The 42,603-nt window shown below is 64.0% G+C and carries 30 protein-coding genes, 1 tRNA gene, 1 pseudogene and 1 riboswitch; of the genes and pseudogenes, 15 read left to right on the forward strand and 17 right to left on the reverse strand.

The window, feature by feature from the left end; translation table 11 throughout:
* From DSM100688_RS11910 to DSM100688_RS05260, 3 genes are all read left to right on the forward strand, one after another.
* The coding region (locus DSM100688_RS11910; protein ID WP_205730648.1) for a hypothetical protein at window positions 1-271 on the forward strand (271 nt) is incomplete at its 5' end.
* Between the two features lie 278 nt (window positions 272-549).
* The gene (locus DSM100688_RS05255; RefSeq protein WP_420837481.1) at window positions 550-1,941 is read left to right on the forward strand and encodes an alpha/beta hydrolase; all 1,392 of its coding nucleotides are present in this window, start codon (window positions 550-552) and stop codon (window positions 1,939-1,941) included.
* A 116-nt stretch (window positions 1,942-2,057) separates the two neighbouring features.
* A complete protein-coding gene (locus DSM100688_RS05260) occupies window positions 2,058-4,697 on the forward strand; it encodes a bifunctional lysylphosphatidylglycerol flippase/synthetase MprF (protein WP_152358108.1) in 2,640 nt (879 codons plus the stop codon).
* Between the two features lie 378 nt (window positions 4,698-5,075).
* Here the strand turns inward: DSM100688_RS05260 and DSM100688_RS05265 are convergent, their stop codons facing one another.
* Window positions 5,076-7,298, reverse strand: a complete 2,223-nt coding sequence (locus DSM100688_RS05265; RefSeq protein ID WP_152358109.1) for an elongation factor G — start codon at window positions 7,296-7,298, stop codon at window positions 5,076-5,078.
* Window positions 7,299-7,475: 177 nt separating this feature from the next.
* On the opposite strand from DSM100688_RS05265, the gene DSM100688_RS05270 reads away from it, so the two are divergent.
* From DSM100688_RS05270 to ribH, 6 genes are all read left to right on the forward strand, one after another.
* Window positions 7,476-8,036: a 3'-5' exonuclease gene (locus DSM100688_RS05270; protein ID WP_152358110.1), complete on the forward strand. Its 561-nt coding sequence runs from the start codon at window positions 7,476-7,478 to the stop codon at window positions 8,034-8,036.
* Window positions 8,037-8,114: 78 nt separating this feature from the next.
* Window positions 8,115-9,977: a dihydroxy-acid dehydratase gene (gene ilvD / locus DSM100688_RS05275; protein WP_152358111.1), complete on the forward strand. Its 1,863-nt coding sequence runs from the start codon at window positions 8,115-8,117 to the stop codon at window positions 9,975-9,977.
* Between the two features lie 455 nt (window positions 9,978-10,432).
* A riboswitch (FMN riboswitch) is annotated at window positions 10,433-10,574 on the forward strand.
* 112 nt (window positions 10,575-10,686) lie between these two features.
* Window positions 10,687-11,802: a bifunctional diaminohydroxyphosphoribosylaminopyrimidine deaminase/5-amino-6-(5-phosphoribosylamino)uracil reductase RibD gene (gene ribD, locus DSM100688_RS05280; RefSeq protein WP_152358112.1), complete on the forward strand. Its 1,116-nt coding sequence runs from the start codon at window positions 10,687-10,689 to the stop codon at window positions 11,800-11,802.
* Complete coding sequence (locus DSM100688_RS05285) at window positions 11,783-12,460, forward strand: riboflavin synthase (RefSeq protein WP_152358113.1); 678 nt, start codon at window positions 11,783-11,785, stop codon at window positions 12,458-12,460. Before ribD ends, DSM100688_RS05285 begins: the two co-directional genes overlap by 20 nt.
* Before the next feature lie 74 nt (window positions 12,461-12,534).
* Window positions 12,535-13,827 (forward strand): 3,4-dihydroxy-2-butanone-4-phosphate synthase, encoded by a 1,293-nt coding sequence (ribB, locus tag DSM100688_RS05290; protein WP_152358114.1) that lies wholly within the window; start codon window positions 12,535-12,537, stop codon window positions 13,825-13,827.
* 2 nt (window positions 13,828-13,829) lie between these two features.
* Window positions 13,830-14,318 carry a 6,7-dimethyl-8-ribityllumazine synthase gene (gene ribH, locus DSM100688_RS05295; RefSeq protein WP_152358115.1) on the forward strand — a complete coding sequence of 163 codons (489 nt, stop codon included), beginning with the start codon at window positions 13,830-13,832 and terminating at the stop codon, window positions 14,316-14,318.
* Between the two features lie 212 nt (window positions 14,319-14,530).
* Here the strand turns inward: ribH and gmk are convergent, their stop codons facing one another.
* From gmk to DSM100688_RS05345, 11 genes and pseudogenes are all read right to left on the reverse strand, one after another.
* A complete protein-coding gene (gmk, locus tag DSM100688_RS12055) occupies window positions 14,531-15,139 on the reverse strand; it encodes a guanylate kinase (RefSeq protein ID WP_239519390.1) in 609 nt (202 codons plus the stop codon).
* A 153-nt stretch (window positions 15,140-15,292) separates the two neighbouring features.
* Window positions 15,293-16,192 (reverse strand): annotated as a pseudogene (gene pyrF, locus DSM100688_RS12060) (orotidine-5'-phosphate decarboxylase); the annotation flags it as partial.
* Window positions 16,189-19,575, reverse strand: coding sequence for a carbamoyl-phosphate synthase large subunit (gene carB, locus DSM100688_RS05305; protein ID WP_152358117.1), 3,387 nt, complete (start codon window positions 19,573-19,575; stop codon window positions 16,189-16,191). The gene carB and the pseudogene pyrF, both read right to left, overlap by 4 nt.
* Window positions 19,568-20,788, reverse strand: a complete 1,221-nt coding sequence (gene carA, locus DSM100688_RS05310) for a glutamine-hydrolyzing carbamoyl-phosphate synthase small subunit (protein WP_152358118.1) — start codon at window positions 20,786-20,788, stop codon at window positions 19,568-19,570. Before carA ends, carB begins: the two co-directional genes overlap by 8 nt.
* A 94-nt stretch (window positions 20,789-20,882) precedes the next feature.
* The gene (nusB, locus tag DSM100688_RS05315) at window positions 20,883-21,443 is read right to left on the reverse strand and encodes a transcription antitermination factor NusB (RefSeq protein WP_152358119.1); all 561 of its coding nucleotides are present in this window, start codon (window positions 21,441-21,443) and stop codon (window positions 20,883-20,885) included.
* 54 nt (window positions 21,444-21,497) lie between these two features.
* Complete coding sequence (gene efp, locus DSM100688_RS05320) at window positions 21,498-22,064, reverse strand: elongation factor P (protein WP_152358120.1); 567 nt, start codon at window positions 22,062-22,064, stop codon at window positions 21,498-21,500.
* A 175-nt stretch (window positions 22,065-22,239) separates the two neighbouring features.
* The gene (tuf, locus tag DSM100688_RS05325) at window positions 22,240-23,439 is read right to left on the reverse strand and encodes an elongation factor Tu (protein ID WP_152358121.1); all 1,200 of its coding nucleotides are present in this window, start codon (window positions 23,437-23,439) and stop codon (window positions 22,240-22,242) included.
* Between the two features lie 177 nt (window positions 23,440-23,616).
* Window positions 23,617-25,746 (reverse strand): elongation factor G, encoded by a 2,130-nt coding sequence (gene fusA / locus DSM100688_RS05330; RefSeq protein ID WP_152358122.1) that lies wholly within the window; start codon window positions 25,744-25,746, stop codon window positions 23,617-23,619.
* 30 nt (window positions 25,747-25,776) lie between these two features.
* The gene (rpsG, locus tag DSM100688_RS05335) at window positions 25,777-26,247 is read right to left on the reverse strand and encodes a 30S ribosomal protein S7 (protein WP_003836460.1); all 471 of its coding nucleotides are present in this window, start codon (window positions 26,245-26,247) and stop codon (window positions 25,777-25,779) included.
* Window positions 26,248-26,252: 5 nt separating this feature from the next.
* The gene (rpsL, locus tag DSM100688_RS05340) at window positions 26,253-26,624 is read right to left on the reverse strand and encodes a 30S ribosomal protein S12 (RefSeq protein ID WP_003813881.1); all 372 of its coding nucleotides are present in this window, start codon (window positions 26,622-26,624) and stop codon (window positions 26,253-26,255) included.
* A 338-nt stretch (window positions 26,625-26,962) separates the two neighbouring features.
* Window positions 26,963-27,038 (reverse strand) — tRNA-His (locus DSM100688_RS05345).
* 812 nt (window positions 27,039-27,850) lie between these two features.
* On the opposite strand from DSM100688_RS05345, the gene DSM100688_RS05350 reads away from it, so the two are divergent.
* Window positions 27,851-28,888 (forward strand): threonine aldolase family protein, encoded by a 1,038-nt coding sequence (locus DSM100688_RS05350; protein WP_152358123.1) that lies wholly within the window; start codon window positions 27,851-27,853, stop codon window positions 28,886-28,888.
* Window positions 28,889-29,015: 127 nt separating this feature from the next.
* Here DSM100688_RS05350 and DSM100688_RS05355 read toward each other — a convergent pair whose 3' ends face one another.
* The gene (locus DSM100688_RS05355; protein ID WP_152358124.1) at window positions 29,016-30,212 is read right to left on the reverse strand and encodes a glycosyltransferase; all 1,197 of its coding nucleotides are present in this window, start codon (window positions 30,210-30,212) and stop codon (window positions 29,016-29,018) included.
* A 259-nt stretch (window positions 30,213-30,471) separates the two neighbouring features.
* Here DSM100688_RS05355 and purT point away from each other — a divergent pair, with 259 nt between their 5' ends.
* Window positions 30,472-31,758, forward strand: a complete 1,287-nt coding sequence (purT, locus tag DSM100688_RS05360) for a formate-dependent phosphoribosylglycinamide formyltransferase (RefSeq protein ID WP_152358131.1) — start codon at window positions 30,472-30,474, stop codon at window positions 31,756-31,758.
* A 337-nt stretch (window positions 31,759-32,095) separates the two neighbouring features.
* On the opposite strand, the gene DSM100688_RS05365 is transcribed toward purT, so the two are convergent.
* Window positions 32,096-32,461, reverse strand: coding sequence for a VOC family protein (locus DSM100688_RS05365; RefSeq protein ID WP_152358132.1), 366 nt, complete (start codon window positions 32,459-32,461; stop codon window positions 32,096-32,098).
* 203 nt (window positions 32,462-32,664) lie between these two features.
* Between DSM100688_RS05365 and DSM100688_RS05370 the strand changes: the two genes are divergently transcribed.
* The 3 genes from DSM100688_RS05370 (at window position 32,665) to DSM100688_RS05380 (ending at window position 37,835) form a co-directional block, all read left to right on the forward strand.
* Window positions 32,665-33,126, forward strand: a complete 462-nt coding sequence (locus DSM100688_RS05370) for a hypothetical protein (RefSeq protein ID WP_152358125.1) — start codon at window positions 32,665-32,667, stop codon at window positions 33,124-33,126.
* A gap of 129 nt (window positions 33,127-33,255) precedes the next feature.
* A complete protein-coding gene (purC, locus tag DSM100688_RS05375; RefSeq protein ID WP_033492923.1) occupies window positions 33,256-34,005 on the forward strand; it encodes a phosphoribosylaminoimidazolesuccinocarboxamide synthase in 750 nt (249 codons plus the stop codon).
* 89 nt (window positions 34,006-34,094) lie between these two features.
* Entirely contained in the window at window positions 34,095-37,835 is a 3,741-nt protein-coding gene (locus tag DSM100688_RS05380) for a phosphoribosylformylglycinamidine synthase (RefSeq protein ID WP_152358126.1), read from the forward strand.
* Between the two features lie 280 nt (window positions 37,836-38,115).
* Here DSM100688_RS05380 and DSM100688_RS05385 read toward each other — a convergent pair whose 3' ends face one another.
* Together DSM100688_RS05385 and DSM100688_RS05390 are read right to left on the reverse strand one after the other, a co-directional pair.
* Window positions 38,116-39,207, reverse strand: coding sequence for a DUF4839 domain-containing protein (locus DSM100688_RS05385; RefSeq protein ID WP_152358127.1), 1,092 nt, complete (start codon window positions 39,205-39,207; stop codon window positions 38,116-38,118).
* 554 nt (window positions 39,208-39,761) lie between these two features.
* A complete protein-coding gene (locus tag DSM100688_RS05390; RefSeq protein WP_152358128.1) occupies window positions 39,762-40,388 on the reverse strand; it encodes a DUF4230 domain-containing protein in 627 nt (208 codons plus the stop codon).
* Window positions 40,389-40,514: 126 nt separating this feature from the next.
* On the opposite strand from DSM100688_RS05390, the gene DSM100688_RS05395 reads away from it, so the two are divergent.
* Window positions 40,515-41,900: a hypothetical protein gene (locus tag DSM100688_RS05395; RefSeq protein ID WP_152358129.1), complete on the forward strand. Its 1,386-nt coding sequence runs from the start codon at window positions 40,515-40,517 to the stop codon at window positions 41,898-41,900.
* Window positions 41,901-42,353: 453 nt separating this feature from the next.
* Here DSM100688_RS05395 and DSM100688_RS05400 read toward each other — a convergent pair whose 3' ends face one another.
* On the reverse strand, window positions 42,354-42,599 hold the full coding sequence (locus DSM100688_RS05400) for a hypothetical protein (protein WP_152358133.1): 246 nt from the start codon (window positions 42,597-42,599) through the stop codon (window positions 42,354-42,356).
* Between the last annotated feature and the right edge of the window lie 4 nt (window positions 42,600-42,603).

The following is a 42,603-nucleotide window of genomic DNA, read 5'->3' on the forward strand; positions in this document are numbered from 1 at the left end:
GCCGGCCGATGATGATGAAAACGTGTCCATACACCATTGTCACCACCCAAACCCGTCAACCATGCCCCAGGACATACCGTCAACCATGCCCCGACACATGCGTCAACTATCCGCTGAAGCTAAACACCGCGTCTCAGCGCAAGAAATTCGGGAAAACGACCCTATGCTCCCGAATTTCCTGCACTCAGTCATCGTCAGTGCAGGAAATTCGGGACGAACGGCCTGTTTTCCCGAATTTCTTGCGCAGGGACAGGTACGGATGCGCGGTTAGCCGCCCCGTCAACGCCCTCACCCACCATCAGCGGACATACAGTCGATTTCGACGATGCGATCGGCTGTATGTCCGTTGACTGGGTTGACCGGGTTGACTGGGACGACTGGGACGACTGGGACGATCAAGACAATCAGGGTGCTGAGCCCAACAGCCCCGCCCCGCATTTTCCCGTGAGCGATATCATCCCTTCGGCGGATGCACGCCCACAGTTTCGGCGCCTACCATATCGCGTTTGGTTACATGACGAATGTGACGAACGTGAGGGGAGGCACAATATGAACGATGCACCGTCTTGGCTGCGCTCGTTCATCGAATCGTTCATGGCGGTGACCCTGACATCCGGCCCGCTGCCGGTCATCGCCTACGCGCTGGCCGTCGCGGGCATCGCGGTGCTGGTCGTCTGGCAGCTGCTGCGTGACGACCGCCGCCGGATGATCGGCCAACTGGCGATCGCGCTGTGCGCCGGTGCGTTGGGATTGCTGGCGGCATGGCTGGTATCGGACGGAATCATGGTGTTCGGCGTCTCGCTCGGATGGGCGGTGATCGTCACCGTCGCGGTCGGTTTCGCGGCGCTCGGGTTTCTTGTCGCGACAGCCATCCAGGCGCATCACATGCGCCGTGCGATCGCGATCATACTGGTGCCGATCGCACTGATCGCCACCGCCGTCCGCGTCGATACGATCTACGGCGAATACCAGACCATCGGATCACTGGTCAACTATTCGCCGTATCAATCGATCGGCGCGACGTCGCTCGGCAACGACACGATCACCGTCGCCGAATGGCAGCGCCGTGCCGCACGCCATACCCTGCCGAACGATCTGCCGACCCGCGGTTCGCTGTACACGCAGCGCATCGCCAATACCCGCTCGCGGTTCCAGGCACGCGACGCCATGGTCTATCTGCCGCCCGCGGCGCTCAGTTCGACCCCGCCGCGGCTGCCGGTGCTCATCCTGCTCGCCGGTCAACCGGGCAGTCCGAGCCGCGCGATGTCCGCGAGCGGCATCGTCGCGCTGCTTGACGACTACGCCGCCGCGCACGACGGTCTCGCGCCGATCGTCGTCTCCCCCGATCAGAACGGCGACAACACGATCAACAGCCTGTGCGCCGACACCACGAAGCATGGCAAGGCCGAAACGTATCTGACGCGCGATGTACCGGACTGGATCCGCGGCCATCTGCCGGTTTCGACCGACGCGAAGGACTGGGCGATCGCCGGATTCTCGCAGGGCGGCACGTGTTCGACGCAGCTTGCGCCGCGCCATCCCGACCTGTTCGGCACGATGATCGCGGTGGACGGCGAGATCGCGCCGACGGACGGCAGCGTGGAGCATATGGTCGACGCGTATTTCGGCGGCGATCGCGCCGCATACGAGTCGCAGGTGCCGACGAACGCGATCGCCGCGCACTCTCCGTCCGATCAGGCGGCGGTATTGGCGGCTGGTGAACACGATACGACGTCGGTCGCCAACGTGCGCACGATCGGCGCGGCGGCCCGTAAGGCCGGCATGGACGTGACCACGTTGGAAGTGCCCGGCACCGGTCATGACTGGCATGCGGTGCACGCGACACTGGAAGCGGCGCTGCCGTGGTGGTGCGCCCGTACCGGTTTGGGCACGACGGACAAGACCTGGTCCGACTACACGGCACTGCAGGTGATCCGATGACCGACGTCACGACACACGACAGAACGCACGATACGCCGCATAATACGCCGCACGACGGAACGCAGGACACGACACACGACAGGACACGCAATACGATGAGCAATGCAACGAACGGTATGACGAACGACGCAACGGCACGCCCCGCACAGCATCCCGCGCAATCCGCGCAACCCGCACGACGCCCCGCCCCACGATCCGCATCCGCCGCCTCCCGCGCGCTGGCCAACGACATCCGCGCCTGGATCGAAGCGCACCCGTTCTCGGTCGGCTTCGTCATCGCGTTCGCCGCGCTCAACGTGATCGTCTGGATCGTCGCCGCCATCGCCGGCCACGGTCTGCCGCTGCCGGAACTGGCCACGTCGATGGGCGAGTTCAGTCTGCCGAAGCTGCTGGTCACGCTGCTGCTGGCCCGCAACGTCCTGCAGCTGATCATTGACGTCGTGCTGCTGCTGGTGATGCTCTCACTGGCCGAACCGCTGCTCGGCCGCGCCCGCACGGTGGTCGTCGGCGCAGCGTCGACGCTGGCCGGCACGCTGCTCGGCCTGCTGCTGTGCGCCGGCATTGCGGCGGTGCTGCAGGGCACGACGGTGGTCGATCACATCCGGTTCACGCTCAGCCCGCTGACGTTGGGCGTGGGCGCGCTTATGGCGGCGAGCGCGTTCAGCCGGCCGTTGTGGCGGCGGCGCATGCGGCTGATCGGCTACGCGTCGATCGTCGCCGTGCTGCTGTTCAGCGGCAATCCGGGCCTGTACTGCATGTTGGCGGCCGCGCTGGTCGGTCACGTGTGGGGCATGGTCGCGGCGCAGGCGGCGCACCGTCGCTCCGGAACGCGCGTGCATGTCGATCCGATGCACTGGCAGTTGAGCACGTCGTTCGAGGCGCGGCGCATGTTCGCCGCGTTCGCGTTGGTGATGGCGCTCGGCCCGATGCTGGCGATCACATCGTCGGCCCATGCCGGCCCGTTGAGCTCGCTCGGCCTCATGCTCAGCCCGGTCGATCCCGACACCGCGCGTCTGGCGGCGTGTCTGGCCGGCACCGCGCGGCATGGCTGTTTCTTCCAGTTCGATCTGCTGCGCGCGTCGATGCCGGGCGCGGTGGTGCGTTCGCTGTTGCCGACCGCGGTGATGGCGCTGATGGCGTGGGGGTTGTATCGCGGGCGTCGTCTCGCCGCGTGGGTGACGGCCGTCTGCGATCTGGGCGCCGCGTTGCTGGCGGTCGCGTATTACCTGATCATGCCGTTGTCGTTTGCGCCGGACGGCGTGATCTCGTTGGTGCAGCATGGTGCGTTCACGGCGTGCATAGTGAATACGCTGCTGCCGGCGGGGTTTGCGATCGCGCTGCTCGTGTCGCTGCGACATTTTCCGATCCGTACGGACGCACGTCACATATGGCGCGGCGTCGCGGCGATCGCGGTTGCGCTGGCGGTCTGCACGGCGGCGTATCTCGGGTTCGGTCTGACGCATCCCGACGATTTCCGGCCGTCGGCGACGTTGTCCGATCTGCTGGTCGAGCTGCCGGGCCGATTCGTGCCGATCGGCTTCCTGAGTCATACGCGGCTGCGGTTCGTGCCGATGACGGCCCTGTCGTCCGTCGTGTATCAGGGCGTCGGTTTCGTGTTCTGGACGGTGGTGCTGATCGTGTGCGCGCGTTGGCTGCGCGACATGCTCGTGGATGACGAACGTGCGCGGCGTTCGGCCGATGCGCTGGTCGAACGCGGCGGTGAGTCGATGAGCTTCATGACCACGTGGGAGGGCAACCGGTACTGGTTCTCGCCTACCGGTCGTTCGGCCGTGGCGTACCGGGTGATCAACGGCGTCGCGTTGACCTGCACCGGGCCGTTCGGCGATCCCGGCGAATGGATGACCGATCTGCGTGAGTTCGCGCGTTTCTGCGCGGCGCATTCGTGGTCGCCGGCGTTCTATGCGGTGCATCGCGAGCAGCGTGACGATCTGGTGTCCGCCGGCTGGTACGCGATCGAAGTGGGCGGCGAGATGGTCGTCGATCCGCGTACATGGAAGACGACTGGCAAGAAGTGGCAGGACATTCGCACGGCGATCAACAAGGCGAAACGCGACGGTATCGTCGATGTGCTGACGACGTTCGACGCGGCCGGCGCGGACGTGCGCGAGCAGATCGAGGAGATTTCCGAGCAGTGGGCCGGTGAGAAGGCGTTGCCGGAGATGAAGTTCACATTGGGCGGCGTCGAGGAGTTGCGCGACCCGCGTGTGCGGATACTGTATGCGATCGATGCGGACGGTCTGGTGCTGGGGGTCACGAGTTGGCTGCCGACGTGGCGCGACGGTCGGATCGTCGGCTGGACGTTGGATTTCATGCGGCATCGGACCGATTCGCCGAACGGCGTCATGGAGTTTCTGATCGCGCGCATGGCCGAACGGCTGCGCGACGAGGGAGCGGCCGACCCGGCGTCGGCGGTCGAGTTCATGAGTCTGTCGGCGGCGCCGTTGGCGGGCATGAATCCGGACCGTGACAATACGGATGCGGCGGGACGTGAGGATACGGGCACGGCGATGCTGCAGCACGCGTTGCAGATCGTGGCCGATTGGATGGAGCCGGCGTACGGGTTCCATTCGCTGTTCAACTTCAAACGCAAGTTCCAGCCGCGCGAGGAGCCGGTGTACGTGTGCTATCCGGATCCGGCCGCGCTGCCGCAGTTGGGATTGGCGGTCATGCGCGCCTACGTGCCGTCGGTCAGCGCCACCGAGACCCTGGCCATGCTCAACGCCCTCCGTCGCTAGTCCCGCCGACAGGCAACAGGCCATGAGCACAAGCACCAGTGCAAACACAAGCCACTCTCCAACACCCGTTCCCATCCCTCAGCCCCTTCTCCCCTCAGCGGACATCCAGCCGTTTCTAACGATGAAATCGGCTGAATGTCCGCTGAGGGGGGGGGCGGGGAGCTGGGAACGAGTGTGACCGTTCCACGACGTTCCAACCCCTCAGCCCCTTCTCCCTTAACGGACATACAGCCGAAAAGGGCGGTCGAATCGGCTGTATGTCCGTAGAGATGATGGGTATAGGCGCTTTGGAACGGTCCTACTCGGTTTCGGCTTCGCTCTCCGACGGACATACAGCCGATTCGACCGCCCTTTTCGGCTGTATGTCCGTTTTGGGGGTCAGCGGGTCGTCGCGTACTCCAGGTGCATGAACTCGGGAACGCGATACCACTTCACCGGATAGCCGGCACCGTGCGCGCAGAACACCGAATCGGGCGTGTTGTCAAGGTCGGACTCCGGGTCATACGCTGTCTCCCGAATCACCTCATCAGCATTGTGGCACGGCCGGTAACCGCCGAACGTGCACGACAATCGTCCCAACCCATGCGTGTACGCGTTCACATCCATCGCATAGTCGCGCATCTCGGACACCGGGCAGTCGCCGGCCAGCACCGCGTAATCGCCGTCGGTCTGCGCCGGGTCGAACGTGCCCGCCATACGCTGCACGTCGGCCATCGCACGGCCGATCATGTCCTGCGGCAACTCCAGACGGAAGCGATACCACGGCTCAAGCAGCCGGCACCAGCCGGCATCGACCCGCATCCGCGCGCCGTCATCCGCACCATCGCCCGTATCATCATCGCGACCGCCGCCGGTCATCACCGTGCCGCCAGCGACACCAGCGCCACCGCCACGTGCCGTATCCGCTGCCGCATCATCGCTGCCGGCAGCCGCAGCCACACGCGCCGACACATCGCCCTCATACCACGCCATCATCAGCCCCTGACGCACCGCGCGATACGTGGCCTGCCGGAAATCACCGCCCTCCGTATGCTTCTCATGCGCCCGCCCAGCCACCAGCGTGAGTCGCATGTCGGTGATCGGCGCGCCGACGAGCACGCCCAGATGCTCCTTTTCGGCCAGATGCGTGAGGATCAGCCGCTGCCAGTTGCGCGCGAGCACGTCCTCGCTTACCGCGCTGGCGAACCGCAGGCCACTCCCCGGCTCCCCCGGTTCGAGCAGGATGTGTGCCTCCGCGTAGTGCCGCAACGGCTCGAAATGGCCGACGCCCTCGACCGCATGCGTGATCGTCTCGCGATACAGGATGCCGCCCGGGCCGAACGTCACGTCCAGTCCGAACCGGTCGTGCATGATCTGCTGGATGATCTCGAGCTGCACCGCGCCCATGAGCTGCACGTGGATCTCCTGCAGCCGCGGCACCCAGACGACGTGCAGCAGCGGATCCTCGTCGTCGAGCTCGCGCAACGCGAGCAGACACTTGTGCACGTCATTGTCACCGGGCAGCAACGTATACGTGAGCACCGGCTGCAGGCTCGGGCTCGCCGCATCGCGCTCGCGGCCCAGTCCCTCGCCGGGGAAGGTGTGCGTCAGTCCCGTCACCGCGCACACCGCGCCGGCCGGCACGCGTTCGACGGTCGCGAATTTCGCGCCGGAATACACGCGCACCTGATCGGCCTTCTCGCTCCACGACCCGTCAGCCGCACCGTCCGTAGTCGCATCGTCCGCCGTTGCTCCCGTCGAACGCCCGTCGAGCGTCATCTTCGCGCGCAGTTCGCCGTCGGTCACCTTGAGCCATGTCAGCCGGTTGCCCTGCGCGTCGTGCGAGATCTTGTACACGCGCGCACCGAACGTACCGAAAGCACCCGCACCGGACTCGTCCGCAGCCGAGGCACCCAGCGCATCGCCGTCCCCCGCGTAGTCCGGCTCACGTACGTACCGTTCGAATCCGCGCAGGAACTCATCGATCCCGTCCATGCGCAGCGCTGATCCCCAGAAGCACGGGAACACCTTGCGTTCCGCGATCATGCGGCGCACGTCGTCGACCGGTATCGCACCGTCGGCCAGCAACGCGTCCATCGCGGCCTCATCCTGCATCGCGACGTCCTCCGACTCCTCCGGCGCCACGTCGGAGTCCTCGAAATCCACGACCCCGTCGCCGAACTGCCGCCGCAACTGCGCGAGCAACGCCGCCCGATCCGCGCCGGGTGCGTCCATCTTGTTGACGAACAGGAACGTGGGCACCCGGTAACGTGCGAGCAGCCGCCACAGCGTCTCCGTGTGCCCCTGCACGCCGTCCGCACCGGAGATGACGAGCACCGCATAGTCGAGCACGCGCAGCGTCCGTTCGGTTTCGGCGGCGAAGTCGACGTGGCCAGGCGTGTCGAGCAGGGTGAGTTCGAGATCGCCGGTTGCGATGACGGCCGGTTCGGTGAAGATCGTGATGCCGCGGGCGCGTTCCATCGCGTCGGTGTCGAGAAAGGCGTCGCCGTGGTCGACGCGGCCGAGTCTGCGAATGGTTCCGGTGCGGTACAGCAGCGCTTCGGACAGCGTGGTCTTGCCCGCGTCCACATGCGCGAGAATGCCTGCGACGATGTGTTTCATACGACCGTCTCCTCGTGTTCCGTATGCCGTGCGTGGCGTCCATATGACGTTCGTTGACCGGACGCCGACGGCGGCCGTCAGCACACCAGCATACCCACGCCGCGTGCCGTGATGTGCCTGTATGATGGACTGCGCCCGAGAAGCGATACGAATGACGAGAGATACGGAGACGCGCCGATGACCATGCGACTGCCCGACGATTATGTGGTGCTCGATCTGGAAACGACCGGCATCAGTTGGCAGCGCGACACGATCATCGAGTTCGGCGCGGTCAAGGTGCGCGACCGCCGGCCGGTCGCCACGTTCCAGCAGCTCGTCAACCCGATGCGCCCGCTGCACTGGCGCATCACCCAGCTCACCGGCATCACCGACGCGATGCTGGCACCGGCCCCCGATCTCGACGACGTGCTGCCGGTGTTCCTCGACTGGTGCGGCGACGACGTGCTCATCGGCCATAACATCAACCGTTTCGATATCCGGTTCATCGGCGCCGCCGCCGAACGGCTGCTGCACCGCGACGTGCCGAACCGTGTGATCGACACGTTGGAGATGAGCCGTGCGATGTTCCCGGAAGACCGCCATCACCGGCTGCTCGACCTGATCCAGCGTTTCGACATCGCCGATGTGGAGGAGCACCGCGCACTGGCCGACGCCGAACAGACGCGCATGTGCTTCGAGTGGATGCGCGATCACGGCTTCGGCGCCGACGCAGCACCGGCACGCGCCGCGGCAAGGTAGGCAATGTAAACGCTGTGTGAATTCCACTATCCGACTATTGACAACACGCGTGTCTCGATAAAGGGCTTGAATAGAGTCATGGCAGAAATGAGATCCGCGAAACTGATGAATGGGCGCGTATTCGCGGGCGCCCGAGCCCTCTACCGTGCCGCCGGCGTCGACGGCAAGGACTTCGGAAAGCCGATTGTGGCCATCGCCAACTCGTTCGACGAATTCCTCCCCGGCCACGTGCACCTCAACAAGGTCGGCCGCATCGTGTCCGAGGCGATCAAGGAGGCGGGCGGCATCCCGCGTGAGTTCAACACGATGGCCGTGGACGACGGCATCGCGATGGGCCACACCGGCATGCTGTACTCGCTCCCCTCGCGCGACATCATCGCCGACACGGTCGAATACCAGGTGAACGCGCACTGCGCCGACGCGCTGATCTGCATCCCGAACTGCGACAAGGTCGTTCCGGGCATGCTCATGGCCGCGCTGCGTCTGAACATCCCGACGATCTTCGTCTCCGGCGGCCCGATGGAGGCCGGCACCACGGTCCTCGCCGACGGCACCGTCAAGAAGAACACCGATCTGATCTCCGTGATGTACGCGTCCGCCGACGACAACATCTCCGAGGAGGACCTGCTCAACTACGAGAAGACCGTGTGCCCGACCTGCGGTTCATGCGCCGGCATGTTCACCGCGAACTCGATGAACTGCCTGACCGAGGCGATCGGCCTCGCGCTGCCGGGCAACGGCACGATCCTGGCCTCGCACGGCTTCCGCAAGGAGCTGTTCCGCAAGGCCGCGCGCGAGATCGTGCATATCGCGAACCGCTACTACAAGGAGGACGACGATTCCGTCCTGCCGCGTTCGATCGCGACCAAGCACGCGTTCGAGAACGCGATGACGATGGACGTCGCGATGGGCGGTTCCACGAACACCGTACTGCACATCCTCGCGATGGCGCAGTCGGCCGACGTGGACTTCACGCTGGACGACATCGAACGCATCTCGCACACCGTGCCGTGCATCTGCAAGGCCAGCCCGTCCGGCAAGTGGGAGATCTCCGACGTGCACCGCGCCGGCGGCATCACCGGCATCCTCGGCGAGCTCGACCGTGCCGGCAAGCTGCACCGCGACGTGCATTCGGTCGACTATCCGTCGCTCGAGGCCAAGCTGGACGATTGGGACATCATGCGCCCGACCTGCACCGAAGAGGCCAAGACCATGTACCATGCGGCGCCGGGCCACATCGTGTCGCCGGAACCGTGGACGCATGAGACGCTGTTCGATTCGCTCGACACCGACCGCGTGAACGGCGCGATCCACGACATCGACCACCCGGAGATCCACGAGGGCGGTCTGGCCGTGCTGCGCGGCAACCTCGCGCCCGACGGCTGCGTGGTGAAGACCGCCGGCGTGCCGCAGGAGATCTGGAAGTTCCGTGGCCCGGCGCTGGTCGTCGAATCGCAGGAGCAGGCCATCAAGGTCATTCTCGACGACACGCTGAAGCCGGGTATGGCGCTGGTGATCCGCTACGAGGGTCCGAAGGGCGGCCCGGGCATGCAGGAGATGCTGTACCCGACGTCGTTCGTCAAGGGCAAGGGCATCGGCAAGCAGGTCGCCATGCTCACCGACGGCCGCTATTCGGGTGGTTCGTCGGGTCTGGCAATCGGCCATATCGCTCCTGAGGCCGCGAACAAGGGCCCGATCGCGCTCATCAAGAACGGCGACATCATCAACATCGATATCGAGAACCGTTCGGTGAACGTGGAGCTGACCGATGAGCAGCTGGCCGAGCGCCGTGCCGAGCTCGAGGCCGGCGACGGCTACGTGGCGCACCGCGATCGCAAGGTGAGCCAGGCGCTCAAGGCGTACGCCGCGTTCGCTCGCTCTGCGGACAAGGGCGCCACTCGCGACCCCGACCTGATCAACAAGCTGTCCGGCCTCGCCTGATGGTCTTCTGACCAGACATACGAGGGGGCGGAATCGCACATGCGGTTCCGCTCCCTCGTCGTATCCGTCGCCGTCACAGGCCGAGCAGCTTGGCGGCGGTGCCGTAGCACCTTGCGTTCCCCGTCGGGATCGAGATGCCAGTCGCGAATGTTGGCGATGCTCTGCTCGACCGGGCCGAGCGGGAACGAGGATCCGAACAGCACCTGATCGGGAATCATGCGCTCGGCGGTCTGACGCAGGTCCGGGGCCGCGCCGCCGCGCGCGCCCTCGAAATCGGCCAGCAGATACAGGTTCGGATTCATGAAGGCGATCGGCGCCGACGCGCATCGACGGTTCCACGCAACGGCCATACGCATTCCCGATAGCCGGCTCATGCCAGCGCATATGTCCGCATATCGGACATGCCATGCGGCGTTGACTGGACGTCTCCGTATGCTGGGCCGCAATAACCGAACACGCATCTTCAGGGCAGGGTGAAATTCCCGATCGGCGGTACAGTCCGCGAGCAGCGCGCCTTGGCGCGATGTTGGAGCATACGCTCATGAACCGGTGAGACTCCGGTACCGACAGTTACAGTCTGGATGGAAGAAGTTGCAGCAGCACGACGCAGGCGGAAGCATATCCGAATGCCGTCTATCCGCATGCGGTCGTGCCGCCACTGACCCACGAATCCCTGGACATGCCCTCGTTGCCGAAGGAAAGGGGTTTCATGGGCGACAGGGAATTCATGTCCGTGGCATTGCGTCACGCACGGGTTGGGGCTGGCAAGGTCAATCCCAACCCGATGGTCGGCGCCGTCATCGTACGCGACGGCCGCATCATCGCCACGGGCCATCACGATCACTTCGGTGGATGGCACGCCGAACGCGCCGCACTCGAAGCGGCAGCCGCGGCCGGTGTCGACGTGCGCGGCGCCACCATCTACGTCACGCTCGAACCATGCTGTCACACCGGCAAGCAGCCGCCATGCTCGCAGGCTCTCATCGACGCCGGCATCGCACGCGTCGTCGTCGGCTCCCCCGACCCGAATCCGCTCGTCTCCGGCAAGGGCATCCGCCAGCTCGCCGACGCGGGCATCGCCGTGACCGAAGGCGTGCTGCGCAGCGAATGCGACGCACTCAACGAGATCTTCCTGCATGCCATCGTGACGCATACGCCGTTCGTCATGCTCAAGTACGCGATGACGCTCGACGGCCATATCGCCACCGCATCCGGCCTGTCGCAGTGGATCACCGGCGAGGCGGCGCGGCGGCACGTGCACGAGGACCGTGCGCGCTTCGCTTCGATCCTCGTCGGCGTGAACACCGTGCTCGCCGACGATCCGCAGCTCACCAGCCGCATCGAGCATGGGCACAACCCGCTGCGCGTGATCTGCGACACGCATCTGCGCACGCCGCTCGACGCGCAGGTCGTGGCGACCGCCGCGCGCACCCCCACGATCATCGCCACCGCCAGCGTGAATGACGCGCGCGCCCAGCAGTACCGCGACCGTGGCTGCGAAGTGCTGCGCGTCGCGACCGACGGCGACGGCCATGCCAGCATCGCAGCCGTCGCCGCAGCGCTCTATGCGCGCGGCATCGACAGCATCATGATCGAAGGCGGCAGCGGCATCGCATGGTCGGCGCTGGACGCGGGCATCGTCACGAAGGTCAGCGCCTACATCGCGCCCAAGCTGTTCGGCGGCGCCGGCGCGCCTGCGCCGATCGGCGGCCTCGGCGTCGCCTCGCCTGACGACTGCTTCCGCATCGCGCATCCGGCCGTCAGCGCCATCGGCGACGACATCCTCATCGAAGGAGGCGTGGACTATGTTCACCGGCATCGTTGAGGACCTCGGCACGGTGCTGGCCGTGGAGCGCGGCGCGGACTTCGCCCGGCTGACCGTCGATTCGCCCGTCGTCGTCACCGACCGCACCATGCTCGGCGACAGCATCGCCGTCAACGGCGTGTGCCTGACGGTCACCGGCCTGCATGGCACCGCATTCACGGCGGATGTGATGCACGAGACCCTGCGCCGTTCCAGCCTCGGCGCGCTCAGGCGCGGCAGCCACGTGAACGTGGAGCGCGCAATGCCGGCGGACGGCCGCTTCTCCGGGCATTTCGTCTCCGGGCACATCGACGGCACCGGCACCATCGCCTCGATCACGCGCGACGGCATCGCCACGGCGTACGCGATTCGCGCGCCGTACGCGCTGCTGCGCGCCATCGCTGAAAAGGGCTCGATCGCCGTCGAAGGCATCAGCCTGACGGTCACGTTCGCCACTGCAGATGCGTTCGGCGTCGCGGTCATTCCGCACACCGCAGCGCACACCGTCCTGCCCGAGCGCCGCGTGGGCGACATCGTGAACCTCGAAATCGATCCTCTGGCACGGTACGTGGCGCGGCTCATGGCGGTGCCGGCGCGCGCCGCTGACGCCAGCGCCGATGCCGCCAGTGCGCACGCCGATGGCATCACCGAGCAGTTCCTCGCCGCGCATGGATTCTGACGCGCGGCCGTCATCGCCCCGTCATCACCTTTCATCATCGTCAACCTGTCATTGCTATCTGCAAGGAGCCTGCCATGGCCATCACCGATTCCAACTCCCCTGTCACTGCCGCATCCCCCATCGATGCCGAAGCCGAACGCGCCGTTGCGCGCGCGATCCGCGACATCGCCGCCGGACGCATCATCGTCGTCGCCGATGACGAAAGCCGCGAGAACGAAGGCGACCTGATCTGCGCCGCCCGCTACGCCACCACCGCCAACATCGCGTTCATGGCGACGCATGGCCGCGGCCTCATCTGCACGCCCATGAGCGCCGAACTGGCGACACGTCTTGAACTGCCGCCCATGTGCACGACGAATACCGACAACCATCAGACCGCGTTCACCGTGTCCATCGACCATGTGACCACGTCCACGGGCATCAGCGCGCGCGACCGGTCGCTGACGGCGCTGGCGTGCATCGACCCTGATACGCGTCCGCAGGACTTCCGCCGTCCCGGCCACATGTTCCCGCTGGTGGCGCGTCCCGGCGGCGTGCTGGAGCGCAACGGGCACACCGAAGCGACCGTGGATCTGGCGCGTCTGGCCGGGCTGGAGCCGTGCGGACTGTGCTGCGAGATGATGAAGGAGGATGGCACGATGATGCGCCGCGACGACCTGCGCGCCTTCGCCAGCGAGCACGGTCTTGCGATCATCACGATCGCGCAGCTGCAGGCCTACCGTCGCGCTCACGAATTCCCGCGCACGGTGCGCCGCGTCGCGCAGGTGCAGCTGCCGTCCGACTATGGCACGTTCACGATGGTCGGCTACGAGGCGGATGGCGCCGAGCATGTGGCGCTCGTCATGGGCGACGACGTGCTTGCCGCCATGGCCGGCGGCGACGCCGTGCGCGAGCCGGTGCTGTGCCGCGTGCATTCGCAGTGCCTGACCGGCGACGTGTTCGGCTCGCAGCGCTGCGACTGCGGGCCTCAGCTGCGTGAGGCGATGTGTCGCGTGGCCGAGCGCGGGCGCGGCGTCATCCTGTACCTGAGCCAGGAGGGACGCGGCATCGGTCTGCTCAACAAGCTGCGCACGTATGAGCTGCAGGACCAGGGCTTCGACACGCTCGACGCGAACCTGAAGCTCGGCTTCCCCGCCGACGCGCGCGAATACGAGACGGCGGCGGCGATGCTGCGGAATCTGGGCATCGCGTCGATCGATCTCATGACCAACAACCCCGACAAGATCGGCCAGCTTGAGCGCGCCGGCATTGTCATCGACCGTCGTGTGCCGCTGGTCATTGCGCCCACCGACTACGACGCGAAGTATCTGTCCACCAAGGAACATCGAATGGGGCATCTGCTGGGTGCTCTGGCAAAGGAGAACTGATCATGACGGTATTCGAAGGACAGCTGGTCGCCAACGCCGCGAACGGCGAGGCGGCGCCGATCCGCATCGGCATCGTGGCGGCGCGGTTCAACGAGTTCATCACGTCGAAGCTGCTGTCGGGCGCGCTGGACGGTCTGAAGCGGCATGGCGTTGCCGAATCGGATGTCGATGTGGCGTGGGTGCCGGGATCGTTCGAGATTCCGATCGCCGCGAAGCGCATGGTGTCGACGGGCCGCTACGATGCGGTGATCTGTCTTGGCGCGATCATCCGCGGCAGCACGTCGCATTACGATCTGGTGTGCAACGAAACGGCGAAGGGCATTGCGCAGGTGTCGCTGAGCACGGATGTGCCGGTGCTGTTCGGCGTGATCACGACCGAGAACATCGAGCAGGCGATCGAACGCGCTGGCACGAAGGCCGGCAACAAGGGCTTCGACTGCGCGCTGGGCGCCATTGAAATGGTGAACGTGCTGCGCGCCATCGACGCCTGATCCGTCCCTCCAGGCATCGCGGAGTAACGCGTGCGACTTCAAGGCGCACCAGGGGAAGGCGTGCTTCAGCACGTCGACCGAGGAGCAACGCAGAAGGCGCTTCATCATTCAGCGATGCGCAGCATCAGCGAATGATGCGTGCGGAGACCGCCGTCCGAACCCGAAGCTGTGCTTGGCACAGCGAGCGGTGAGGAAAGGCGGTATACGCTCCATCATTCGCTGATGCCGTATTCCTTGGCGATGAGATGCCACAACTCCTCCGCCGCCTTGTCGACGTTGTCGTTGACGATGGTGACGTCGAATTCGCTTTCGGCGGCCAGTTCGACTTTGGCGGTTTCCAGACGGCGGTTGCGTTCCTCTTCGGTTTCGGTGCCGCGGCCGGTGAGACGGCGCACGAGCTCATCGAAGCTAGGCGGCGCAATGAAGACGGAGAGGACCTCCATGCCGAGTTCCTTGGCGCGTTCCTTGACGCGGCGGGCGCCCTGCAGGTCGATTTCGAGGATGGTGGGCGTGCCGGAGGCCAGATGCTCCTCAACGGGCTTGAGCGGCGTGCCGTAGTGCGCGAGGCCGTGCACGACGGCGGTTTCAAGGAACTCCCCCGCCGCTTCCTTGGCGATGAATTCGTCGTCGCTCATGAACCAGTAGTTCAGTCCGTTGACTTCGCCGGGGCGCGGCTTGCGGGTGGTGGCGGAGACAGACACCCATACTTCCGGGTGCTTCTTGCGCAGCGCGGTTTCCACGGTACCTTTGCCCACGCCGGCGGGGCCGGTGAGCACGAGCAACCGGCCGCCGCGGAGCGCCTGTTCGTCTTTCTTGTCCATGTCGTCATCCTTGCTGGTGGTCTGCGATGATGCGTCGTCGGCCGCCGGCGTCGGGGCGGCGCCGGTTACGACGATCTGCTGCGGCGTGTCCGGAACATGTTCCGACAAAGCCGTGGCGGCGGTCGCCGCGTCGTCCTCCCGGCGTTTCGCCTCGGTCGCCTCGAGCAGCGCCTGCCGCACGTCGATCGAGATCGCGTCGGTCGCTTCGGACAGGGCCTTGATGTCGGGGCCGTGGGAGGCGATAAAACGCGAGACGGTCACGAGCACGTTGCCTTTGGTGCCTTTGAACACGGAGCGCAGGTCCTTGGCTTCGGCGCCCTGCCAGCCGTAGCCGGGCGAGAGGATCGGTCCGGTGAATTGGGCCGGGTCAATGCCGCTGTCGTCGATCCACTGGCCAATGGTCGCGCCGATGATCAGGCCGACCGAGCCCATGCCGTCGATGCCGGCGTTGAACTTCTGCACGGTGCTGGCCACGCCGTAGGCGACGGTCTTGCCTTGGTAGTCGCCGCGCTGGCGGATGGCGGTCTGCAGGCTGGCGCCTTCCTCGTTCGAGGTGAGCGAGGCAACGAACACGCCGCGGCCGTTGTTGAGCGCGTCGTTGATCACGCCGGACAGCGATCGTGCGCCGTAGTACGGCAGCAGCGTGATCGCGTCGGCGAGCAGCGGTGCGCCCGGCTTGAAATAGGCGTCGGAGATCGCGGAGATCGTCGTGGCCAGACCGCCGTGCAGACAGTCGACGATGGTGATGATGCCCATCTGGCGTGCGGCGTACAGCACGCGTTCGAGCGCGGCGATGCCTTTGGAACCGTAGCGTTCGAACATCGAGGACTGGAACTTGACGGCCGCCGCACGGCCGGACGCGGCCTGCAGCATGCGCATCGAGTACAGTTCGGCGCCTTCGGCATCGACGTTGTAGCCCCAGTCAGTGAGGAGCTTGCGATGCGGGTCGATGCCCACGCACAACGGGCCGTATTTGGCCATTGAATTGCTCAGGCGCAGACCGAAATCCGAGCGCTGGGCTTGTTGCTCTTCACTGCTGAGGCTATTGGTCATTTCATATCCCGGCTTTCCATAGCGAACAACTGCTGCGAATGTTCCTGGATGCTCATGATCTGGTAGTCGTTCTTCTTGACGGCTTCGATGGCCATGAGCACGGCTTGGAATTCGGTCATCGTCGTGAACTGCGGAATGTCGGCGGCGATGGCCGCGGCGCGGATGGAGTATCCGTCGGAACGCGAACCGCGCGAGTTCGGCGTGTTGAGGATCAGATCGATGCTGCCATCCTCGATGAGCTCGACGACGTTCTTGCCGATGCTGCCTTCCGCATGCTTGACGACGACCGGCGCGTCAGGATCGGAATCCATGCGCGTGCTGATCTTGTCGACGATCTTCGAGTCGATGCCGTAGCGGCGCAGCACGGACGCGGTGCCTTCGGTCGCCCAGATGGTGAATCCGAGTTCGACGAGGCGCACGGCGACCATCGGCAGCTGGCGCTTGTCGGTGTCGTTCACGGAGATGAACACGTTGCCGCCAGTCGGCAGTCCGCCGTCGTAGGCGGCGAGCTGGCTCTTGGCGAACGCGTGCGGGAAATCGCGGTCGAAGCCCATGACCTCGCCGGTCGAACGCATCTCGGGCCCGAGCAGCACGTCGACGGTCTTGCCGACGGGCGTGCGGAAACGCTTGAACGGCAGCACGGACTCCTTGACGGCGACCTGCTGACCGCGGTGGATGGTGCCACCGTCACCGACGGGCAGCAGCAATCCGTTCCTGCGCTGGTCGGCGACGGTCTCGCCGGCCATGATGCGCGCGGCGGCCTTGGCCAGCGCCACGCCGGTGGCCTTGGAGGCGAACGGCACGGTGCGGGAGGCGCGCGGGTTGGCTTCGATGACGTACAGGGTGTTCGCCATGAACGCGTACTGCACGTTGATCAGGCCCTTGACGCCGCAGCCCTTGGCGATGGCGTAGGTGCCTTCGCGCAGACGGCGGATCTGGTCGTCGCTCAGCGTGGACGGCGGCAGGGTGCAGGCCGCGTCGCCGGAGTGGACGCCGGCTTCCTCGATGTGCTCCATGATGCCACCGATGTACAGTTCCTCGCCGTCGAACAGCGCGTCGACGTCGATTTCGATGGCGTCCTGCAGGAACTTGTCGATGAGCAGCGGGGAGGGCAGACGGCCGGACACGACGGTGTCGGCCTTCGCCTCGTCGAGCGCGCGGTTGACGTACTTGACGAGCTGCGCGTCGTCGTACACGATCTCCATGCCGCGGCCGCCGAGCACGTAGCTCGGACGCACGAGCACCGGGTAGCCGATGTTGTGGGCGGCCTCGCGAGCTTCGTCAAGCGAGAGCGCGGTACCGTAGCGCGGCGCGTTCATGTGCGCCTTCTTGAGCACCTCGCCGAACAGCTCGCGGTTTTCGGCCAGATCGATGGATTCCGGCGTGGTGCCGAGGATCGGCACACCGGCGGCCTTGAGTCGCGCGGCGAGCGAGAGCGGCGTCTGGCCGCCGAGCTGCACGATCACGCCCTTGACTGGGCCCATCTTCTTCTCGGCCTCGTAGATCTCGAGCACGTCCTCGAAGGTGAGCGGCTCGAAGTACAGGCGATCGGACATGTCGTAGTCGGTCGACACGGTCTCCGGATTGCAGTTGACCATGATCGTGTCGTAGTCCTTGCCGAGTTCCTGCACCGCGTGCACGCAGGTGTAGTCGAACTCGATGCCCTGGCCGATGCGGTTCGGACCGGAGCCGAGGATGATCACGGCTTCGCGTTCGCGCGGGCGCAGTTCGGACTCGTCGGCGTAGCAGCTGTAGTAGTACGGCGTGACCGCGTCGAACTCGGCGGCGCAGGTGTCGACGGTCTTGTAGACCGGCTTGAGGCCGTAGGTCCAGCGCAGTTCGCGCACGGTGTTCTCGCCCTCGTCGCCCAGGCCGCGCAGGTGCGCGATCTGCAGATCGGACAGGCCGGCCTGCTTCGCCTTCTTGAGCAGCTTCGGGGTGAGCGTCTCGGCGGCGCGCACGGTGAGCGCCATGTCGTTGATGAGCGCGAACTGGCGGATGAACCACGGGTCGATCTTGGTGGAGTCGAAGATCTGCTGTTCGGTGGCGCCGCCCCACAGGGCGCGCTGGATCTGCAGATATCGGTGCTCGGTCGGGATCTTGATCGCCTCGAGCAGTTCGGCGACCTCGGTCGGCGACGGCTTCTCGCCGTCCCAGTTGAAGCCCATGTGACGCTTGTCGATCGAGCGCATGGCCTTGCCGAGCGACTCCTGGAAGTTGCCGCCGAGGGCCATCGCCTCGCCGACGGACTTCATGGAGGTGGTGAGGCGCGGGTCGGCGCCCGGGAACTTCTCGAACGCGAAGCGCGGCACCTTGGTCACGACGTAGTCGATGGTCGGCTCGAACGAGGCCGGCGTGGACTGCGTGATGTCGTTGCGGATCTCGTCGAGCGTGTAGCCAAGGGCCAGCTTGGTCGCGATCTTGGCGATCGGGAAGCCGGTGGCCTTCGACGCGAGGGCGGACGAACGCGAGACACGCGGGTTCATCTCGATGACGATGATGCGGCCGGTGTCGGGGTGGATGGCGAACTGGATGTTGCAGCCGCCGGTGTCGACGCCCACGCCGCGGATGATGGCGATGCCGATGTCGCGCAGCTTCTGATATTCACGGTCGGTGAGGGTGAACACCGGGGCGACGGTGATCGAGTCGCCGGTGTGCACGCCGACCGGGTCGACGTTTTCGATCGGGCAGACGACCACGACGTTGTCGTTGCGGTCGCGCATGAGCTCGAGCTCGAATTCCTTCCAGCCTTCGATGCCCTCTTCGATGAGCACCTCGTCGGTCGGTGAGTAGTGGATGCCGGCGCCGGCGATGCGGTGCAGCTCCTCCTCGTCGTGCGCGATGCCGGAGCCGAGGCCGCCCATGGTGAAGCTCGGGCGCACGACCAGCGGGTAGCCGAGTTCGTCGGCGATGCGGTCGCATTCGACGAGCGTGTGCGCGATGCGCGAGCGGGCGGATTCGGCGCCGGCCTCCTCGACGACCTTCTTGAATAGCTCGCGGTCCTCGCCGCGGTCGATGGCTTCGAGGGACGCGCCAATGAGCTCGACGTTGTACTTCTTGAGCACGCCGGCCTCGCCGAGCGCCATGGCGGCGTTGAGCGCGGTCTGGCCGCCAAGGGTCGGCAGCAGCGCGTCGGGGCGTTCCTTGGCGATGATCTGCTCGAGGATCGGCGTCGCGATCGGCTCGATGTAGGTGGCGTCCGCCATCTCCGGGTCGGTCATGATGGTGGCCGGGTTGGAATTGACCAGAATGACGCGAATACCTTCCTCACGCAGCACGCGGCATGCCTGGGTGCCGGAATAGTCGAACTCGGCCGCCTGTCCGATCACGATCGGGCCGGAGCCGATGACCATCACCGACTTGATGTCCGTACGCTTAGGCATTGCGCTTTTCCTCCTTGGTCGTCTTCATCAGGTCAACGAAACGGTCGAACAGATACGCGGCGTCGTGCGGGCCGGCGGCCGCTTCGGGGTGGTACTGCACGGAAAACGCGGGGATGTCCACGCACTGCAGGCCCTCGACCACGTCGTCGTTGAGGTCGATGTGCGAAACGAACACCTTGCCGTACTTGCCGTTTTCATATGGGGCGTCGACCGGATCGCCGATCGGCGCGTCCACGGCGAAACCGTGGTTGTGCGCCGTGACCTCGACCTTGCCGGTGGTCAGGTCCTTGACCGGCTGGTTGATGCCACGGTGGCCGAACTTGAGCTTGTAGGTGCCGAAGCCGAGCGCGCGGCCGAGCAGCTGGTTGCCGAAGCAAATGCCGAAGAACGGGTAGCCGGCGTCGAGCACCTTGCGCAGCAGCTCGACCTCGGGATCGGCCTGCTCCGGGTCGCCCGGGCCGTTGGAGAAGAACACGCCGTCCGGGTTGAGGTTCTGAATCTCCTCGAACGTGATGGTGGACGGCACGACGTGCACGCGGCAGCCACGCTCGGCCATGCGGTGCGGCGTCATGGCCTTGATGCCGAGGTCGACGGCCGCGACGGTGAACAGCGGCTCCTTGCCTTCGAACTCGCCGCACGGCTCGATGGTGTACATCTCCTTGGTGCTGACCTCGTCGTACAGGCTCAGGCCCTTCATCTGCGGGGTGGCCTTGACCTCGTCAAGCATGGATTCGACGGTACGCAGTTTGCCGGTCTGCGCATCGATGAGTGCGTCGCCGGAGAAGATCGCGGCGCGCATCACGCCCGCAGAGCGCAGGTGACGCACGAGCTTACGGGTGTCAATGCCGCTCAGACCCACGATGCCCTCGCGCTTAAGATCGTCGTCAAGCGAGCCGGTGGCACGCCAGTTGCTCACGTTCGGGCTGGGATCGCGCACGACGTAGCCGGCGACCCAGATGCGCGAGGATTCGGGATCCTCTTGGTTGATTCCGGTGTCGCCGATGTGCGGGAACGTCTGCACGACGATCTGACGGTCGTAGCTTGGGTCGGTCAGCGTCTCCTGGTAACCGGTCATGCCGGTCGCGAACACGAGCTCGCCATGGGTAGTCCCAAGCGCACCGTAAGGCTCCCCCACATACACTTGTCCGTCCTCAAGAACAAGAACGGCTTCATCAGGGGAAAAACTCACGGCTTCGGAATCAATCTGGTTCACCAAAACCCCCTCAAATATCTCGGGTCAACTGTCTTTCACGATAGCGGCCGGCGGGGACTCGTGGAACCCGCGCGAAGCCGCAAGTTGCACTGTTTTACTCGGACTCGCCGTCCGTGGCGCCGCCGTCGCCTGCGGTCTCGTCGGACGGGTCGGCGTCCGTGGCCGGCTCCGATGCGGAGGCCGGGGCGGACGGATCATCGGCGGATTCGTCCGCATGATCGTCGGACGAATCATCGGCCGTCTCGGACGCACGCTGGTCGGCGTCCGCGCAGATCGCGCTGAGCAGGCCGTGGATGAACGCCGGCGAATCGTCGTCGCACAGCGTCTTCGACAGGCTCAGGGCCTCGTCGATGGCGACCTTGTCCGGCACTTCTTCGTTGAACAGGATCTCCCACACGGCGATGCGCAGAATGTTGCGGTCGACGACCGGCATGCGCCAGACCTTCCAGCCGGTGGAGTGGTCGTTGAGCGTGCGGTCGATGTCACGACGGTGCTCGGCGACGCCGCGCACGATGTCGATGGCGTAATCGGGAAGCGGGGTCTGCGCGCCCGGCTCGGCGATGCGCTCAGCAAGAAGGGACAGGATGTCCTGTCCCTTCTCATCCGCTTCGTACAACGTATTCAGAGCCCTCTTGCGGGCGGTGGAACGTGCCATGAAGCTCTCTATTCCTTACTTGCTGCGAACTCGCTGCGAATCGATCGCGATCGCTCAGTTGTTTTCGCGGCCGAGGTAGGAGCCGTCGCGGGTGTCGACCTTGACCTTCTCGCCCTCGTTGATGAACAGCGGGACCTGGATCTCGGCGCCGGTCTCGACGGTGGCCGGCTTGGTGCCGGCGTTGGAGCGGTTGCCCTGCAGACCCGGCTCGGTGTGGGTGATGGTCAGGATCACGGAGGCCGGCAGTTCGACGGACAGCGGGGTGCCGTCGTGGAAGGACACGATGCAGTCGGTGCCTTCGAGCAGGTACTTGGCCTGATCGCCGACCAGGGTCTTCGGGATGTAGATCTGATCGTAGGTGGTCATGTCCATGAAGACGAAGTTCTCGCCGTCCTCGTAGGAGTACTGCAGGGTGCGGTTGTCGACGGTCTCGAATTCCATCTTCATGCCCGCGTTGAAGGTCTTGTCGACGATCTTGCCGGAGAGGACGTTCTTGATGGTGGTGCGCACGAAGGCGGGGCCCTTGCCCGGCTTGACGTGCTGGAACTTGGTGACGGTCCACAGCTGGCCGTCAAGGTTCAGGACGGAACCGTTCTTGATGTCATTGGTAGTCTGTGCCACTGTTACTCACCTATTCGTTGAATTACATGTGCATAAAGCTGAAAATAGCCTTGCTTATTATGCCATACCGCCTATACAGGCGTTTCCAATATAAGGAAACCCCCTGAACCTGTTTGGGTTCAGGGGGTTTCCTAGAACGCTAGTTCAAGCGCGTCACGATACTTCGCTGATGCAATCAGGCGAGGATCTTGGTGACACGGCCCGAGCCGACGGTGTGGCCGCCTTCACGCACAGCGAAGGTCAGGCCCTCCTCCATAGCGATCGGCTGGATCAGCTCGACGGTGAAGGTCGCGTGATCGCCCGGCTGGACCATCTCGACGCCTTCCGGCAGCTCGATGACGCCGGTGACGTCGGTGGTGCGGAAGTAGAACTGCGGACGGTAGTTGGAGAAGAACGGCGAGTGACGGCCGCCTTCGTCCTTGGTCAGCACGTAGACTTCGCCCTCGAACTTGGTGTGCGGGGTGACGGAGCCCGGCTTGGCCACAACCTGGCCACGCTCAACATCGGTACGGTTGATGCCGCGGAGCAGCAGACCGGTGTTGTCGCCAGCCTCGCAGGCGTCCATGGTCTTGTGGAACGTCTCGATGGAGGTGACGGTGGTCTGCTGGGTCGGACGGATGCCGACGATCTCGACCGGGGTGTTGACGGCCAGCTGGCCACGCTCAACACGGCCGGTGACGACGGTACCACGGCCGGAGATGGTGAAGACGTCCTCGATCGGCATCAGGAACGGCTTGTCGAGGTCGTGGACCGGGGTCGGGATGTACTCGTCGACGGCGTCCATGAGCTTCTTGATCTGCTCAACCCAGTGCTCGTGATCCGGAGCGTCATCGTGCAGAGCGCCGTAGGCGGACACGCGGATGACCGGGCAGTCACGATCGAAGCCGTTCTCGTCGAGGAGGTCACGGACCTCTTCCTCAACGAGCTCGATGAGCTCCTCGTCCTCGACCATATCGCACTTGTTCAGGGCGACGAGGATCTTCGGGACGCCCACCTGACGGGCGAGCAGCACGTGCTCGCGGGTCTGGGCCATCGGGCCGTCGGTGGCGGCCACAACGAGGATGGCGCCATCCATCTGGGCGGCACCGGTGATCATGTTCTTCACGAAGTCGGCGTGGCCCGGGCAGTCCACGTGAGCGTAGTGACGCTTCGCGGTCTGGTACTCGATGTGGGCGATGTTGATGGTGATACCACGCTGCTGCTCTTCCGGAGCGGCGTCGATCTGGTTGAAGTCGTACTCCGGGTTGAGGTCCGGGTACTCCTCGTGCAGAACCTTGGAGATGGCCGCGGTCAGGGTCGTCTTGCCGTGATCGACGTGGCCGATGGTACCAATGTTAACGTGCGGCTTAGTACGCTCGTACTTTTCCTTTGCCATTAGTTTTGTCCTCCTGGACGTCTCGTGTAGGACTTCCCCAAGCTCTTGGCCCGGGGCACTCGCTACAGTTTACTGGGTTTCTGGGTTATGTGCCACTTTGGAGCCAGAACCCAGTCAGCGCTACACGATATTAGCGCTGACTGGAGACACTGTCATCTCACAATGTGACCCCGCGTGTCACTCGCCGCGCTGGGCCTTGATGATCTCGTCGGAGACCGACTTCGGCACCTCGGCGTAGGAATCCATCTGCATGGTGAACATGGCGCGGCCCTGGGTCTTGGAACGCAGATCGCCGATGTAGCCGAACATCTCGGACAGCGGGACCTTGGCGTCGATGACCTTGACGCCGGTGGCGTCGGTCATGGACTGGATGTTGCCACGACGCTGGTTCAGATCGCCGATGACGTCGCCCATGTACTCTTCCGGCGTACGGACTTCCACGGCCATGATCGGCTCGAGGATGACCGGCTTGGCCTTCGGAGCGGCTTCCTTGAACGCCATGGAACCGGCGATCTTGAAGGCCATTTCCGAGGAGTCGACCGGGTGCATCTGGCCGTCGTACACGGTGGCCTTGACGCCCACGACCGGGAAGCCGGCGAGCACACCGGATTCCATGGCTTCCTTGACACCGGCCTCGATGGGTCCGATGAACTCGGCGGAGATGTGGCCGCCGGTGACCTCGTTGACGAACTCGAACGTCTCGCCGGCCTCGGTGTCGAGCGGCTCGAAGTTCATGAACACCTTCGCGAACTGGCCGGAACCACCGGTCTGCTTCTTGTGGGTGTACACTTCGTTCATCACGGCCTTGCGGATGGTCTCGCGGTACGCGACCTGCGGCTTGCCGACGTTGCACTCGACCTTGAACTCGCGGCGCATACGGTCGACGATGATGTCGAGCTGGAGCTCGCCCATGCCGGCGATCAGGGTCTGGCCAGACTCTTCGTCGGTGGTGACCTGGAAGGTCGGATCCTCGTCGGAGAGCTTCGCGAGGGCGATGCCCATCTTCTCCTGATCGGCCTTGGTCTTCGGCTCCACGGCCACCTGGATGACCGGGTCCGGGAAGGTCATGGACTCGAGGGAGATCGGGGCGGATTCGGCGCACAGGGTATCACCGGTGGACACGTTCTTCAGACCGACGAACGTGTAGATGTTGCCGGCTTCGGCGGCATCGACCGGGTTCTCCTTGTCAGCGTGCATCTGGAAGATCTTGCCGATGCGCTCCTTCTTGCCCTTGGTGGAGTCGAGCACGTTGTCGCCCGGCTTGACGGCGCCGGAGTAGACGCGCACGAACACGAGCTTGCCGTAGAACGGGTGCGTGGAGATCTTGAAGACGAGGGCCGCGAACGGATCGGAGGTCAGCGGCTTGCGGTCGATCTCGACGGATTCGTCGCCCGGCTTGAAGCCCTTGATGGACGGCACATCCTCCGGGGACGGCAGGTAGTCGATGACCGCGTCCAGCATCGGCTGCACGCCCTTGTCCTTGAACGCGGAACCGCAGAGCACCGGGTAGGCGCGACGCTCGATGGTGAGCTGGCGGATGCCCGCACGGAGCTCCTCCTCGGTCAGTTCGCCGGCCTCGAGGTACTTCTCGGTGAGCTCGTCGCTGGCCTCGGCCACGTCGTCCATGAGCTGGGCGCGGTACTCGTCGGCCTTGTCCTGCAGGTCGGCCGGGATGTCGACGGTATCGTACTGGGCGCCCATGTTGTCCTTGACGTCGTTCCAGACGTAGGCCTTCATGCGGACCAGGTCGACGACGCCGGCGAAGTCGTTCTCAGCACCGATCGGCAGCTGGATGACGAGCGGCTTGGCGCCGAGCTTCTCCTTGATGGTCTTCACCGAGTAGTAGAAGTCCGCACCGAGCTTGTCCATCTTGTTGATGAAGCAGATGCGCGGGACGCCGTACTTGTCGGCCTGACGCCACACGGTCTCGGACTGCGGCTCCACGCCTTCCTTGCCGTCGAAGACGGCGACGGCACCATCGAGGACGCGCAGGGAGCGCTCCACCTCGGCCGTGAAGTCCACGTGGCCCGGGGTGTCGATGATGTTGATCTGGAACTTGTCCTTGGTGTCGTGCGTCTGGCGGTTCCAGAAGCAGGTGGTGGCGGCGGACTGGATGGTGATGCCGCGCTCCTGCTCCTGAGCCATGAAGTCCATCGTCGCGGCGCCATCGTGCACCTCGCCGATCTTGTAGCTCTTGCCGGTGTAGTACAGGATACGCTCGGTGGTGGTGGTCTTACCGGCATCGATGTGGGCCATGATGCCGATGTTGCGGATCATGTGCAGATCCGAAAGCACGTCAAGTGCCATTGCTTTTCCTTAGCTCTCGTTCTGAAGAAATTACCAGCGGTAGTGAGCGAAGGCCTTGTTGGCCTCTGCCATCTTATGAGTATCCTCGCGGCGCTTGACAGAAGCACCGAGGCCGTTGGAGGCATCGAGGATCTCGTTGGCGAGACGCTCGGCCATGGTCTTCTCACGACGGGCGCGGGAGAAGTCGGTCAGCCAGCGCAGGGACAGGGTGTTGGCGCGGGCCGGCTTGACCTCGACCGGGACCTGGTAGGTGGCGCCGCCGACACGGCGGGAGCGGACCTCGAGGGACGGACGGATGTTGTCCAGGGCGCGCTTGAGAACGGCGACCGGCTCCTGGTCGGTCTTCTCCTTGACCATATCGAGCGCGGAGTAGACGATGTCCTCGGCGATCGACTTCTTGCCGTCGAGCAGGATCTTGTTGATGAGCTGGGCCACCACGGTCGAGCCGTAGATCGGATCGGGCAGCAGCTGGTGCTTCTTGGAGGGGCCTTTACGTGACATATCTCTTACTTCGCCTTCTTTGCTCCGTACAGGGAACGACCCTGCTTGCGGTCCTTAACACCCTGGGTATCGAGCGCGCCACGCACGATGTGGTAACGCACACCCGGCAGATCCTTGACACGGCCGCCGCGCACGAGCACGATGGAGTGCTCCTGCAGGTTGTGGCCCTCGCCCGGGATGTAGGCGGTGACTTCGATGCCCGAGGAAAGGCGCACACGGGCGACCTTACGCAGAGCCGAGTTCGGCTTCTTCGGGGTGGTGGTGTAGACACGGGTGCACACGCCGCGACGCAGCGGGCTGCCCTTCAGCGCCAAAGTCTTGGACTTCTTCGGCTTTGCCTGACGTCCCTTGCGGACGAGCTGTTCAATAGTAGGCAACTTGAATTCTCCGATTCAGTGGTTTTTCTTGTCTTCGTGCGACCGCCACACTGCGCCCACACTCCGACCACTGATCGACAGATCGGTCGAAGATAGCCACAGTCCACCGGCCCGATGGCCCGATCCTCTTTCACAGTCCGCATTACTGCGCGCGATCCAGTCGATTCACGGGATATCCCAACCCGCATGCCTGTTACATAAGGCATGCCGTTGGCACACACGAATTACTATGATACGCAAGTCAAGGACAAACAACACGCCGTTGTGCCGCACCGGTCAGTCGGCCTACGACGACTACCGAAAAAACAAAAACCCGGAACCTTGGTTCCGGGTTTTGGTGGGGTGGATAACGCGGCTCGAACGCGCGACCTTCTGAACCACAATCAGATGCTCTACCAACTGAGCTATATCCACCATGTGGCTGTCTCCAGCGGACTGGATTCAGACAACAGATGGATACTATACACGAATCGTCGGAACATGCCACTTCCGCGTGTCGCGGCGTGTCATCGACGCGATGCATGTTCGCTTCCGCACATCACAACCACCGCTATGTGCGGTTTTGTGTGTTTTTCCATGGTCCTCAAAACAGTTGCAACCATTGGCATTACGACACGCTGCACCGCATACTGAGTGAACAAAAGAGGGTATACTGACCAGTGAAGGCCGGAGTTGCCAATCGGCCGGGAATCCGGCAGGTCGCAACGAAGCGCACGGTTGTGAAATCTCGCGCAACGCCTTCATAACACATAACCGAAGAATAATTGAGGAACAGCAAACACCATATGATCACCGCGCGGGGCGCACTGGCAGTGCGCGAACATCACACGATGGGCATACGGTCCGCACAGGGCGGTGCGGAAATAATCGAAGACATATCATGAGTGACCTCCTTTCCAACGGTGGCCCGTGCGGAACCTTCCGCACGGGCCACCGTTGTTTCCAAGCATCCATCAACTCTGCCGGCCGCACGTCCGGCCCACTTCGGAACACACGCTCCCATCTCGGAACGCACACGCCCACATCACACATGATCATCCCGTCCCCTCCCACCACCCCAACGGACATACAGCCGAAAACATAGGAGCAATCGGCTGTATGTCCGTCAAGGGGAAAGGCCGCGACGCCGAACGGGCTCCGATCGCAATCCCGTTCGCCACACCCTTTCGACGGACCATCGCGGGCAGTAGACTCAAGGTCAACCATCCCATGATCAAGGAGCCAACATGCTGTCCTTCGAAAACGACTATTCCTGCGGGGCCGCCCCCGACATCATCGCCCGCCTCGCCGCGACGAACACCGACCAGTTCCCCGGCTACGGCTCCGACCAACTCACCGCGCAGGCCAAAGACAAGATCCGCGAGGCATGCGGCGCACCGGACGCCGACGTATGGTTCCTCGTCGGCGGCACCCAGACCAACCAGACCGTCATCGACTCGATCACCCCGCAATACGCCGGCGTCGTCGCGGCAGCCAGCGGCCACGTGAACGTCCACGAAGCCGGCGCGATCGAAGCCACCGGGCACAAGGTACTCACGCTTCCCCAGCACAACGGCAAGATCGACGCCGACGAACTCGACCAGTACTGCGCCACGTTCTACGCCGACGCCAATTATGAGCACATGGTCTTCCCCGGCTCCGTCTATATCTCGCAGGCCACCGAATACGGCACGCTGTACACCAAGGCCGAACTCGAACGCATCGCCGAGATCGCGCACCGGTACGACATGCCGCTGTTCGTGGACGGCGCGCGGCTCGGCTATGCGCTCACCGCCACCGGCAACGACGTGACGCTCGCCGACCTCGCCCGCATCGCCGACGTGTTCTACATCGGCGGCACCAAGGTGGGCGCGCTGTTCGGCGAGGCGGTCGTGTTCACGCATCACGGCAAGTTCAGCGGCACGCCGAAGCATTTCCTGACGCTCATCAAGCAGCACGGCGCGCTGCTGGCGAAGGGCTGGCTGCTCGGCCTGCAGTTCGACACGCTGTTCACCGACGACCTGTATTGCCGCATCGCCCGCAACGCCAACGCCGCCGCCGACCGCATCCGCGCGGCGCTGCGAGACAAGGGCTATACGCTCACGTTCGACGCGCCGACGAACCAGATCTTCATCACGCTCGACGACGCGACACGGAAGCGCCTGGAGCAGCACGTGCGGCTCGGATTCATGGAGCAGGCCGACGAGACGCATACGGTGATGCGCATCTGCACGAGCTGGTCCACCACCGAAGCACAGGTCGAGGAGCTGCTGGCACTGCTGTAGCCGTGATGAGTTCGACGATCGAGAGGCCGATCGTCGAACTCATCCCCTGCAGACGATTCCCAACACGCAAGGCAGACACAGGAACGGGTGCCAAGCGTCAAGCCGGGCTCTGACCAACCGTCACTCGTCAGCCGACGTCCGCGATCGCCTCGCGTTCCATGTCCACGAACTTCGCCACAGACGCCTCGACCGAATAATGCTCCTTCGTGTGTTCGGCATATCGCGCACCCCACTCGGCCAGCTCATCCGGATGGTCGATCCACCAGTCGATGCGCTGCGCCAACGCCGCCGCATCGCGCACCGGGAACAGCGACTTGTCCAACAGCGCGAACTGTCCGGCGGCGCTCAGCTCGGCAGACGCGATCACCGGCACCAGCCCTGATGCCATGCCCTCGATCACGCTCAGCGACTCGATATCCACGATCGACGGATGCACGAACAGGTCACATGAGCGCAGCAACGCCGGCATGTCGGCGTTCTGATGAAATCCGATCGACGCTGGGCGACCTAGCAGCATCTTCGCACGGAACCGCAGATACCGTTGCAACGGGCCCGTGCCGCAAATCGTCAGTTCGATGTCCTTGGCGTGGCGGCAGCGCGCGATCGCCTTGATCAGCGTGATATGGTCCTTCTCATGGGTGAGCCGGCCGGACGCGACGACGCGGAACGGCACCGGCGACGGGGTGCCGGGCTCGCGTTGCCGTTTCGGCGTGAACCGGGCGGTGTAGCCGTTCGAGATCACGTGCAGCTTGGCCCGGTAGCCGTGCGCACGCAGCTGGCCGGCGATCATCTCGGTGGGCGCGTGGATATGGCCGACGCCGCGGTACAGCCACATCCGGAACAGCCAGTACAGGAAGTCGGACATGCCCGGGACATGGCGCAACGGACCGGCGGAATACGTGACGTTCTCAGGCTGCAGATGGAAGCCGGCCGTGACCGGAATACCCATGGCGCGCGCGACCTTGGCGGCATGTCGGCCGAAACGGAACGGCAGATAGATGTGCACGACGTCAGCGCCGCGGAAGGCGGTGCGGAACAGGGTCTCGCTCGGTTCGGCGAACTGCATCTGCTGTTTGGCCGCGACCCACGAGACGAGCGGGACATGGCTCACCCGCGCCGGGTATTCGGGCGCGCCGATGCCGACGAGCCGCACATGGTGCCCCTGCCGTTCGAGTTCGTGCGCGTATTGCAGCGCCGAATTGGAGGTGCCGTTGCCCTGATTGCCGATCGTGTCCATGACGAGCACGATGGTCAGCGGGCGGTCGAGTTGCGGCTGGCTGGCTGCGGCATCGGCTGCGACGCCGTCTTCCTGTTGTTCACGCATTGCCTCATCCTATCGCCGCCGCCGACCGACGCCGGCTCGCCTGTTCGCACAGGTCCTCACAGGTCTTGCGTGTCATGGCCTCGTCGCGGCCTCGTCGCGCGTGGCAGTAATGACTCGCTGACGCACCGCTCAGCGAGTCATTACTGCCACGCACAGGGTGTCGTGGCGGTTTTCGCTTGCTGAGCCCACGCTCAGCGAGCGAAAACCGCCACGCGGACGACGGACGGCGCCACATGGCACAATGAGGGGCATGAGTGATATGAACGTTTCCCCAGTTTTCGCAGTCCCCTCCCCCGTCACGACCGGCCGCACGCTCGGCACGCCACTGGGCGCGCAACCGACGCGCGTGCTGTTCCTCGGCGCGGGCGAACTGGGCAAGGAGGTCACGATCGAGCTGATGCGTCTCGGCGCGTGGGTGTGCGCGGCGGATTCGTACGCCGGCGCCCCCGCGCAGCAGGTGGCGCACGAGTACCGCGTGCTCGACATGGCGAACGCGGAGCAGCTGCGCGCGCTGTTCGACGAGGTCAGGCCGGACATCATCGTGCCGGAGGTCGAGGCGATCGCCACTGGTGAGCTGGCCGCGGCCGCCGCACGCGGCATCCAGGTGGTGCCGAGCGCCGAAATCGCGGCGATCTGTATGGATCGTGAGCGTCTGCGCGTCATCGCGCATGAGGAGCTGGGTCTGCCGACGACGCCGTATCGTTTTGCGGGCTCGCTTGAGGAGCTGCGCGAGGGTGCGACCGAGGTCGGTTATCCGTGCGTGGTCAAGCCGATCATGAGTTCGTCCGGTCATGGCCAGTCGGTCGTGCGCTCGGCGGAGGCGATCGATGCCGCGTGGACGGAGGCGCAGGAGGGCCGGCGCGCGTCCGGCGAGGGCGATGTGTCGCGCGTGATCGTGGAGGCGCTGGCGCCGTTGGATTATGAGCTGACGGTGCTGACGGTGAGCTCGTCGGCCGGCATCGTCACATGCGCGCCGATCGGTCAGCGGCAGGAATCGGGCGATTACCGCGAGTCGTGGCAGCCGGCCGCAACGGATGCCGGCGTGTTGGAGACGGCGCAGTCGATCGCGCGCCGTGCGGTCGAGGGACTCGTGGCGAAGGCCACGGCGACCGGCGAGCATGGCTGGGGCGTGTTCGGCGTGGAGCTGTTCGTGCTGACGGACGGCTCGGTGCTGTTCAACGAGGTGTCGCCGCGTCCGCACGATACGGGCATGGTGACGATGATCTCGCAGCGGCTGAGCGAGTTCGCGCTGCATGCGCGGGCGATTCTGGGGCTGCCGGTGACGGCCGGTCATGTGGCGCTGGCGATGCCGGCCGGCGCAGTGGCGGCGAGCCATGCGATCGTCGTGTCGGGCGACGGCGAGGCCGAGTTCTCGAACGTGCCGGCCGCATTGGCCGAGCCGGACACCGATCTGCGCATCTTCGCCAAGCCGGAGGTGCACGGCCATCGCCGTATGGCGGTCGCGTTGGCGATCGGCTCGTCCTCGGACGATGCCCGTGCCAAGGCGGCCCATGTGGCCGACGCGCTCGACATCACCGTGCGGTAACTCCCCGCACTTCAACGGACATACAGCCGAAATCACCGCACCGATCGGCCGTAAGTCCGTTGAGGAGCAAGAACCGGGCCACGGATTCGGAGCTTTCCGCAAACTGAGAGGCAGATTCCTCCACGCGTCACGGTCTATTTGCAAACTGAGAGGCAGTCATCCTCGGTAATTCAGCACCGTCACCGCCAATACGGGGATATAGCGCACCTGATTCCGGTGGATAGCTGCCTCTCAGTTTGCAAATAGACCTCGGAACCCTCAGAAATCTGCCTCTCAGTTTGCATATTGCCCGGCATCGCACGTCGGCGGGCCGCAATCACTGACGGCAGCGCCACACTCACGACAGCATGGCCTCGATGTTGTTGCCGTCGGGATCGTGGATGAACGCGGCGTAATACGTCGGTCCGTAGTTCGGCCGCGGGCCGGGCGCGCCGTTGTCGGTGCCGCCCGCCGCCAGTCCGGCCTTGTGGAACGCCTTGACCTCATCCTCGTTGTGCGCGCGAAACGCAACGTGCACCGGCTGGACCGGCTGCCCGTCACGCGGCACGATCAGGAAGATCAGGTCGCCGTCCTCGCCGTTGGTGAAGAACGTGCCCACATTCGGGTCGTCCTTGCGCTCGTATCCCACCGGCGCAAGCAGTTTCTCATAGAAATCCGCGCTTCTGGCCGCATCCGACACGAACAGCACAATATGATCAATCATCATGAACCTCTCTTCCACAACGCTGTGACGAAGACAGTATTAGCACAATCGTCGGTTATGTCAACGCCGCCGTCCGCATGGCGTACGCCGATCACGGACATCGTCGCAATGCAGACGTCATGTCCTGCATGACGAGACGCGCGTCATCATCGCGCCGCGTATGACAATGGGATCACAGGCATCGACGAAGGAGCGTGATCATCATGCACCGTACACGGCAAACGGTTCTCGCAGCGGCCGTCGTTCTGCTGATCGCAGGTTCCGTGGCCTGCGGAACGCCGCAACATGCGACGGGAGACAACGTCGCGGCGAACTGCGCGGTCAGTTATGCGCGGACATACGATTCGCCGCAGGACTATATCGACGGCGTGAAACCGGATCTGATCGCCAAGGCGACGCTCGGCGAACCGACGTTGTCGGGCAACGGCAGAACCATCACGTTCACCGCGCACCTGCTGGCGGTGAAAGCCGGTGATGCGCAGGCCGGCGACGACGTAAAGCTCCGGTTCGAGTGCGATGCGGTCGCCTCGTTCATGCCGGACGGATATCGGACCGGCGACGAGGTGATCGTACTGGCCAACGACGGCATACTGCGCCAGCCCGGCAGCGTGTGGCCGTTCGATCGGGAAACGTACGACGCGCTGACCGTAACGGGTACGGACTGATTTGCGCCGGTCGGCGACGTCGGTTTCGCGGTCGATTCCGAGACGCTCCGAACGCGCCCGTTATCCCCGGCGATTGGTACCCTTTTACCGTTAGTTCACCCAGAAATTCCGCTGATTTGAAAGGCGATCATGGAGAAACTGGAAAAGCTCTACGAGGGCAAGGCCAAGCAGCTGTACGCAACCGACGACCCGGAGATCCTGTGGGTCGAATACAAGAACACCGCGACGGCCGGCGACGGCGAGAAGAAGGAGGACTTCACCGGCAAGGGCCGTCTGAACAACCTCATCACCACCATCATCTTCGACCTGCTCAAGGCCCGCGGCATCGACAGCCACCTCGTCAAGCGCGTGAACGACACCGCCCAGCTGGTGCGCAAGATGGACATGTTCCCGCTCGAGATCGTGCTGCGCAACACCGCCGCCGGCCATTTCTGCTCGCGCCTCGGCGTCGAGGAGGGCCTGCCGCTCAAGGAGCCGGTGCTCGAGTACTTCCTCAAGAACGACGACCTGCATGATCCGTTCGTGAACGACGACGATCTCGTGGCGCTCGGCGTGTGCACGCGCGAGGATCTCGCCGAGATCGCCCCGCTGGCCCGTCGCATCAACGAGGCGCTCATCGACATCTTCGCGAAGATCGACGTCAAGCTCGTCGACTTCAAGATCGAGATGGGCCGCGCCTCCGACGGCACGCTGCTGCTGGCCGACGAGATCACCCCGGACTCCTGCCGCCTGTGGGATCAGCGCGACCACTCCGGCAAGGTGGAGCACCTCGATAAGGACCTGTTCCGCCGCGGCCTCGGTTCGATCATCCCGGCCTACGAGGAGATCGAGGGCCGTCTGGCCGAGCTGGCCAAGTCCGAAGGCATCGAAGTCGCCTGACATCTGTTTTCTGGCTCCCCCTGCCATCAGAGGGAGCCGATTTTCGTTATATACGACGATTCCCAAGAGTTTTGCAAGAAAGGATTTCCATGGTTTTTCGCGTGTACGTGGAAAAGAAGCCCGGCTTTGACGTCGAGGCGCAGCAGCTCGCCGGCGAACTGCGCACGATCCTCGGCATGACCGGCCTCAAGTCCGTGCGCATCGTGAACCGTTACGACGTGGAGGGCATCAGCGCCGAACTGTTCGCCCAGGCCACGCCGACCGTGTTCAGCGAGCCGCAGGTCGACAATGTCTCCAATGACCTGCCCGACTTCGGCGACGCGAAGGTGTTCGCCACCGAGTTCCTGCCCGGCCAGTTCGACCAGCGCGCCGATTCGGCGAGCGAATGCATCCAGCTGATCTCGCAGGGCGAGCGTCCGACCGTCCGTTCCGCCAAACTGTACGCGTTGTCCGGTGAGCTGACCGACGCGGACGTGGACGCGATCAAGCACTACGTGATCAACCCGGTCGAGGCGCGCGAGGCGAGCCTTGCAACCAAGGAGACCCTAAAGACCGCCGTGCCGACCCCGGGCAAGGTCGAGGTCATCGCCGGCTTCAACGAGATGGACGCGGCCGCCGGCCAGAAGTTCATCGACGAGCGCGGTCTTGCGATGGATCTGGCGGATCTCGAATTCTGCCAGAAGTATTTCACGGCCGAGCAGCGCGAGCCGACGATCACCGAGATCAAGGTCATCGACACGTACTGGTCCGACCACTGCCGCCACACGACGTTCGGCACCGAACTGGACGACGTGGTCATCGACGATGCGACCGTCAAGGCCGCGTTCGAGCGCTATCTCGAGCTGCGTCACGAGCTAGGCCGCGACGAAAAGCCGGTGTGCCTGATGGACATGGGCACGATCGGCGCGAAGTGGCTCAAGAAGAACGGCATCCTCACCGGCCTCGACGAGTCCGAGGAGATCAACGCCTGCACCGTCAAGGTCAAGGTCGACGTGAACGGCGAAGATCAGGACTGGCTGTTCCTGTTCAAGAACGAGACGCACAACCATCCGACCGAGATCGAGCCGTTCGGCGGCGCAGCCACCTGCATCGGCGGCTGCATCCGCGACCCCCTGTCCGGTCGTTCCTACGTGTACCAGGCGATGCGCGTCACCGGCGCCGCCGATCCGACCGTGCCGGTCGCCGACACGCTGGAGGGCAAGCTCCCGCAGCGCAAGCTCGTGACCACCGCGGCCGCCGGTTACAGCTCGTACGGCAATCAGATCGGCCTCGCCACCGGTCAGGTCGACGAGATCTATCATCCGGGCTATGTGGCCAAGCGCATGGAGGTGGGTGCGGTCGTGGCCGCCACCCCGGCCGATCATGTGCGCCGCGAGACCCCGGCTCCGGGCGACAAGATCATCCTGCTCGGCGGTCGCACCGGCCGTGACGGCATCGGCGGCGCGACGGGCGCGTCCAAGGCGCACAACGTGGAATCGCTGGAACTCGACGGCGCCGAGGTGCAGAAGGGCAACGCGCCGGTCGAGCGCAAGCTGCAGTGTCTGTTCCGCCGCGGCGACGCGTGCCGTCTGATCAAGCGCTGCAACGATTTCGGCGCGGGCGGCGTGTCCGTGGCGGTCGGCGAGTTGGCGGACGGCCTGTACGTTGATCTCAACACCGTGCCGAAGAAGTACGAGGGCCTTGACGGCACCGAGCTGGCGATCTCCGAATCGCAGGAGCGCATGGCCGTGGACGTGGCCGCTTCCGATGTCGAGGAATTCCTCGGCTATGCGCGTGAGGAGAACCTCGAGGCCACCGTCATCGCGACCGTGACCGAGGACCCGCGCATGGTGATGACGTGGAACGGCGACGAGATCGTGAACCTGTCGCGTGAGTTCCTCGCCTCCAATGGCGCGTCGAAGCATCAGGTCGTGCACGTCGAGGCGCAGCAGGCGTACGAGACGCCGACCGCATGGCGTGAGGGTTCGCTTGCGGACCGTCTGCACGCGGTCGTGACCGATCTCAACGTGGCGTCCAACAAGGGTCTGTCCGAGCGTTTCGATTCGACGATCGGCGCGGGCACCGTGCTCATGCCGTTCGGCGGCCGCCGTCAGCTCACCCCGAACGAGGCGATGGTCGCCAAGTTCCCGGTGTTCGGCGAGACGACCACCGCGTCGGCGATGGCGTGGGGCTTCAACCCGTACATCATGAGCGCGAATCAGTTCACCGGCGCGTACCTGTCGGTGGTCGAGTCGCTCGCCAAGCTCGTGGCCGCCGGCTTCGAGCATGAGAAGGCGTATCTGAGCTTCCAGGAGTACTTCGAGAAGCTGCGCGACGAGCCGGAACGCTGGGGCAAGCCGACCGCCGCCGTGCTCGGCGCGCTCATGGCGCAGATCGATCTCGGCGCGGGCGCGATCGGCGGCAAGGATTCGATGTCCGGCACGTTCGAGCATCTCGACGTGCCGCCGACCCTGATCTCGTTCGCCGTGGCCGTGGGCAACATGAAGCGCGCCACGTCGCCGGAGTTCAAGGGCGCCGATCACCGCGTCGTGCGTATCGCGCCGCGCTATCTGGCGGACGGCATCACGCCGGACAAGGATGCTCTGCTCGAGGCGTTCTCGATCGTCGAGGAGCTGACCGACTTCCACGACGCACTGGCCGTGTCCACGCCAGGCTACGGCGCGACGGCCGAGGCGCTGTTCAAGATGACGCTCGGCAACCGCATCGGCGTCGCGCTGAACGATTCGATCGCCGCAGACGACCTGTTCACGCCGGCGTACGGCTCGTTCATCGTCGAGCTTGCGGATGACGCGAAGCTGCCGGCCGCGTCGAACCTCGTCGAGATCGGCGAGATCGGCACGACCACCGCCGCATATGAATTCCGCGCCGCGGGTGAGACGCTTGATCTGGATGCGATCCAGGAGGCGTGGGAGTCCGGCATCGAATCCGTGTTCCCGTATCGTTCCAAGGGTGCCGAGGCGGGCAAGACGACCGAGACGGTCACGTTCGAGACGCCGAAGAAGACCGTGTACGTGGGCGCTCCGGTCGCCAAGCCGCACGTCGTGATCCCCGTGTTCCCGGGCAACAACTGCGAGTACGATTCGGCCGCCGCGTTCGAACGCGCGGGGGCCGACGTGTCGACGCTGATCGTGAACAACCTCACGCCGGCCGCCGTCGCCGAGTCGACGCAGGCGCTGGTCGAGGAGATCAACAAGAGCCAGATCGTGATGATCCCGGGCGGTTTCTCGGGCGGCGACGAACCGGACGGTTCCGCGAAGTTCATCACCGCGTTCTTCCGCGCCCCGGCCGTCACCGAGGCCGTGCGCGACCTGCTGAAGAACCGCGACGGCCTGATGCTCGGCATCTGCAACGGCTTCCAGGCGCTCATCAAGCTGGGTCTGGTGCCGTACGGCGACATCGTGCCGATGACCGAGGAATGCCCGACCCTGACGTTCAACACGATCGGCCGCCACCAGAGCCGTCTGGTGCGCACGCGCGTCGCGTCGAACCTGTCCCCGTGGCTGGCGAAGACCTCCGTCGGCGACATCCACACGGTCGCGATCTCCCACGGCGAGGGTCGTTTCGTCGCATCCGAGCCGGTGCTCGACCTGCTCAAGACCAACGGCCAGATCGCCACGCAGTACGTGGACGAGTCCGGCGTGCCCGGCATGGATCTCGACGTGAACCCGAACGGCTCGCTGCTCGCGATCGAGGGCATCACCAGCCCGGACGGCCGCGTGTTCGGCAAGATGGGTCACTCGGAGCGCTCCGGCAACGGCCTGTACGTGAACGTGCCCGGCAACAAGTACCAACCGCTGTTCGAAGCCGGCGTCGAGTACTTCGCCGCCTGACGGCGTCCCGCTCGTCGCTCGCTTCCGCCGCCCCACTAACGGACATGCAGCCGATTCCAATGAGCGAATCGGCTGCATGTCCGTTTTCGGTGGTGGGTTTCAGTAGTGGGTTTCGGTAGTAGCCGGCAAGTTGAGTCGCCGCCCAACCGACAACGTACCTCTCTTCTCTCAACGGACATACAGCCGATTTGGCCGGTGATTTCGGCTGGTTGTCCGTTGAGAGAAGAGGGGAGGCATGATCAGTGACGGTAAGCCGCGGTGACGGCAGAACGCCACGCCATCACCGCATGGTGATGGAGACCGGCTTCAGCTCGAACCACGACGTGTTCGGATCGTATCGTACGATCGTCGCTTCGACGTGGATGTTCAGTCCCACGCCGAACGAGTCCGGCGCGTCGTCGCTGAGGTGCAGATCGTAGTAGTTCACGTCGGTGAAGCGGAAGTTCGGGCCGCCATGGGAGGCGCCGGTATCGCCGGCCAGAATCAGGTAGTCGAACCTGGTCTTGGCGTCATCATGCGGCTGCACGTCGGCGGTGTAGCCGTCGAATGCGATCGTCTGTCCGGCGTACCGTTCGGCGAACGACCGCACCGTGTCCCCGGTTTCCGGACCGGTCAGCAACGCGGCGAATTCCGCATTGTTCTGCGCAGTAATCGGTTCGGACTGCGACTGCGGGGATTCCGCCTGCGCCTGTTCCGTATCATCGGAATCCGACCCGTTCGCGGTGTCATCCGCATCGGCATCCCCGCCCGTCGCATCCGTATCGCTTCCGGAGTCGGATGCCGTGTCCTTGTCCGGGAAAGCATGATAGGTGACGACGACCGTGGCGTTCGCATCGAACTTCTCGTATGCGGCGAAGTCCATATCGCCGTTGACCGATACCTGTTCGACCTCGCCTTCCTTGGTCATCCAACCGGTGATGAGATCCGTCTGCTTCTTCGTCTGCACATTGGTGAATCCCGCCGACTGCAGTCGCATGACCACGTCCTCATACTGTTTGCCGGCGAAGGATTCCGCCGACTCGGGCATGGCGATACGGCTGTCCGTGACCGGCACGTCGGTCGTGCTTCGCGACGAACCGCAGCCGATGATGCCAACCAGCATCAGCAAGAATATGATTACGCCAAGTAACACGCCGAATATGACTTTCGTACGATGGTCCATCGACCGTATCCATGATGTTCCGTCGGATTCACGTGCGGATCGTTTCGCGGATGCACGCGACCGCGGCGCAGGCGCCTGACGCGTGGATGATCCGTCGGTCTTCTTTTCGGCCATGGATTCCGTCGCCTCGCGAATCTCCTCCGTAATATGGGTCGCACGATCCACGGCCTTGTCGGCCATGTCCTGCAGTTGCTTCATGTCGAACTTCATTGTCACTCCTTACCGATGATCCTGCTGTCGTTCTCCGCGAACGCCGTCGTACGGGACATACGGCGACGTGTCATGCACACGCGGTGGCTTGTGCGCATGCGATGGTTCCCGAAGGTCGGTCGCGGCGTCCTTGGCGGCGGTATCGACCATCTTCGTCGCACGCAATACGGTTCCCGCAAGTTGTTTGAACATATCGTGTCATTCGTTCCCTTTCCGACGTGAACCTCCAGCTTGGGAGACAGCCGATCCGTCTCCGCGTGGAAGAGCGGCAAGGGAGATGCGCGCTCAGGCCGGAGGATTCCGTCGTAAGGAGGCGTGTTTTCGTCGCGAGATCACCATTCCCCTGACGTTGCAGCGAACGACAGCGAACCGCCGGTCGGATTCATCCTCGAACTGGTCGTCGGCGCATTCTACGGTCTGGCCAATGAGACGTTCTCATGTCTCATGCGCGAGACCTATCCTACGACATCGTACGGCACACCCGCCTCGCGTATATGCAACGAGCCGTGCGAACATCGCATCCGCACGGCTCGTCATATTCATGGGATAGACGACTACTCGTCCTTCGGCTCGGTCGTGGTGACGTTCAGCGTATACGAATCGACCTCGGCGACCGGCGCATACATCTTCTCGATCACGGTCTTCGCCTGTTCGTTCGCGGTCTTCAACAGCTCGCCCTTGTTGAGCTTCTTTTCGGACTGCGCCTTGGCATCCTTCAACGCGTCGGCCGTGTCGCTGACCTCGTTCGGATTGAACACCGACGACGTCTCGTCGAAGAACTTCAACGAATCGGGATCGACGGACACCGACTGAATGGTCGGAGCCGGCAACGTGATGTCGATGACGTGACGGTTATCGTCGACATTGATCTTGGCTTTCGACAGGTCGACGCCGGCCCGCGCCTCGTACGTGTAGAACATCGTGAACGACTTCTTGGTCAGGAAGGCGATGCTGCCCTCCTTGTATTCCTCGAAGCCGAAATCGGTCTCCTTCGCCGTGGTGAGATCCTGGATCTTCTCCAGCTGACGAGCCACGACCGAATTGGTCAACGTCGCCTTGGGATGGAGAAAATCATCGATCGCACGGTAACCGAACACCGCCGCGACACAGCATGCCGCCACCAGCACCACAACGATCACGGTGCGAATTCGTCCGGGTATGCTCTTCCACAGCTTCGACATCGACAGCCCCCTACCTTCTCACAGCAGCTGCCTCGAACCTACAGCCCCCCCAGACAAAAACCTTACGGACAACAAACGCACCTCTCGCTATCATGGGTGTCAGATACCCATATGCAGGGAGGCACCATGGAGACCGACATTCAGCTGGTCAGCGACGGCGAAGGCCTGGCCGTCATTGGTAACAACGACGACATCATGGCATTCCTTCAATCCGAAGGATTGGATTCCATCCCACTGACCCTGCAACGCCGAGGGGGCGAAGCGCTGCAGGTCGGAGCCAATCTCGCGCAGGAATCGGGGCGATGGGTGAAAATCACCCAAGCATCCGTGGAGAAGATCAGAAAATACGGATTGGTCACGAACTCGAAAACCGGACTCAGCACCGGTGTCATCGGGAAAGGAGGATACGCCGGATTCAAGGGCAACGTTCAGTTCGAGAATCTGTACAATGCCGTTTCTTTGGCCAATCCGATGGTTCTGGCAAACATCGGCGCCATGATGACACAAATGGCCATGCAACAGCAGCTTGATCAGATCACCGATTATCTGGCCTCCATTGACGAGAAGGTCGACGATATACTGCGAGCGCAAAAGGACGCAGTGCTGTCCAGCATGATAGGGGCAAGCATCGTCCTTGACGATGCAACGGTGGAGCAGGAGCATAACGGACGGGTCTCGGAGATCACCTGGTCCAAGATACAGGCCATTCCCACAACCATTGCGACCACCCAAGCATACGCGCTCCGCCAGTTGGATGCCATCTCGGAAAAGATGGAGAACAAGGCAAGACTCAAGGACATGGCGGAGACTTCACAGCAGCAGGAAGCTCCAATCCGGGAATGGCTCGCAGTTTTGGCCAAGTGCATTCAAATGCAAGACATCTGCGCGACGCTTGAGCTGAACCGAGTGCTGGACTCGTCACCGGACGACATCAATCAACAACGTCTGGCCATACTCGACAATAGGGAGAAGCGTCTGAAGCTCATCACCCATACCACCGAGCAGCTGTTCCAGCGTCTCAGCGGCAACATTGCCATGGCCAACGCCAAAGTACTGCTTCATCCATCCCTCGCCAAGACCATTGCCGAATCGAACCGGCGTATGGCGGATGACGTCAATAAGTTCAACGTCAAAATCGGCATTGAACTCAATGAACAGGATCTACGCACCAAAAAATGGTTGGAAGCCGCGAAGGAAGTACGAGATAAGGTTATTGAAACCGGTGCAGAGCAATTCGACTCAGCCAAGCAGCTTAGTGGCGAGCTTGCCGACAGCACCGGGCGAACCGTAAAGGCCGCAACCGGCGTCGCAGCCCGCGGAATCGCCAACGCCGCATATTTTGTAGGGGACAATCTCAACAAGATCGCATCCGCGAATGCCTCTGCTTCGGATGACGCTGCGGCCGATGAAGCAACATCCGAAGCAACGTCATCAATGGGTCAACAGATCAGCCGCGAGGAGGGACAACAGCCGCAGCTCATTGATGCACCGGCAGATGTTCCGAAGCGTTAGCACACCACTAAGCAGACACAACGCATTGCAATACCAAGGAATATCACCACGACTTCCTCGACGGACATACAACCGATTCGGGTATGTCGATCGGCTGCATGTCCGTTGAAGAAAGAAGCGATAAGCACACGGCGTAGGAATTACCGCCACTCGCTATCGATGCACCCCTCACATCACCGCGCGTTCCCTTCAACGGACATACAGCCGATTTGACCGATGATTTCGGCTGTATGTCCGTTAGTGGGGCGGCGGGATAAGCGGATCGCGGGTTGCGGGTTGGACGGGTCCGGGATGTTTATCTTGGGCAATCGCGCCCGATGGATGTTCTCCTCACTTCCTCTAATACTCTCCCCTCTAACAGCTCTCCCTTCAACGGACATACAGCCGATTGGACTATGTTTTTCGGCTGGACGTCCGTTGGAATGGGAGGGGTGCGCAAACGAGGAGGCCGGCTCAGCAGATGTGGTTGAGGGCATCTTCGGGGGAGGATAACCGGGGCGCGTAGGTCTGTTCGAACTTGGCAAGGGAATCGAGCAGCACGTCGTCGTAGCCGGCGAGCGCGGCGAACGGCATGAACTGTACGGCACGGTTGGCGCGCGCCATGCGCGGATGGGCGACGGACCGGTGATGCGGCAGATCGATGATGTCGTCATATCGATGCGTGGGCTGCAGGGTCGAAGCGACCTTGCGTACCGCGATCGGC

This window comes from Bifidobacterium ramosum, assembly GCF_009299505.1.
Classification (GTDB): domain Bacteria; phylum Actinomycetota; class Actinomycetes; order Actinomycetales; family Bifidobacteriaceae; genus Bifidobacterium; species Bifidobacterium ramosum.

Coding starts and splice junctions, on each gene's coding strand:
- DSM100688_RS05255 (WP_420837481.1), top strand. CDS start 550: ATGAACGATGCACCGTCTTGGCTGCGCTCGTTCATCGAATCGTTCATG.
- DSM100688_RS05260 (WP_152358108.1), top strand. CDS start 2,058: ATGACGAACGACGCAACGGCACGCCCCGCACAGCATCCCGCGCAATCC.
- DSM100688_RS05265 (WP_152358109.1), bottom strand. CDS start 7,298: ATGAAACACATCGTCGCAGGCATTCTCGCGCATGTGGACGCGGGCAAG.
- DSM100688_RS05270 (WP_152358110.1), top strand. CDS start 7,476: ATGACCATGCGACTGCCCGACGATTATGTGGTGCTCGATCTGGAAACG.
- ilvD (WP_152358111.1), top strand. CDS start 8,115: ATGGCAGAAATGAGATCCGCGAAACTGATGAATGGGCGCGTATTCGCG.
- ribD (WP_152358112.1), top strand. CDS start 10,687: ATGGGCGACAGGGAATTCATGTCCGTGGCATTGCGTCACGCACGGGTT.
- DSM100688_RS05285 (WP_152358113.1), top strand. CDS start 11,783: ATGTTCACCGGCATCGTTGAGGACCTCGGCACGGTGCTGGCCGTGGAG.
- ribB (WP_152358114.1), top strand. CDS start 12,535: ATGGCCATCACCGATTCCAACTCCCCTGTCACTGCCGCATCCCCCATC.
- ribH (WP_152358115.1), top strand. CDS start 13,830: ATGACGGTATTCGAAGGACAGCTGGTCGCCAACGCCGCGAACGGCGAG.
- gmk (WP_239519390.1), bottom strand. CDS start 15,139: ATGGACAAGAAAGACGAACAGGCGCTCCGCGGCGGCCGGTTGCTCGTG.
- carB (WP_152358117.1), bottom strand. CDS start 19,575: ATGCCTAAGCGTACGGACATCAAGTCGGTGATGGTCATCGGCTCCGGC.
- nusB (WP_152358119.1), bottom strand. CDS start 21,443: ATGGCACGTTCCACCGCCCGCAAGAGGGCTCTGAATACGTTGTACGAA.
- tuf (WP_152358121.1), bottom strand. CDS start 23,439: ATGGCAAAGGAAAAGTACGAGCGTACTAAGCCGCACGTTAACATTGGT.
- fusA (WP_152358122.1), bottom strand. CDS start 25,746: ATGGCACTTGACGTGCTTTCGGATCTGCACATGATCCGCAACATCGGC.
- rpsG (WP_003836460.1), bottom strand. CDS start 26,247: ATGTCACGTAAAGGCCCCTCCAAGAAGCACCAGCTGCTGCCCGATCCG.
- DSM100688_RS05350 (WP_152358123.1), top strand. CDS start 27,851: ATGCTGTCCTTCGAAAACGACTATTCCTGCGGGGCCGCCCCCGACATC.
- DSM100688_RS05355 (WP_152358124.1), bottom strand. CDS start 30,212: ATGCGTGAACAACAGGAAGACGGCGTCGCAGCCGATGCCGCAGCCAGC.
- purT (WP_152358131.1), top strand. CDS start 30,472: ATGAACGTTTCCCCAGTTTTCGCAGTCCCCTCCCCCGTCACGACCGGC.
- DSM100688_RS05365 (WP_152358132.1), bottom strand. CDS start 32,461: ATGATTGATCATATTGTGCTGTTCGTGTCGGATGCGGCCAGAAGCGCG.
- DSM100688_RS05370 (WP_152358125.1), top strand. CDS start 32,665: ATGCACCGTACACGGCAAACGGTTCTCGCAGCGGCCGTCGTTCTGCTG.
- purC (WP_033492923.1), top strand. CDS start 33,256: ATGGAGAAACTGGAAAAGCTCTACGAGGGCAAGGCCAAGCAGCTGTAC.
- DSM100688_RS05380 (WP_152358126.1), top strand. CDS start 34,095: ATGGTTTTTCGCGTGTACGTGGAAAAGAAGCCCGGCTTTGACGTCGAG.
- DSM100688_RS05385 (WP_152358127.1), bottom strand. CDS start 39,207: ATGAAGTTCGACATGAAGCAACTGCAGGACATGGCCGACAAGGCCGTG.
- DSM100688_RS05390 (WP_152358128.1), bottom strand. CDS start 40,388: ATGTCGAAGCTGTGGAAGAGCATACCCGGACGAATTCGCACCGTGATC.
- DSM100688_RS05395 (WP_152358129.1), top strand. CDS start 40,515: ATGGAGACCGACATTCAGCTGGTCAGCGACGGCGAAGGCCTGGCCGTC.